Origin of the sequence: Bacillus cereus group sp. BceL062 (assembly GCF_051780025.1) — a bacterium.
GTDB classification, from domain to species: Bacteria; Bacillota; Bacilli; order Bacillales; family Bacillaceae_G; genus Bacillus_A; species Bacillus_A toyonensis.
Genome location: NZ_JBPWGY010000010.1, coordinates 115344 through 173014, shown reverse-complemented (window position 1 = coordinate 173014; position 57671 = coordinate 115344). Strand labels below are relative to the sequence as shown.

The window sequence follows — 57671 nt, the reverse complement described above, 5'->3', positions numbered from 1 at the left end:
CCTAAGCTACGAAGCTCTTTAACGCTATGTTGCGTTGGTTTTGTTTTCATTTCACCCGCTGCTTTTAAGTACGGGATTAACGTACAGTGAATGTACATTACATTGTCACGACCGATGTCGCTCTTAATTTGACGGATTGCTTCTAAGAATGGTAGAGACTCGATATCACCAACAGTTCCACCGATTTCTGTAATAACAACGTCCGCATTTGTTTCGCGACCAGAACGATATACACGTTCTTTAATTTCGTTAGTAATGTGAGGAATAACTTGAACTGTTCCTCCTAGATATTCACCACGACGCTCTTTTTGAAGAACTGAAGAGTAAATTTTACCTGTTGTTACGTTGCTGTATTTGTTTAAGTTGATGTCGATAAAACGTTCATAGTGACCAAGGTCTAAGTCCGTTTCTGCACCATCATCTGTTACGAATACCTCACCGTGTTGGTATGGGCTCATAGTCCCTGGGTCTACGTTAATGTACGGATCAAACTTTTGAATCGTTACGTTTAAACCACGATTTTTTAAAAGTCTTCCAAGAGATGCTGCTGTAATACCTTTACCTAAAGACGATACTACACCGCCTGTTACAAAAATATACTTAGTCATGAAAAAGCTCCCTTCTACCTTGTTGTTATATAATCACCGTTGCAAAGCGCAACGTATGTAGATAACACTGTATCTATCTTATTGTTAGACTCTTTTTGTATTCTAAACAAAAAACAAAAAAGAAAATTGCTCCCCTCATCACAAAAAGTAACAAGTAGGGAGCAATTTTCTTTTATATTTACACTTTAAAAGTATTATCGTCCTTTTTTAAAGAGCCCAAAAATGATTCTACATGGACGATAATGAAAAGTCAAGAACTACAGTTCTTCCTCTTCTTCTTCAGTTTCATCATACTCAAGTTCTTCTTCAGCGAAGTCATCTTCATCATCTTCATCTAAATCATCAAGATCATCGTCATCTCCGTCTTCTTCTTCAAGAACCTTGTCCAAATCTTCTACTTCTTCTTCTTCCTCTGCATTTCCGTCTGCATCGTCGAAGTCATCTTCGTCTTCCATGTAGTCGTCAAAACCGTCTTCTTCAACTTTACGTTTCTTCTTCGGTTTTGGCTGAGGCAGAATTTCTTCATCGATTTGCTCATATGGGTACCAGCTACGTAGTCCCCAACGGTTTTCTCCTAAATTAATGAAGCGTCCATCGATGTTTAAATCTGTATAAAATTGTGCGAGTTTCGCATTAACTTGCTCTTGAGATAGTCCCAGCACTTGAGCGATTTCTTTAACCAACTCGTTGAATGTCGTTGCTTGTCTTTTATCCCCTAAAACGCTATGTACAACTTCAATCATTGAACATTCTTTTAGCTCTTCTGGTGAATATTGCTTAAAATTCACTTATGCGGCACTTCCTTTCATCAAATATAACCTTATATATAACGGTCTGCTTAAAAAAATCCATACTATTCATTATAAACAAAAGTCGCACAAATATGCTACAAAAAAAACGGGAAACTTTTATCCCGCTATTTGCGAGCAGTAAAACTCCCGCCTCAACATTCGGCTGGAGCAAAGAAGTTAGGCGGAAGCCCCGCTACCTGTAAACGCCTGATTTGTGAAGGCTACTAATCGGCTTTGGATGAATACCCTCACTTTATATGGTAATAAAATTATAATTTGTCCATTCCTTACTTCGGAAGCATATGCGCCCCTTGCAACACATACCTAATTTGCATTTCTGTATATTCTTCGAGCGTATACAATTTTTGCAGCGCCCAACGTCTAAATCCCCACATCTGTCCTTGTATGAAAATGTTATGCGCAAGAAGCTGTATTTCTTTTTTATTTAATATAAATGTTCCATTTTCTGTACATTGTTCTAAAATATTCTCAAACATTCCTACCATTTGAAACTCTTTCTCTAGTACGTATGGGAGTGATTCTTTCGGTAAAAACCGTACTTCTTGATACATGATTAATACTTCTTCTTGCAATTCGTCCATCACTTTAAAGTAATTTGTTATCGCTATTTTTAAACTGTCTATACTTCCCTTCTCCGTGCATACTACTTCCTCTAATCGTTCTTTTACATGTTCATAAATACTATCACAAACTAAATATAACACGTCATCTTTCGTACGAATGTATTCATATAGTGTTCCGATACTAAATCCAGCCGCTTTTGCAATCTCTCTCGTTGTTGTACGCGGGAATCCTTTTTGCTTAAACAGTTGCACCGCACCTTTAATCATTTGTTCACGCCTTAACGCAACTAATTTTTCATCTTTTACTGACGCATGCACATTATGTTTAACCATCCCCTTCACCTCTCTCTATTATTTTTTGGAAGGAAAAAGCGTAGGAAAATACCTACGCCTTTGCCCCTACTTCGTTAACATACGAGAAATTACGAGCCTTTGAATTTCTTGTGTTCCTTCATAAATCTGTGTAATCTTTGCATCTCGCATATAACGCTCTACTGGATAATCTTTCGTATAACCGTAACCACCAAATACTTGCACAGCTTCAGTCGTCACCTTCATCGCTGTATCACCTGCAAATACTTTTGACATCGCTGATTCTTTCCCATACGGAAGCCCTTCCGATTCAAGCCACGCAGCTTGATATGTTAAAAGGCGCGCAGCCTCTACATCCGTTGCCATATCCGCAAGTTTAAAGCCAATCCCTTGCTGCGCCGCAATCGGCTTTCCAAATTGATGGCGCTCTCTTGCATATTCTACAGAAGCATCTAAAGCCCCTTGTGCAATACCAACTGCTTGTGCAGCAATACCGTTACGACCGCCATCTAACGTTTGCATTGCAATCTTAAATCCTTGCCCTTCTTCTCCTAGTAGATTTTCTACAGGAATACGGCAATCTTCAAACATAATTTCAGTCGTTGGCGAAGAGCGAATCCCTAGTTTACTTTCCTTCTTCCCAACCGAAAATCCTAGCGTGTCGCTTTCCACAATAAATGCGCTCGTGCCGCGCTGCTTCGATTCAGGATCTGTTAACGCAAAAACAACATAAATGTCAGCAATACCGCCATTTGTAATGAAAATTTTCGATCCATTTAATATGTAATGGTCTCCATCTCTTTTGGCGATTGTCTTCATTCCACCAGCATCTGATCCAGAACTCGGTTCCGTTAAACCGTATGCACCAATTTTCTTCCCTTCAGCCATCGGTCGCAAAAACTTTTGCTTTTGCTCCTCCGTTCCGAATTTAAAAATCGGCCACCCAGCAAGTGAAGTATGCGCGGACAGCGTTACACCTGTAGAAGCACAAACGCGTGATAATTCTTCGATCGCAATTACGTACGCTAAGTAATCGCTTCCAATTCCACCATACTCTTCAGGCCATGGAATACCTGTCAAACCAAGCTCCGCCATATGATCAAATAGCTCGCGGTCAAATCTCTCTTCCTCATCACGCTCAGCTGCCGTTGGTGCTACTTCGTTCTTAGCAAAATCCCGAACCATTTTTCTTATCATTTCATGTTCTTCTGATAATTTAAAATGCATTTCCGTCTCCCCCTCTTCCCTTTATAAAGCACGGCTAATAACAAGTTTTTGTATCTCACTCGTTCCTTCATAAATTTGCGTAATCTTCGCATCACGGAAAAATCTCTCTACCGGATAATCTTTCGTATAACCGTAACCGCCAAATACTTGTACCGCTTCAATTGCAACTTCAACTGCTGTCTTAGAAGCAAATAACTTCGCAATAGACGCTTCTTTACCGCATGGTAATCCTTGTGCTCTAAGCGATGCAGCCCTATATACAAGTAATCGCGCCGCCTCCACACTTGTCGCCATATCTGCAAGTTTGAAGCCAATCCCTTGCTGCGCCGCAATCGGCTTCCCGAATTGCTCTCGTTCCTTTGCATAATCTATCGCACATGCGAGCGCTGCTTCCGCGATCCCTAACGCCTGCGCCCCGATTCCAATTCGTCCAACATCTAAATTCGCCATCGCTACCTTGAATCCTTGTCCCTCTTCACCGAGTAAATTCTCAGCCGGCACTATCATATCTTCGAACGTAAGTTGAACTGTACGAGAACCGAGAAGTCCCATCTTATGTTCATCTTTTCCGATAATTAAGCCTGGCGTATCTTTCTCTACAATAAATGCAGAAATACCACTTTTTCCTGCATCTGGATTTGTAGAAGCGAAAACGATGTATGTACTTGCTTCGCCGCCATTTGTAATAAATACTTTCGATCCATTAATGATGTAATTATCACCTTTCTTGACAGCTCGTGATTTCAAACTCCCTGCATCTGATCCAGCATTTGGCTCAGTTAAGGCGAATGCACCTAAATATTCACCAGCCGCAAGCTTAGAAACATATTTCTGCTTCTGCTCTTCTGTTCCAAAGTATAAAATCGGGTTCATTCCAACTGACGTATGTACAGCTAAAATTACACCAACCGTTGCGCTTACTTTTGAGATTTCCTCAATTGCTAAAATGTAAGAAATAAAATCCATTTCTGCGCCGCCGTATTTTGCAGGCGCTGGAATACCCATTAATCCAAGCTCACCCATCTTTTGCAAAATCTCTGTCGGGAACACCCCTTGTTCCATGCTAGGAACAAAGGGTGCTATTTCCTTCTGTGCAAAATCCCGAACCATTTTCCTCATCATCTGTTGCTCTTCATTAAAACGAAAGTTCATATACTCCGCCTCCATTTGCTATATATCTTTTAACAATTTGGTAAGACCACTACTCTATACAAGGAGGGATTTACTCATAAACGTAGAAACCACGGCCCGTTTTACGCCCTAACCATCCTGCATTTACGTACTTACGTAGTAATGGACATGGGCGATATTTACTATCTCCTAATCCTTCATGCAACACTTCCATAATGTATAAACACGTATCTAAACCGATAAAATCAGCTAGTGTCAGAGGCCCCATTGGATGATTCATACCAAGTTTCATTACTTCATCAATCGCTTCTTTCGTCGCTACACCTTCATATAACGTATAAATTGCTTCGTTAATCATCGGTAATAAAATACGATTCGATACAAATCCCGGGAAATCATTTACTTCAACTGGCACTTTTCCGATTTTTTTCGTAATATCTTCAATCGTTTCATAAACTGTATCATCTGTAGCTAAACCACGAATAATTTCAACGAGCTTCATAACGGGAACTGGATTCATAAAGTGCATACCGATTACTTTTTCTGGGCGTTTCGTTACCGCTGCAATTTCAGTAATTGGAAGAGATGACGTATTCGTTGCTAAAATTGTATGATCTGGAGCAATTTCATCTAAATTCGCAAATATTTTCTTTTTAATATCCATTTTCTCAACAGCTGCTTCAATAACAAGATCAGCTTCTTTCACACAATCTAAATCAAGAGTTACTGTAAGACGATTTAACGTTTCCTCTTTCTCTTCTTCCTTCATGCGTCCTTTTTCTACTTGACGCACTAAGTTTTTCGTAATGATAGCTAACCCTCTATCTAATTGCTCTTGTTTTAAATCTTGAATCTTCACATCATATCCTGCCATTGCACATACTTGCGCAATTCCCGATCCCATTTGTCCCGCACCAATTACAACTATTTTTTGTACACCCATTCTTTCTTCCCCCTTAATATAAGTCTGTAATAAATGAATCGTTTTCTCGCCGTAAATTAATGAACCTCAATCATAACTGCATCACCTTGACCGCCACCGCTACAAATCGAAGCAATTCCAATTCCGCCGCCGCGCTGCTTCAGTGCATGGATAAGTGTAACGATAATACGCGCTCCGCTTGCTCCAATTGGGTGTCCCATTGCTACCGCGCCGCCATTTACATTCAATTTTTCTGGGTCAATACCTGCAATCTCTGTACTCGCAATTGCTACTGCCGCAAACGCTTCATTAATCTCGAATAAATCGATGTCTTCAATTGTCTTGCCGGTCTTTTTCAATAATTCGTTAATTGCATAACCTGGCGTTCTTGGGAAATCTTTTGATTCGACCGCGATTGCCGTATGTGCTAAAATCGTCGCCAAAGGCTTTCTTCCTTCTTGCTTCGCTCTGTCCTCGCTCATTAATACAAGTGCAGCACCGCCATCATTCAGTCCTGGAGCGTTACCAGCTGTTACTGATGATGTCTTATCAAATACAGGTTTTAATTTCGCTAACTTTTCAATTGTTGTATCTTCACGCGGCGCCTCATCTTTAGCAACAACAATAGGATCGCCTTTTCTTTGCGGAATTGTTACTGGTACAATTTCCTCTTCAAAGCGCCCTTCTTTATGCGCTGAAACCGCACGCTGATGACTACGATATGCCCATTCATCTTGGGCTTCGCGAGAGATTCCGTCTTCCTTCGCAACTTCGCCGCCATAAACGCCCATGTGTATGCCTGAAAATGCGCATGTTAAACCATCTGCAACATTTAAATCGATAACTTCGTTGTTACCCATTCTGTATCCCCATCTTGCACCTCGTAAAATGTAAGGACTGTTACTCATCGATTCCATTCCACCAGCTACAATAAGTGATTGATCACCAGTACGAATAATTTGATCTGCTAACGTAACCGCACGAAGTCCCGATGCACAAACTTTATTTACTGTTTCCGTCTGCACTTCCCAAGGGATTCCAGCAGCTCTCGCAGCTTGACGAGATGGAATTTGCCCCTGTCCACCTTGAATAACCGTTCCAAATATAACTTCTTCAACATCACTAGCAGAAACATCTGCTCTTTCAAGCGCTGCTTTAATTGCAATTCCTCCAAGTTCTGTTGCCTTCACATCTTTTAAAGATCCTCCAAATTTTCCAACCGGTGTTCTTGCAGCACTTAAAATAACTGTTTTATTCATGTTTCTTTCCCCCGTTTCTTTTTTAGTACCGAGCGCTCGCTCGGTATCCTTGCGTTGAGAAGAGGTGCAATAATTGCACCTCTTTCTAAAGTTGTATACATGCTTACAAACTACATTGCTTCTTTCTTCTGTCCGATAACAGATCGTTCTAAAATCTCTGTTACATCAAGTGTTTGAACTTTCTCTTCTACTTCCTTCGCTTTCGTCCCATCACTAATCATCGTTAAGCAATACGGACAACCTGTACCGATAATGGATGGTTGCACAGCTAGTGCTTGTTCTGTACGAGCAACGTTAATACGAGAACCCGTTGTCTCCTCCATCCACATTAAGCCACCACCTGCGCCACAGCACATTCCTGTTTCACGGTTACGTGCCATTTCTACAAGATTCACACCAGGAATTGCTTTCAAAATATCGCGCGGTGCTTCGTACACTTCGTTGTATCGTCCTAAATAACAGGAATCATGGTACGTAACTGTCTCCTCAATAGCGTGAACAGGTTTTAAGAGTCCTTCTTTCACCCACTGAGCTAACAATTCTGTATGATGATAGACTTCTGCTTGTAAGCCAAAGTCTGGATACTCATTTTTGAATGTATTATAAGCGTGAGGATCAATCGTAACGATTTTCTTCACTCCTGCTTTTTCAAATTCTTCGATATTCTTTGTTGCCATCTCTTGGAATACGAACTCATTTCCAAGGCGACGCGGTGTATCTCCAGAGTTCTTTTCTTTATTACCAAGAATCGCGAATGAGACGCCTGCTTCGTTCATTAACTTCGCAAACGATATCGCAATCTTCTGACTACGATTGTCGTATGATCCCATCGAACCAACCCAGAATAAATATTCGAACTCCTCGCCAGCTTTTGATTTTTCTTTTACAGTCGGAACTGTTACTTCATCATCACCTTGGCGCCATGTTTCACGCTCTTTACGGTTCAGACCCCAAGGATTCCCTTGACGCTCGATATTCGTCATCGCACGCTGCGCTTCCGCATCCATCTTTCCTTCTGTTAAAACAAGATAGCGGCGTAAATCAATAATTTTGTCAACATGCTCATTCATAACCGGACACTGATCTTCACAGTTACGGCACGTTGTACAAGCCCAAATCTCTTCTTCTGTAATAACATCTCCGATTAAACTCGGATCGTAAGCTAGCGCTGTAGCTGCTGATTCTTGCTGCCCTTTTCCAGCTGCCATCATCGCTAATTGATTTCCTTGTGTATTATTAAAAGCAACTACTGGAACCCAAGGTGCTTTCGATGTTACCGCCGCTCCTTTATCAGTTAAATGATCCCGAAGTTTTAAAATTAAATCCATCGGTGATAACATTTTTCCTGTTCCTGTTGCCGGACACATATTTGTACAGCGCCCACACTCTACGCAAGCGTATAAATCAATAAGCTGATTTTGTCTAAAGTCTTCAATTTTACCAACACCAAATGTTTCTTGCGTTTCATCTTCAAAGTCAATCTTTTCAAGCTTCCCTGGATTTGAGAGACGACCGAAGAAAACGTTAGCTGGTCCAGCAATTAAATGTGCATGTTTTGATTGTGGAACATAGACTAAAAATGTTAACAAAATTAGTAGATGCACCCACCAAGAAAAATAGAACACTGAAATGGCTACGGTTTCATTTATTCCCGAGAAAACGTAAGCGATTGCAGAAGCGATCGGTTCACTCCATGAAAGTTCCTCGCCGTGCCATATAATTCCCATCCCATTACCAAGTAGTACAGAAATCATTAAACCACCGATAAAGATAAGAACAAGGCCTGATTTAAAATTACGTTTCAAACGAACTAGCTTCTCAACATAACGTCTATGAAAAGCCCAAAAGACTGCGATTAATATAACGAGTGTGACAATTTCCTGGAAGAATGTAAATGCAGGGTATAGTGGTCCAAGTGGAAGATGCGATCCTGGTGCGAGTCCTTTCCAAACGAAGTCAATTGCTCCAAATTGGACAAGAATAAATCCGTAAAAAAACATAACGTGAATAATGCCGCTCTTTTTATCTTTCAGCAGCTTTTTCTGACCGAAAACATTGACCTTAAGAAGATCCCAACGTTCTTTGAAGCGACGGTCAAATTCAATCTTTTTTCCTAATTGTATGTAGGCCATTCTCGTTCGTATAAGATATACAAACAAATATCCCGCATAAGCAATAACAGCAATGGCAGCCAGCCAATTAATGATCAGTAAGCTATTCATTTTTATGCTACCCCTCTCTTTGTAAGCCTTCTTTCTTTTTTAGAATCTTCAAAAACATATAATTTTCTGAATTTTATCCCCTACCTTCATTATATAATGAGTGAGCATTCAGTCAACAGTTTTTTGTTATACAACAACATATTTTTTAATAAACCTGTTTATTTGGGTGAAACTATAAAGTGAAACTTTAATCAGTGGGGACTGTCCATTCCACACTAAATATTAGTTAAACCAATCGGGCTTTTACGGGCAGTTGATTTCAACCTAGCTTCCTCGTATTCAGCGGATTTTGAGGCGATTGTCTTACTGCCCGTTAAAGCGGGATAAGATGAAATTTTAATGAACAAACCGTGCTATCTTCTAGTTAAATTTTTGGTAGCATTCTTACTCCCCTTATCATTTGTAACACACTGAAGGTGAAAAGAATGCAAAGGAGGGACTTCACTCATGTTCTATTTCTCTCTCTTATTCATATGCGTTACTCTTTGGATCACAATTGACCTTTCATATGGGAGACTTCTTCATTTAAAACGTGTGCGTTCCCGTACTTTCCCTTTACGTCAAAGTGATTTTCACCTTTATACATATGGGAAAGATCTATACGATGCTTTATTTACTGATATAAAACAAGCCCAGCACCACATTCACGTTTTATTCTTCATTGTAAAAAATGATAAGATAAGTCGTGAATTTTTAAAGTTACTTATTGATAAGGCAAAAGAAGGCATTGAAGTAAGACTGTTACTTGATCGATTTGGTAGCCATTATTTATCAAATGAAGCAATTCGTTCCCTACAAAAACATGGTGTCTCTTTTTCTTTTTGTCATAAAGTCAAATTCCCTTTCCCTTTCTTTTCTGCCAATCAACGCAATCATAGAAAAATTACAGTGATTGACGGGAAAATTAGTTATATTGGGGGATTTAATATCGGCGAGGAATATTTGGGACATAATGAGCAATTAGGATTATGGCGAGACTATCATTTACGTCTTACAGGAGAAGGCGTTCAGGATTTACAAAAACAATTTTTACATGACTGGTTGGATGATACGAACCAAAATTTATTGGATGCTCCTCTTTATTTTCCGAAACAGGAACCTGGTACCATCCTACATCAATTCATTCCAACTGATGGTGCCTATTTACAACATACCTTTTTACATTTAATTAAAAGTGCGAAAAAGGAACTTTTTATCGGTACACCATATTTCATTCCTGGCAAAAAAATTATGAACGCTCTATTAAAAGCACGAGAAAGAGGGGTCCAAATAACAATTCTCGTTCCAGAAAAGGCTGATCATGCCCTCGTTCGAGAAGCGAAATTCCCGTACTGCCGAAAGTTAATACGGGCTGGTTGCAATATTTACGCATTTCAACAAGGTTTTTTTCACGCTAAAGTTATTATAGTCGACGATGATATTTGCGATGTTGGAACTGCAAACTTTGATATGAGAAGTTTATATAGTAACCATGAAATCAACTGCCTCTTATATGATAGGTACTTCATACAGGTGGTAAAAAATAAATTCCATGAAGATTTAAAAAATGCGTCATTCCTTTCCTATGACGATGTTAGCCCGCTTTCCCTTATAGATAGAGGAAAGGAATGGATAGGAACGATACTTGCTTTCTTCTTATAAGAAAGGTGATGAATAAAAGAGGTGTATTCCTTATGATTATGCGGTTTGGATACGTCTCACATGCAATGGCATTGTGGGACTGTTCTCCTGCTAAAACGATGACATTTACAACTTTTAAAAAACTCAATAAACAAGAGCGAGAGGATAAACTGTACGATGTTACAAGGCAAAATTTAGAACATACAATACGTATCCTTCATTACAATATCGCACATGAAATCCCATTATATCGTCTTTCTTCTTCCATCGTTCCACTTGCAACACACCCTGAAGTTGAATTTGATTATATTGGAGCATTCATGCCGCTTTGGCGTAAAATAGGGTCGTTAATTCAAGAGCACAATTTACGAGTAAGTTTTCACCCAAATCAATTTACATTATTCACAAGCGATAAGCCGCATATTACAACTAATGCAGTTACGGATATGACCTATCATTATAAAGTATTACATGCGATAGGAATTGCAGATTCTTCTTACATTAACATTCATGTAGGTGGTGCCTACGGAAATAAAGAAGCAGCAGTTGGACGCTTCCATGAAAACATAAAAAAACTTCCTGCACATATAAAAAAACAAATGACTCTAGAAAATGATGATAAAACATATACAACTGCTGAAACTTTATCAATTTGCCAAAAAGAAAAGATCCCTTTCGTATTTGATTATCATCATCACATGGCTAATCTTTGCGAAGAATCACTAGAAGAATTACTTCCTGCAATTTTTGAAACTTGGTCACATACAAATATCCCACCTAAAGTTCATATTTCCTCTCCTAAATCAGAAAAAGAATTTAGGGCTCATGCAGATTATATTAATTTAGAATTTATTAAGCCCTTTTTACACATTGCAAAAAAAATTAATTATAATTTTGATATTATGATTGAAAGTAAACAGAAAGATTTAGCAATGTTACAATTAATAAGTGAGCTTTCTTCTATAAAAGGAATCAAAAGAATAAATGGCGCAACATTACAATGGTAAATTGTCATGTTGCGTTGTTTTTTTCAAAAAGTAATTCTTATAGTAAAAAAGTTCCTATTTTATATGATATTATTTAAATTAGCATTTTCATCCTGCGATTCAACTTTATTGAAACGGAGTCATCATATGATTAATCAAAAAAAATATGTACAATTTGTCATGATGTATATAATTGTATTTTCTCTTTGGATATTCCTTATTCCAAATGAGTGGAACATAAAAGAAATTGGAATCCTTTTCTTATTTTGTTTTGCCGCAATCTTTTCTTGTTATTGTTCCTATAAAGCAATTAAAAAAATGAAGCGTGGTGATAAATTATTTTGGGTGTTATTATTATGTACTTGCCTATGTGGATTGGCTATGGAGATAACTTTATTCCTTCATTCACTTTCTATATGCGATCAAGTCCTATTCTCTTATGAGGCACTACCTTTCTTCATCATACAATATATTTTACTCTTTTCTGGATTTGCTATAAAGTTCATAAAACATTACTCTATTAGAGGCCTTGCTCAATTTTCATTCGATAGTATCTTTATCGTTATTATGAATATTTATTTTACCTTAACCTTTATTTTAGATCTTTCAAGCTTTCATACGTTAACAAAGGATACGTGGGTTTTAATTGGATATTTTATTGCACAATCATTAGTCATTTACGCCGTTATTAGCCTATATAGAAGAGAACAATATTCTTCTAGTAGAATTTCATTAATTATTGGCTTTACTATCATTCTTGTATACGGATATATACAGCTATTCCAGTTAAACACAGGAATAAAAACTTCTGCTGAATTCTCTTATTTAATACATACTGCTTCGATTTTATTAATTGGTTTATCGTCCATACTATACATTTTAGATAAGCCAATGCAACATGAAACAAAAACGAAATATTATCGATTTGATTATGTACGCTTTATATTGCCTTATTTTAGTATAATCATTACTTTTTCCTTTATTATCATTCAGCCTTGGGATGATAAATTCATGTTAATTGGTCTTGTATTATCACTTATTTTATTATTCTTGCGACAACTTTACATGTGGAAAGATAATAAAGTCTTAATTGATACATATGAACAGCTGACTACACAACTAGAAGATGAAGTTGAAGAAGGTGCTTCTGCGTTATCAAAAAGTGAACAACGTTATAAATCTTTATTTGAAGATCATCCTGATGCCGTTTTCTCTTTAAATATGCATGGTATTTTTCAGCAATCTAACACAGCTTGTGAAAGCTTATTTACTGCTTACTATTGTGAAGTAGCAAGCTATTCCCTTCTGCACTTTATTGATCCAAAAGATCATGATTTACTAAAAAGGGCGTTACAAATAACAAAAGAAGGTAGACCACAAACTTTAGAGGTTCGTACGAAAGAACAAGAAGGCTATTACTATTACCTTCACATTACACTCATACCTACTTTTATAAATAAAGAAGTTGTTGGGATGTTTGGGATAGCGCGTGATATTACAACTTTATATGAAAAACAAAAACAAGTAGAACATTTGGCATTTCATGATGCACTTACTGGATTACCAAATCGCCGCAAATTCGAAAAAGATTTAAAGACTATTTTAAATACAGCTCAAACTAGCGCAAATGATGTTGCCGTCATGTTTCTTGATTTAGATCGATTTAAAAAAATTAACGATCGACTCGGTCATGATGTCGGAGACTTATTACTAATTGAAGTAGCAAAAAGGTTACGCGGATGTTTGCGTTCAAAAGATATCGTTGCCCGCCAAGGCGGAGATGAGTTTACAATTCTATTACCAGATATGTACTCAGAAAAAAGTGCGGCTTTTATAGCTGAACAGATTTTAACTATTTTAAACAAACCATTCTTCATTAAAGATGAAGAACTATCTGTTACACCGAGTATCGGCATTGCAATGTATCCTGATTACGGAACCGATGTAACTGAATTAATGAAAAATGCCGATTTAGCTATGTATCGTGCGAAAGCAAATGGAAAAAACAGATTTGTTTTCTTCTCGAAAGAAATGAGTATTGCACAAAATGAGATTGAGTTCTTAGAAGGTGAACTTTCAAAAGCATTACAACAAAATGAATTTTTCCTTGAATACCAACCACAAGTAAGCACAAAAACAAAACAAATTATCGGTTTTGAAGCGTTAATTCGTTGGAAACATCCAAAACTCGGTATCGTATCTCCTGCCCAATTTATTCCTCTAGCAGAGGAAACAGGATTTATTATTGAACTTGGAAATTGGATTTTACGTACTGCCTGCTCAGAAGCAAAAAGATGGCATAATCAAGGTTTTTCTCACTTAAAAGTTGGTGTGAATTTATCTGTTGTTCAATTCAACCATACAGATTTAATCCCAACTATTTCAAAGGTGTTGAAAGAAACAGAACTAAAACCGGAAGCACTAGATATTGAAATTACAGAAAGTATCGCTATTAACCAAAATCAATCTGTAGTTGCAAAGCTAGAGCAGCTTCAAAATCTCGGTATTCAAATTTCAATAGATGACTTTGGAACTGGTTATAGTTCTTTAGCTTATTTAACAAAATACCCAATCAACACATTAAAAATTGCTCGAGAATTTATTTGTGGAATTACAACAAGTCCTTTAGAGGAAGCTATTATCTCTTCCATTATTACACTATCAAAAGAATTAAATTTAGAAGTTATTGCAGAAGGTGTAGAAACAGAAGAACAATGGAAATTTCTATATGAACAAAACTGTGACCACATTCAAGGATTCTTTATTAGCAAACCTGTTTCTAGTAAAGACGTTTGGATGTTACTCCATAAAAAAACAACCGCCTAAGTAAGACGGTTGTTTTTTAGTACTCATAAGGTACCTCTTGAGCTAATTGTACCTCTTGATCATTATGAGAAATTATTTGGCTTTTCTCTAATGCTATATCTCCTAATGAAATACCCCATGCCATCGCTAACGTTAATAGACTACCAATAAGCAGTTTCTTCATATTCCATCACCTGCATTTTTTCTTTAAATATATCATGAAAATTTATCCACATTTTATGCAATTATGCATATTTGTTTTTTAGGTCTTTTTTATTTTTTCATTTTTTTCATAAGTGATTCTTTTAATGCGTGGTTTCCTAACATATCAAAAAAGAAGCATGCCTTTTCGTAAGCATCTTCAATTTCTGCTCTATCAGACCCTAGCTTTGCTAGGCATTCACCTTTTCGAAAGTATAGCTGTCCAATCAATGTCATACTATTAATTTGACACGATAGTTCAATAGCTTTATTTGCGTGGCAAAGCGCTTCTTCGTATTGATTATCTGAGTATAATGCTTTTGCATGATTATGTCTCACCTTTACATCAAATTCTTTATTATCATGCAATGTCTCTAACTGTTTTAATATATTTTCAAATAACTCAATAGCCTTCTTCAAATAGCCATTTTCAGCATAAATGTTTGCAATTGCGTTTTCAATATAAAGATTCTGATATACATCTATTCCTGCCAATTGTTGATTGAGCAATTTCTTTAATTCTAAAATACAATATTCGTAATCAATTTTTTTCAATACGTAAGCTGCTACATGATATTGCCATTGAAGAAATTGCTGAAGCTCAGGATGATATTCTTCCTTTTTCAGTTCATTCCATACCCTATTATAAATTTCTTTATATTTTTTTTGCTTACAAAGCATAATAATTCGATCTTTTAACTGCTTATTCCTCTCAATATCAGAATAAATGAGTACCTCATAAAAATGAATAATGGGAACTTGTAATTTTGCTGCTATACCTTGCAATATATCCATACTTGGGTATACCGCACCCGATTCAATTCTACTCACTTCTGATTGATGACATATGTTCTCGGATAACTGTTTTTGTGTTAATCCTCTCATCGCCCTAATTTTCTTAATTTCAATTCCTAATTTTTCTGCGTGCATACTTACTCACCATCCCATTATAACAATCTAATTTTTTGAGTTGTCATACCACTACAATAATGTGAATTCGACAATTTTTGATATGAAATAATGCATAATATATATAAAATCTGGCAAATGTTTCATACAATTCATCTCACATACAATAGATTAGGAGTGTTATAGATGAATTATAGAAAACTTGCTAGTGCATTCGTTACATTCGGTCTCCTTTGTCCTTTATCCACAGAAGCTATTCATGCCCAAGAATTAAACAAAAATGAAGTGAAAGTTGAAATTGCTCAGCCTGGTTTAACAATCGGAAAATTAACAGAACCTCAAAATGATACGAAAGAGAATATTGCTAAAAAATATTTAAAAGGTGAGGTAAACGGGGCTAAAGCTCAACAAGAGCAAGTTACAACTGAAAAAAATGTTGATTTTCAACCTACAAATAAAGAAACAAAAGAAAATCAAACCGAAGTTCGCCTTGCACAAACTTACAAAAACTATAAAGTATATGGTCAAGATCTTATTGTAAACGTAGATAAAAATGGAGTAATTACAACTGTTAGTGGTAAAGTTGTCCAAAATTTAGACCAACAACCTAATCTTACTATAACAAATTTTTTGTCGAAAAATGAAGTAAAATCTAAATTACGCGATATACTTCAAATTCCAAGCGATGCGACTGAGACAGAATTCACCAACGAAACCGTTGTTTATAAGAAAAAAGATGGATATTACACATTTGCAACTGTTATTACCTTTACTTACGAAAACAATGAACAAATTATAAACGGTAATGCAATCCTTGATTTAAAAACTGGCGAGGTACTTTTCCAAGAAAAATTCATTAAAAATAAAGAGAATAAAACTATAAATCAAGTAACATCACCTAGACTATCCCTCGCAAGTGAGCAAGGAACCGGGAAAAACGCACTTCAAGAAAACATCTCTTTCAATATCGCGAAAGGGACTGACGGAAAATTTTATTTAGCTGATCTATCACGCGGAACTGGCATATATATTTATAATGCAAACTACGCGGACTCTCTCGGCGGATATAGTCAAGCTGGTTATCCAGGGACACTAGTTTCAAGTAGCACCCCTAACTTTGCAGATAAAGAAGCAGCGGGTGCTATGAAGAATATGAGCGATATTTATGACTACTTCAAAAAAGAGCATAATCTAAAAAGTTACGATAATAAAGATTCAAAAGTTATTGCTAGTGTACACGGTTTTGATTCTACTGAAGTTAGTGATGGTGTAAAAGAAGATTATATAAATGCATTTTGGCACCCTGCTTGGAATCAAATGGTATTTGGTGATGGTTTAAACGGAAAGCTCACTTCAGCCCTTGATGTAACAGCCCATGAATTTGGACATGCTGTATTCAGCGGTACGACAAAGAATAAAATTGTGAGATATCCAAGCGCTGAAACATCTGCGTTAAACGAGGGATTAGCAGATTTTTGGGGCACGCAAATCGAATATTATGTAAAGAAAGATAAGGGAAACTGGATTATGGGTGATACACTAGGTGGCCTAACAATCCGTGACATCCCGGGAGAAATTGGTGACGGTGGTCATAAATTATATACAAACTTACAAGATTTTTATAACGATGGAAATGATCAAGAGTCTCACGTAAATTCTGGTATCATCAGCCACGTATTATATCAATTAGCTGAAGGTAAAACATATAACAATGTTGCTGTTCAAAAACAAGGCAACGAAAAAGTAAGTAAAGTTGTTATGCGTACATTGCAAAATTACGCAACTTCAGCTGAAGATTTTGAATCACTCCAATCCCACATCGTACAAGCTGCAAAAGATTTATACGGAAATGCCGTATCAAATGAATTTGCAAAAGCATTTGAAGCACATGGTTATAAACCATTACAAAAAATAAATAGAGTAATAGAAGTATAATAATAAAAAAGAAGTTTACCGTTCGTAGGTAAACTTCTTTTCATATCCATCCCTTTTCTTCCGCAATTGTAATTGCCTCAATTCTATTTTTCGCGTCGAGCTTCGTTAACACTTCAGAAATATAATTACGTACTGTGCCCGGTGAAAGATAAAGTGTTTTCGCAATTTCATTTGCAGTCTTTCCTTCTTTAGCAAGTAACAATACTTCTTTTTCACGATCTGACAACGGATTTTGCTCCTGCCATAAACCAAACATTAAATCTTGAGAAACTTCTCGTTTTCCCTTCATTACATTACGAATCGCTGCGGCTAAATCTTCACTTGGGCTATCTTTTAACAAATATCCGTGCACACCAGCTTTCATTGCTCGTTCAAAATAACCAGGTCTTGCAAATGTTGTTAAAATCATTACTTTGCATGATGATTTTTCTTTCTTTAAAGTCTCAGCGACATCCAATCCACTTTGAATCGGCATTTCAATATCCATAATACTTACATCTGGCTTTAACGATTCAATTAATTTTAACGCCTCTTCCCCGTTCGCAGCTTGCCCAATCACTTCCATATCATCTTCTAAATCAAGTAGGGCTCCTAATGCACCACGAAGCATCCGTTGATCTTCCGCAATAATAATTCGAATCATACCCTCACCTCATCTTTTCCTGTTCTAATGACAACTGGTACTTTTACTGTTAATAGCGTCCCTGAATGTATCGTATTTAGTTCAACAAATCCATCAATAAGAGCAATTCGTTCTTTCATGCCGCGAATACCATTTCCATCATTGTTTTGATCCTCTAAACCAATTCCGTTATCTTCTACTTTCAAAATCAGTTCACCTTGTGATTCTAATACAGAAACTGTACACTGCGTCGCCTTACTATGTTTTACAACATTCGTCACAGCCTCACGTAAACACATTCCTAAAATATTTTGTTCAATCGGTGATAACGAACTTGCACTCGCTTCTTGTTCTATTTCTAATTCAATATTAGCAGCTTGTAAGATCGCTTTTATTTGCTCCAGCTCTTCTTCTACTGTAATCATGCGCATATCAGAAATTAATTCCCTCAGCTGTTTTAAAGCGGTACGAGATGTTTGTGTAATTTCCTTTGCTTCCACACTTGCACGCTCTGGATTTTTTACGATTAACTTCTCAACAAGCTGGCTTTTTAACGTAATAAGAGATAACGTATGGCCTAACGTGTCATGAAGATCCCGTGCAATTCGCTGCCGTTCCTCACGTTTTACTAAATCTTTAATTTGCTCATTCGCTTCGTTTAATTGGTTCTTTAACATCTTTTTCTGATTAAAATTACGCATACCAAATGGCGTAAGAAGCATTAAAATAAACATCGGAACGATATTTACTAAATTTGCCGGTGTTAGTTGATTCATATTTACAAATACAAATGCTCCGAGCATTACAACTAACAGACATAGTAGCACTCGAAATACTTTCTTACTTGGCGCAAAGCCCATCGCACTTGCCGTGAAAAAGCCAAAGAATATCATGAAAGGATTATAAAATATGGCAAATAAAAAGGTTAATATCATTTGAATAAACGCCCACAAAACGAACGTCTTCTGAACAAAATAAAGTTGACGGTATGTGATAATGAAGACTATCAACATACCGATCCCCATTACAAGTTTCCATCCTGATACTTGTGTTAAATTATAAATTGGAAATAACAAATATACGAGCCACATATACGGAAAAAAACCCATATGTTTCGGAAAAATTTCCATCCTCTTCTTCTCTATCATTTATACCGCTTCCTGTCTTTTTCTTATATATATTGATACTACAACAAATATAAGGAAATAACCTCCTAATACCGCGATATTTTCCCATCCAATTGATTTTCCAGCTACAATATCCCACGCACCGCTTCCAAAATGATATGTCGGTGTCCATTCACCAATCGTTCTTAATATTTTCGGGAATACTTCAATCGGCATCCATAACCCGCCAATTACAGCTAAACTCATATTTAAAATATTTGCTAGGCCAGCAGCTGCATCCGCCTTCTTAATGGAACCTATTACTGTTCCGAGTGCTAAAAATGGTGTCACACCTAACAATAACCATAATCCAGCACCAATCCATTGTCCTACCGTTAACTCAACATGATTAATTAATATCCCTGCCATAAAAATAACTAAGATTGAAAAAGCATTTACTACTGTTTGAGCGATAATTTTTGCTGTTAAATACGCCCCTTCAGGAAGCGGTGTAATTTTTAGAAGATGTGTCCAACCTTGCCCTCTTTCCTGAGAAAGTCTCACACCAAAACTAAAAAGTGCAGTCCCTACAATACTAAAAGTCGCCATAGAAATTAAATAATGTGCTTTCCACGCATCTCCGTTTTGTGGCACTTGCACAACATTTGTGAAAATGTAGTAAAACATAACTGGCATTAATAATGAGAAAAAGATAAATAATTTATTACGGAACGTACGTAAAATTTCTATTTTGCATTGCATCCATAAAGCTTTCATGCAATTTCCCCCTTTTGATTTGCGACAAACTGTTCAAATGCTTCATCGAGACTTCCACGTTCAACTGAAACATTTGTTACAGGTAGATTCTTCTGATAAATTGCTTGTAGAGTGGCATCTGTATCTTCCGTCGTTAAAGTGAAGCGCCCTTCATTTGACTGTACTTCTGTTACATGCGGTAATTCCTTTAGTAAACTCTTAGGGATTTTTTCTTTAGAATAAAACGAGATCGTTTTTCGAGAAATCGTCGCTTTCATTTCATCTGGTGTGCCATCTGCGATAATTTTTCCGTTCGCAAACAATAAAATACGATTCGCCAACGCATCTGCTTCCTCTAAATAATGTGTTGTTAAAATAATCGTTTTCCCTTCACTTGCTAACTTTTTAATCGTTTCCCAAAACGTTCTTCGAGACGTAATATCCATTCCAACTGTCGGCTCATCTAAAAATAACAAATCTGGATTTCCCGAAAGTGCGAGTGCAAAATTTAATCTTCTTTTTTGCCCACCTGATAACTTTTCACATCTTTGCTTTCGCTCTGATTCCAAATTTGATAACTGTAGTAATGTTTCTTTCGCTACCGGGTTTGTATAATAACTGCGGAATAGCTCAATTGCCTCTTCCACTGTAATGCTATCAATCACACTTACTTCTTGTAACATTGCCCCAAGGCTATTACGAACGCCTCTATGCTTTGGACTCTTTCCAAATATAGAAACTGTCCCTTCTGTAGGATCTTTTAATCCAAGCATCATCGAAATCATCGTCGTCTTCCCCGCACCATTTGGTCCAAGTAATGCTACTATTTCCCCTTTATCCACGTGAAATGAAACGTTACTTACTGCGTTTTTATGTTTAAATGTTTTAGAAACACCATTTATCTCAATAACCTTTTCCATCTCTCCACCCCCGCTGTTTCTTATATTTACATTGTATTCCTTGGAAAAGTTAGGAAACAGTATGATGCGTCATGACATCCATATGACAATTGTCATGTATTCTTTGTGTGAGGAATCAACCCGCATACCGCAAGCGAGTAGCAGGACGAAAATAAACATGATACAATCGGGTAAGATATATATTCGAGGAAGGACAGTGGTTTTCATGATTATTCGTAATGAACAGGATTTAGAAAGCTTACGAAAAATCGGCCGCATCGTTGCGCTTGCACGTGAAGAAATGAAAAAAGAAGCGAAGCCAGGTATGACAACGAAAGAGCTTGATTTGATCGGTAAAAAAGTATTAGATGAGCATGGTGCTATTTCTGCACCTGAAAAAGAATATGATTTCCCTGGTGTAACTTGCATTAGTGTAAATGAAGAAGTTGCTCACGGCATTCCAGGAGATCGTGTATTAAAAGAAGGCGACTTAGTAAACGTCGACGTATCTGCCGCACTTGATGGTTATTATGCAGATACGGGTATCTCATTTGTACTTGGGAAAGACGAAGAAAAAGAAAAACTTTGCCAAGCAGCTGTTGACGCATTTTGGGCAGCAATGAAAAAAGTTAAAGCTGGTTCAAAACAAAATCAAATTGGTCGTGCGGTTTCAAACTTCGCACATAAAAGTGGATACAATGTTATTCAAAACTTAACTGGTCATGGTATCGGTCTTAGTTTACATGAAGCACCAAACCACATTTTAAGTTATTATGATCCAATGGATAGTGCGCTTCTAAAAGACGGTCTTGTTATCGCTGTAGAGCCATTTATCTCTATGAAAGCTGATCATATTATCGAACGCGGTGATGACGGTTGGACATTCGTTACTCCTGACAAAAGCCTTGTTGCACAATGTGAGCATACAGTTGTCGTAACACGTGGTGAGCCGATAATTTTAACAGAAATATAATACGAAAAAACGACTGTTTTGTAGATTGATTCTACATAAAACAGTCGTTTTTTTATTTTTGGAAAATATATGAAATACTGTTGAACTCTTTATCATTTAAGTATATAATCTTTAGCGAAGGTTATTTAGGCTTATCTTTACTAAAAAGATATTGTCGCTAAGAAGTACCGTACCTTCTTTTTTATTATTTAAAACAGTTTCAAAAATGACCGTAGTAACGATTTAGTCGAATATTCTGTAATTCTTATATTCCTCTAACAATGTAAGAAACAATCGAATTTCCACTTCGGTCCACTAATCGTAAAACTCTTTCTAGGCAAAATAGATGACTATTTTCAAAGTATATATTTTCTTCATTCTGACCAAAATCAACCCTATCTAGATTTTTATTTCCACATAACCTTAAGGCAAAAACAAGCCTTCACAAAGGGATACATTACTTTGGTTAGCATGTATCGTAAAACTTACCTTTATAACCATTCTTTTTATTAGATTCACATGAAAACTCTCACCTATAAAGGTCTGATATTATTTTTATATCAGTATTTTTTTCGACATTTTTTGTCGAATTGTGTATTTTTTCATATAAATGTGTAAATATACATTTTGTTTTACGTTAAATAACACTACATTGAATATCATCTTTTTTTGTCGGAGAACGCGTATAGAAATGGAGGGATAACAAAAACAAATCGCCTATAACAAATACTTTTAATATTCCATTTGTTCATATGGAATAAGTCCCCAATGGACAAAGGAATGTTCAGAGGAGGAACAATGAAAAAACTTTTCAATATATGTTTAACTGTATTCGTACTATTTTCGCAGCTTGCTAGTTTTCCATACAATCAAGTAAGAGCGGAAACCTTAACAGGGGATTCATTATTTGACACTGTTGAAATGAAAGATGCAACTAATCATATTATTGACGAAGCAAAAAATCCTAACAACTTAATAAAGATAGGATCAACCATTCAAGTTGAATACGCTTGGTCAATAAAAGATAAACAAGTTGTACATGCAAACGAGACAGCAGTACTTCAAATACCACTTGCATTGAAAGTATCTAAAGATTTGCAAGGGGATTTAGTAGCAGACCAAAAAAATATTGGTCAATATTTTATAACAGCTAAAGATAATAAATTAAAGCTACTATTTAATGATCAAGTAGAAACTTCAAAAGGTGCTAAAGGAAAAATTAAACTTGATACTGTATTTAACCCAACTTTAACAACTGGAGAAAAATCAGTTCAAATTGCTTTTCCTCTAGGAACAATGCCTCATCCTATTTCAGTTCCTGTTCAAGTAGAAGATGCTAAAGAAGATGTAACCAAACAGGATACTAATAAACAAGCGCAAGATCCAGTAGCTAAACCTGTTACTGGTAATCCGGAGCAAAATCCAACAGCTAAACCTGTTACTGACAATCCAGAGCAAAATCCAGCAACTAAACCTGTTACTGACAATCCGGAACAAAATCCAGCAGCTAAACCTGTTACTGACAATCCAGAGCAAGATCCAGCAACTAAACCTGTTACTGACAATCCGGAACAAAATCCAGCAGCTACGCAAGCCACTGACAACCCAGAACAAAAACTAGCAAGCAACCCTGCTGAGAATACAAATTCAGGTCCAAAGCAAATAACAACAAACATTTTAACAGGTGTAAAGTTAACGGACAAAGACGGAAAACCATTTACAGAGGATAACCGTCCAAGTACAGATTCCCCTGCCAACATTGAGTTTACATGGGAACTTTTAAAATCAATGAATGTCAAAAGTGGAGATTACTATATTTTTGATCTTCCTAAACATTTTAAGATTTACAATACAATTAACAGTCCTTTATACGATAGCGAAAGCAACACAATTGGGAACTTTACTGTTACAAAAGAGGGAAAGGTCACAATGACATTCAACGATTATGTTGAAGAACATCCAGATCTTGTCGGTAACCTACAATTAAAGACAGAATTTAATAAAGCTGAAATTAAAGGTACAACAACACAAGAAATTCCTTTCCCAATTAAAGATAAAGATGTTTCTATTACAGTTGACTTTAAGCCTAATGTCCAAACAGCTACGAATAAAAAAGGGTTACCTGATAGGCCAATTAATACAAATGAAATTAATTGGACAGTAGAGATGAATAAAACGAAAGATAAGCTTAAAAACGCTATTTTTAAAGATAACATCCCACAAGGTACAAGCTTAAATAAAGATTCTATTAAAGTTTATTATTTAGAAGTTGATGTTAATGGGAACGCAACACGTGGTGCAGAAGCTGATCCAGCAGATTACAAAATCACTTCATCAGATGGTTCAAAATTAGAGATTGCTTTTAAAGATAACATCGATAAAGCATACCAAATCGAATATACCACAAAAATTACTGATGAAAATGTTGAAAATTTCCAAAATAACGTTACGATAACGAGTGATAATCAAAAGCAACAAAACGCAAGCTCTACTGTAACGGTTTCTCGTGGTACACATTTAAACAAAACGAGTAAATATGATCCAAAGACGCAAATGATTGAATGGACAATTACTTACAATGGTGATCAAAGAGATATCAAAAAAACAGATGCAATTTTAAAAGATGTTTTTGACGCTGCACATGTACTAGATGAAAATTCCATTGTCGTGAAAAATGCTTCATATGATGATAAAGGAAAGCTTGTAACAGGAGGCGCTGTTACTAATTACACTGTAAGTAAAAAGAAAAATGGATTCGACCTACAGTTTAATGAGGATATTAATAGTGCTTATGTAATTACCTATAAAACAAAGCCAACTGGTAACGTCATAACAGATGGAAAAGTAAAAAATACAGTTACAGCTGATAATGGTTCAAGTAAAGAAAATGAAGCCGGCTTCAAGCAGCAAAATATTATTAAATCTAATAATAAAGCTGAAACAAACTATAAAGACAAAACAACAACTTGGACAATTATAGTAAATAATAACAACTATCCATTAAACAACGCGATCATTACGGATACCTTTGATCATGGTGGATTGCAATTAAAAGATAAGAAATTAGAAATTAAAGACGGAGATTATACTCTTCAAGCTGGGACTGACTATGTTTTAGATGTGACGGATAAAGGTTTCAACATTACCCTTATAGGTACATATCAGTCTAATATGACAAAGACATTAGTTGTAAAATATACAACAGACTTTGACTATACAAAATTGGAAAGTGGTAAAACTTCCTTTAAAAATACAGGTAACATATCTTGGATAGATGCAGATTCCAACAAACAATCAAATAAAGATGCAGCTAATTTTGATCCTGATGCTTTCACAAAGGCGAATGGGTATAAATACGGTTCTTATAACGCCCAAACAAAAGAAATCACTTGGATAATAGGCTTTAATTATAATAACGTTGAGATTAAAGATCCTTATGTTATAGACGTAATACAAGATAAACAAAAGTTAGTACCAGGATCCATCGAAGTGCGCGACATGATTTTAAATGGAAGTCCGGATAACGCAAAACCTGGTAATGCTGTACCGACTGAGCAATATGAACTTGAAGAGCCTACAGATAGAAATAAAAACACCCTAAAGGTTCATTTCAAACAATCAATTAATTCACCTTATTATATTATCTTTAAAACAAGTCTTGATGGTGAGCTTATCCAGGGTACCTACAAAAACGAGGCAGAGTTAAAAGATGGCTCTAAAATTGTTAACACTCTTAAAGGTGATGCTCAAGTAAATAAAGGTGATAGCTTTGTCACAAAAAAAGCTGTACAAGATGACAACTATATTAATTGGAGTATTGCAATTAACGAAAGCCAATCAACCATTGCAGACGCAGTTGTAACAGACGATCCAACAGACAATCAGGTACTTGTGGACGATTCATTCCACTTATATCCTACAACTGTCGATCCATATGGAAATTTAACAAAAGATACAGCAAATGAATTAAAACAAGGAACAGACTATAAGTTAAAGATCACAACAGACAATAATACAGGAAAGCAACATTTCGAAATTGCCTTCTTGAAAAAAATTGATCGAGCTTATATTTTAGAATATCGTTCACTTATTAATGCAGACGATAAAGAAAAAGTAAGTAATAAAGCGAAAATCGCAGGCAATAAGTTAACAGTAACAAATACAGAAACTACCGAAACGATTGAAGTACGAATGTCTTCTGGTTCGGGCGGAGGATCTGCTACTAAAGGTCGTGGAAACCTTGAAATTATAAAGGTAGATAATGACAATAAGAACGTACCATTGGCCGGGGCAGAATTTACTTTATACGATCGTACAGGGAAAACTGTTATCCGTAAAATCACAACAGACAAAGACGGGATTGCTAAATTTAATAACTTAAAACGCGATAAATATTTATTAAAAGAAACAAAAGCTCCTGAAGGCTATGTAATTAGCTGGGATTTAAAACAAGGGAAAATCGTTGAGCTTGGTACACAAGAGACTACAACATATACACTTGCAAATAAGAAATTTGTCGGGAAAGTAGTTTTAACAAAATCTGATGACCTGAATAAAAACGTAACACTGCAAGGTGCCGTTTTCACACTACTTGATAAAGACAAAAAAGTAATTTCAGAACACAAAGAATTAACAACAAATAATAACGGACAAATTATTATAGATAAACTAAAGCCAGGAACTTACTACTTACAAGAAACGAAGGCTCCTGAGCATTATCAACTAGATAGCAAACTAATTCGATTTACTATCTCTGAAGATCAAACAACAGTAGTAAACCGAACTGCGACAAATAGTTTAACTAAAGGATCTGCTCTTTTAACAAAAGTTGATAATCATAATAAAACTTTAGCAGGGGCAGAGTTTACTGTTCAAGATCGCAACGGAAAAAATATTACTGGATATGAGAAATTAACAACAAATGAACATGGACAAATCGAAGCAAAAGATTTACGTCCTGGTAAATACCAATTTGTCGAAACAAAAGCTCCTGAGCATTATGAATTAGACAAAACACCTATCCTATTTGAAATAGAAAAAAGCCAAACTACAGCAGCTTCTGTTAAAGCAAAAAACACTTTAATTAAAGGTGGCGTGACTTTAACAAAAATTGATGATGTTGATGGTACTACCCTTGAAGGTGCGGTATTCAAAATTGTAAACGACAAAAACGAAGACGTGCGTACAAACTTAAAAACGGAAAAAGATGGAACCTTATCCATTAAAGATTTAGAGCCTGGTGAGTATCAATTTATTGAAACAACACCACCTAAATATTATGACTTAAATAAAGAACCAATTCCGTTTACAATCGAGAAAAGTCAAACAAGTATCATTCCAATTACTGCTAAAAACAGTTTAACAACTGGTGCCGTTGAGTTAGTAAAAGTCGACGAATTTGATAAAAAGACTCCTCTTGCTGGAGCTATGTTCAAAATTGTTAATGAAAAGAATGAAGACGTTCGTATGGATTTAACTACCGATACAAACGGAACTATTAAAGCTTCTGACTTACGTCCAGGCAAATATAAATTTATTGAAACGAAAGCTCCTGAACATTATGAACTGCGATCAACACCAATTGAATTTACAATTGAAAAAGGTCAAAAAACATCGATTGTTATTACAGCTGAAAATAGTCTATTACCAGGCGATGTTGAACTAACAAAAGTCGATGATGTTGATGGCACTGCACTTACAGGTGCCGTTTTCAAAATTGTTAATAACAAAAATGAAGATGTCCGTACAGAATTAGTTACGAATCAAGAAGGTAAAATTATTGCTACTGGTTTACGTCCAGGTAACTATAAATTTATCGAAACGAAAGCTCCTGAGCATTACGACTTAAATAAAAAACCGATTGAATTTACAATTAAGGAAAGCCAAGCAACTGCTATTAACGTTACTGCTAAAAACAGCTTAACAAAAGGCGGTATTGAGTTAACAAAAGTGAATGCTGCAGATGAAAAGGAAACACTTGAAGGTGCAGTATTTAAAATTGTAGATGCAAATGATGATACAAAGGTAATTCATAAAGACCTTGTTACGAATAGTGATGGAAAGTTAGTGGTGGACGACTTACGCCCTGGTAACTATAAACTAATCGAAACAAAGGCCCCTACTTATTACGATGTAAATGTAGAACCAATTGAATTTACAATCGAAAAAGGGCAACAAAAACTAATTCCACTTACATTTAAAAATAGTTTGACGAAAGGGAAAGTTAAACTAATTAAAGAAGATGATGTGGAAAGCAGTATAGCTCTTGCTGGCGCGGTATTCACATTACAAGACGCAACTGGCAACGAAATTATGAAAGATTTAAAAACAGATGATTATGGAGTACTAGTTATTCCAGATTTAGCACCAGGTGATTACCAATTTATTGAAACCGAAGCTCCTGAACATTATAAGTTAGACAAAAAACCTATTAAGTTCACAATTAAAAAAGGTAGCAAGGAAGTTCTTCCTATCCCTGTTACTGTAAAAAATAGTTTACTTACAGGTGGCGTCACTTTAACTAAAGTTGATGATGTTGATGGCACTACTCTTGAAGGTGCAGAATTTATAATTGTTGACGCTCATGATACTAAAAAGGTAATTCGTACAGGTTTAACGACTGATAAACAAGGTAAAGTTACTGCTTCTGATTTACGTCCTGGAGATTATCAATTTATTGAAGTAAAAGCTCCAAAAGACTATATCTTAAGCAAAGACCCTATTCCATTCACTATCAAAAAAAGTCAAAAAGAGAATATTACTGTTACTGCTACTAACAGCTTAAAGAAAGGTGCAGTAACATTAACAAAAATCGATGACATCGATCGTACGATGCTCGAAGGTGCAATCTTTAAGATTGTTGATATGAATGGTAAGGAAGTTCATACGAATCTTGTTACAGATAAAAACGGAAAAATTTCTGTTTCTGATTTACGCCCTGGCGACTATCAGTTCATTGAAACAAAAGCTCCTGAGCACTATGTATTAGATGAAACAACGATTCCATTTACAATTGAAAGAAGTCAAACGAAAGAGATCAATGTTACAGGCAAAAATGCTTTGAAAAAAGGTAGCGTTGAACTAACAAAGATTGACGATATTGATATAAATACAAAACTTGCTAACGCCGTATTTAACTTATTAGATGCAGACGGAGAGCTAGTTGAAGAAGGCTTAAAAACAAATGATGAAGGTAAAATTGTTGTTGAAAATCTACGTCCTGGTACGTATCAATTCGTTGAAACAATTGCTCCTGAACATTACGTTTTAGATAAAAAACCTATCGTATTTACAATTAAAAAGAGCCAAACTGAAACTCTTCATGTCACTGCTACAAATACTTTAACAAAGGGTGCAGTTAAACTTTCTAAAGTAGATGATGTTGATGGCACTGTTCTTAAAGATGCAGCATTTAAAATTGTTAATATGAACGGTGATGTAGTTCATAAAGACCTTGTTACAAATGAAAAAGGAATAATCGAAATTAACGACCTACGTCCTGGTGATTACCAATTCATCGAAACGAAAGCTCCTAAGCATTACGTTTTAGATGAAACACCGATTAGTTTCACTATCGAAAAAGGACAGAAGAAAGCTATTTCTTTAACTGCTACAAATAGCTTAAAACAAGGTAGTATCGAATTACTTAAAGTTGATGATTTAAACAATCAAACAAAACTTGCCGATGCGGTATTTAATTTACTAGATCAAGATGGCAAAGTACTTAAAACAGATCTAAAAACAAACAGTGAAGGTAAAATCGTTATCGAAAACTTACGTCCTGGTACGTATCAATTCGTTGAAATAACGGCTCCTGAACACTATGATTTAGACAAAAAACCAATTATATTTACAATTGAAAAAAGCCAAAAAGATATTGCTACCGTTACTATGAAAAATAGTTTAACAAAAGGCGGCGTGGAACTTTCTAAAGTGGATGACGTCGATGGCACTACTCTTGAAGGCGCAGTATTTAAAATTGTGGATATGAATGGCACTGTAATTCACAAAGATCTTGTTACGAATCAACAAGGTAAAATTAGCGTTTCTGACCTACGTCCTGGTGATTATCAATTCATCGAGACAACGGCTCCGAAACACTATGATTTAAACAAAGAGCCAATTCCATTCACAATCACAAAGAGCCAAGCTCATCCTATCTCCGTTACAGCTACAAATAGCTTAACGAAAGGCGCTGTGGAACTTTCTAAAGTGGATGATGTAGATGGTACTGCTCTTAAAGATGCGATATTTAAAATTACTGATATGAATGGTAACGACATTCGCACTGAGCTTACAACAGATGTACATGGAAAAATTTCTGTTTCTGATTTACGCCCTGGGGACTATCAGTTTATTGAAACGAAAGCTCCTGAACACTATAAATTAGATAGTACACCTATTAAGTTTACAATTAAGAAAAGCCAAAAAGAAAAGCTCCAAGTTACTGCTAAAAATAGCTTAACTGAGGGTGCTGTAGAATTAATAAAAGTGGATGATATAAATCCAGATACAAAACTTTCTGATGCAGTGTTTAACATCATCGATGCGAAAGGTAAAATTGTTCGTACTGATTTAACTACTGATAAAGATGGTAAGGTTACTGCTACGAACTTACGCCCAGGAGACTATCAATTCATTGAAACGAAAGCTCCTAAGCATTACGATTTAAATAAAACACCTATCAGCTTCACTATCGAGAGAAGTCAACTAACTCACGTTTCTGTTACTGCTAAGAATGGCCTAACAAAAGGTGGCGTGGAATTAACGAAAGTTGACTCTATAGATAAGAAAGAAATGCTAGAAGGTGCGGTATTTAAAATTACTGATATGAATGGTAACGACATTCGTACGAATTTAGTTACAAATAAAGATGGTAAAATCATCGCGAAAGGCCTACAACCAGGAGACTATCAATTCGTTGAAACGAAAGCTCCGAAACATTATGACTTAGACGAAACACCAATTAAGTTCACAATTGAAAGAAGTCAAACAAAGCACGTCTTCGTTACTGCTATTAACAGCTTAACGAAAGGTAGTGTGGAGTTAATTAAAGTAGATGATGTTGAACAAAATACAACGCTTGAGGGTGCAGTATTTAAAATTGTTAATAAAGATGGACACAATGTCCATACTGATTTAACTACTGATAAAAATGGCCGTTTAGTCGTTGATAACTTACCACCGGGAGACTATGAGTTTATCGAAACGAAAGCTCCTGAACACTATGACTTAAACGAAACACCGATTAAGTTCACAGTTAAAAAAGGTCAAGAAAAAATCGCTTCTGTTACAGCTTTAAATAGTTTAACAAAGGGTTCAATTAAGTTAACTAAAGTTGATATTGATCACCATGGAACACTTGAAGGTGCCATTTTCAATATTTTAGACCAAGATGGAAAAGTCATCCGAGAAGGTTTAAAAACAGATCAACACGGAAAAGTAATCGTAAATGATTTGAAACCTGGTAATTATCAATTAGTAGAAACAAAGGCTCCTAAAGGCTATCAATTAGATGCATCACCAATAAACTTTACAATTGATAAGACCCAAGCTACGCCACTACAAATTACAGTTTCAAATAAAAAAATTGAATCTTCTTCAGGTGGAGATGACAAGCCAGTTACTCCTCCAAATAAAGAAGAAAACAAAGGCAATGAAACATCTGAGAAACACGAAAACGGAACTTCTGAAGAAACATCGAATAAAACAGATAACAAACCGCAAAATGATCGAAATACGGATAAACACCTTCCAAATACAGGTCATAAAGAAGATCCTACACAAACAGTAGGTATTGTTCTTCTACTCGCTGGATTGTTAAGTATTTTAGCTACAAAACGAAAAAAACATTATTAATTTTTTTCACATCCAATTAATCTCTCAATTGATTGGATGTTTTTTTATACAAAAAAGACGATACATAAAGTATCGTCTTTTTAACGGGGTGAGGCTGCCCAAAAGTACGGAAAACCTTTGAACAGCCTCGTATTTTCATATGGATGCCTTACATATATCACTGATGATAATTATGAAATGCGGAAACATATTTATCATCATATGATTCAAACATGAGAAAAGAAACCCTACAGTGGATTCTTTTCTCTACATAATCTAAAGTTTGGGTACACTAGATTCATGCAATGTAGGAGCTTTCCAAACAGAAAGCTAACCTTCATTTAAGATGATAGCATACATATCTCCACCAAAAATATGCAAATATGCATATAGCATTTTTATTTCTCAATGTCAGAATATTGAAAAATAAATGGTGCACAGGTAAAATAAAGTCGTTATCCGTCTTCTTTTGTCAGTCAGAGAGAATAGAAGAATGGGAGAGGAAAAAATGATAAAATCGTTGAAACAAAAAATGGTAAGCTCTTTACTTGCCGTATCACTTGCTGTCGGTTTAGCTCCAATCGGACAAGCAAAAGCTGATTCCACCTCAGAAATTACACAGACTCCATCTATTACAAAACAAATTGATGCAAACCGTGCCATCGAACATATCCGTTTCTTATCCGAAACAATTGGTCCTCGTCCTGGTGGAACAAAGTCTGAAGAATGGGCTTCTCGCTATATTGGTATGCAGCTTAAATCGATGGGCTATGAAGTTGAATATCAGCCATTTCAAGTGCCGGATCAGTACGTTGGATTTATTGAATCGCCATTATCCACAAAACGTAATTGGCAAGCCGGTGCTGCTCCTAATGCACTAATTTCTGCAGAGGCTGTTACAGCCCCTCTTATCTTTGTTAAAGGTGGAACAAAATTAGCGGATATTCCAAATGAAGTTAATGGTAAAATTGTTCTATTCGAAAGAGGAACAACGATAGCAGACTATAATAAACAAGTTGAAAATGCTGTTAGTAAAGGTGCAAAAGGCGTTCTTTTATACAGTTTAATTGGGGGGCGTGGAAACTACGGACAAACTTTCAATCCCCGCTTAATGAAAAAACAGTCTGTTCCTGTATTTGGTCTTGCTTACGCTCAAGGAAATGCATTTAAAGAAGAAATTGCGAAAAAAGGAACGACAATCCTTTCTTTAAAAGCCAGACATGAATCTAATTTAACTTCTCTAAATGTTATTGCGAAAAAGAAACCAAAAAATAGTACAGGTAATGCAAAAGCTGTCGTTATAAGTTCACACTATGATAGCGTCGTTGGAGCACCTGGTGCCAACGATAATGCTTCTGGGACTGGATTGGTATTAGAATTAGCTCGTGCTTTGCAAAATATAGAAACTGATAAAGAAATTCGTTTTATTACTTTCGGCTCCGAGGAAACTGGATTACTTGGTTCAGACCATTATGTAAATAGCCTATCTCAGAAAGAACGTGACCGTATTTTAGGTGTCTTTAACGCTGATATGGTTGCAACAAATTATGATAAAGCAAAAAATTTATACGCTATGACACCTGATGGTTCTACAAATCTTGTAACAGATGCAGCCCTGCAAGCGGGTAAACAATTAAATAATAACCTCGTTCTTCAAGGAAAATTCGGCTCTAGTGATCACGTACCGTTTGCTGAAGTTGGTATTCCTGCCGCTCTATTTATTTGGATGGGTGTCGATAGCTGGAATCCATTAATCTATCATATTGAAAAGGTATACCATACACCTCAAGATAATGTGTTAGAAAACATTTCGCCTGAACGTATGAAAATGGCATTAGACGTTATCGGGACAGGAGTTTATAATACACTTCAAACACCTGTTACTCAAACTGAACAGAAGGCCGCTTAATGCTTTAAAAGACCACTGAGTTTATCGGTGGTTTTTTATTGAGAAAAAATATATATGCATAAAAGCATATTTTCTCCTATGTATTATCGTATACAATATTAACTGTAACAAAAATGATTACAACTAATAAGGAGGCTTTTTCTACTATGAAAAAAATGATTTTAGCAGGTGCGTTAACTTTAGCAGGAATTACTGGAGCTACCGCCTTTATTCCAGAAACAAAGGCTGCCGCCGCTCAAGAACAAAGCTTTACAAAATTTTATTCTTTGCAAACTGGAAGTAGTTCCGAACAAGAACCTATTTTCCTTCAAAAAGGACAAGAACTAACAATTCATCCTAACAGCAAAACCCCTAGTTACAGTGTTTATGACTCAAATCATAACCTTATTGGGCGTTATTCTGATGGTTACGGCAGAATTTTCGCTGCAAAAACAGATGGAAATATGTATGTCCAATTTCATGCACCTTACGTGTACTATAGTCCTGTTAGTTTTTCTGTTACTTATACAATTCAATAAAAAGGAGGCCCTTTATAGGGCCTCTCTTATTGCTCTTTCCAATTCACTTTTACAAATCCATCTTTCACCATGAAACCACTTATATTAAATACGTACTTTTCGTTTGCCTTCAATGTAACTGTAAAAGTACCTTTTTTCGATTCACAGATTTCTTTTAACTCTTTCATACTTTCCGCTTGTCTTTCATACAAACTAAAGCATAAGTTACCACGTCTTGCATCTGTTTCATAAAAAAATGTTACTTCTGTATCTTTTTCGTACTCAAGCTCAATGTCTTTCCCCGCAGTATCCCATGATGAGAACTTGGCCTCGTAACTTGCCTCTCCTTGCTTCTCGCTTTCTAAATATATATCTCCGGCTTTCCACGTATCATCTAACGTTTGGACAAAAGCAAAGCCACTGAGTAATACAAACATTACACTTGCAAATATGGCAACTAACGTTATTTTTTGTTTTTTCATACCCTTCATCATATGTTCTCCTTCTACTCTCTTTTTACTTCTTCGCATCATATATAACAAAACTCCAATAAAGAATGGTAATAGAATCGATACCACACTCCACCACTTACTTATTCCATGCGTTTTTGCATCTGTATATACCCATGATGCTATACATACTAAAAGTGCTATAAAAGCAAAAAACATTGTAACTCCTGCCACCTCAAATATCACAAATGGATTAGCGAACTCTTTCATATATTTGTTTGATAAAAATTATATTTTTTTATTATCTCCATACAAAAAGGCAACCACACCATCGTGTGATTGCCTTTTACTTAAAGCGAAAGTCCGCTTCCGCTTTTCTTCATTGTCCAGCTCCAGCGGCTAGAATACTCAGTGGCTTCGCGCCTTCCTCCGAGGCAAAGTACGCCTCTCTGTCAGGAGCTCCATCCCCTCCTATTCTAAACGAGCCGCTTCCGCTTTTCTTCATTACATTTTTTCTGGTGCAGATACTCCTACGATTGCTAGTGCGTTTTGAAGTGTAGTGCGTACTGCTTTCATTAATTCGTAACGAGCTTTACTTAACTCTAAGTTATCTTGGTTTAATACTTTCTCTGCATTGTAGAAGCTGTGTAGTGCTGCAGCTAATTCAAATGCATAGTTTGTAATGCGGTGTGGCAGACGTTTTTGCGCTGCATCCGCAACTACAGCTGGGAATTCACCAAGTTTTTTCAGTAATTCTACTTCTTTCTCAGAAGTAACAAGTTTATAGTTCACGTCTCCGCCTGTAGCTAATCCTAACTCTTCACCTTGACGAAGGATACTGCATACACGAGCATGTGCATATTGCGCATAGTATACTGGATTTTCATTAGATTTTGATACAGCTAAGTCCATATCGAAGTCTAAATGAGAATCACCGCTACGCATTGCAAAGAAGTAACGCATTGCGTCCACGCCTACTTCTTCCATAAGCTCACGAAGTGTAACTGCTTTACCCGTACGCTTACTCATCTTCATTTTTTCACCGTTTTGGTATAGTTGTACCATTTGGATGATTTCTACTTCTAATGTGTCTTTATCGTAACCAAGTGCTTGTATCGCAGCTTTCATACGAGGAATGTAACCGTGGTGGTCAGCACCCCAAATGTTGATTAATTTATCGAAACCACGCTCTAATTTGTCGCGATGGTAAGCGATATCTGGCGTTAAGTATGTGTAAGAACCGTCGTTTTTAATTAATACACGGTTTTTGTCGTCACCGTAAGTCATTGAGCGGAACCAAGTTGCGCCGCCTTCTTCAAAGATTTCGTCACGCTCTTTTAATACAGCAAGAGCCTGATCAATTTTTCCGTTTTTGTATAATGATGTTTCTGAGAACCATACATCGAATTTAACACGGAAGCTCTCTAAGTCTTTTTGAAGTTTTGCTAACTCATATTTCAAACCGTATGAACGATAGAACTCATAGCTTTCTTCTGCATCAGCTTTCGCATAACGATCGCCAAACTCTTCAGCTAAACGTTTACCGATACCGATAATATCTGCACCGTGGTAACCGTCTTCTGGCATTTCTTTATCTAAACCTAACGCTTGCATGTAACGAGCTTCAACAGAAAGAGCTAAATTATGAATTTGGTTACCCGCGTCATTAATGTAGTACTCACGAGATACATCGTATCCTGCTTTTGCTAATACGTTACATAAAGTGTCGCCTACCGCAGCACCGCGTGCATGTCCTAAGTGAAGGTCACCTGTTGGATTCGCAGATACGAACTCAATTTGTACTTTTTCACCTTTACCAGTGTTCGTTTCACCGTAAGCTTCACCAGCATTAACGATTGTTGGAATTAAGTCTGTTAAGTAACTATTATCCATATAGAAGTTAATAAAACCAGGACCAGCGATTTCAATTTTTTCAATAGAAGCTTTTGCTTTATCAAAGTTTGCAACTAATTCTTCTGCAATCATACGAGGTGCTTTTTTCGCAACACGTGCAAGTTGCATTGCCATATTTGTAGAGAAATCACCATTTGTTTTATCTTTTGGAGATTCTAATACAACGTTTGGAATTTGTTCTTCTGTTGCTAATTCTGCCTTTAATACAGCAGCTTGAATTTCTTCTTTAATCAATCCTTTTACCTGTTCTAAAGAATTCATTATTTTGCCTCCTTCAAGTTAATTGTAATTGTATATCTGCCAGCTTCTTGTTCACTTAGAAGCAATGCGTACGTTAAGAAGAGTTGTCCTTTTTTCTTTTCATCCGACCATTTAAAAAGAACGTTATCAGTTTTCGTTTGCAGTGCAAACGTACCAAGTTCACTCGTGTACGTACCAGTTGTCCATTCACCTTTCACATGCGTCTGACGCATAGAAATAGCACCTGAACGCATAATGAGAACTTGTTCATCTTGAATTTTTATAATTGTCTTCACTTCGCCTTGTTCGTTCGGCTCTTGGAATGTTACGTATGTACCTTGACCTTTTACATAGTATTGACCATTTGCTTCAAAAGCAACGGTTTCCTTCCTCGCCCCTTCACGGATTTCTGTTACGAAATGAACGTGTACCGGCAAGCCTGCAAGTTGTTTCTTCACGTCTTGCACACCTTTCAAATGTTATAGATATTAAATACTACTTATAATAAATCACTTTTCCTATCATATCAAAAAAAGATGCTGTCTGTCTGCTGAAAAATCAGGAAAACTCCTTTTCAAAAAATAATTTACCCTCACTTTATTTCATATGATAAAATATTTTTTAAATCTAAATATTCTTTTAATTAAAGGGGTGAATGTCGTGATACCAACAAAATTAAAAAAAGGGGATGAAATAAGAGTTATTTCACCATCTTGTAGTTTAAGTATTGTCTCAAATGAAAACAGAAACCTTGCTATAAAAAGATTAACCGACATGGGCTTTCAAGTTACATTCTCAAAATATGCTGATGAGATAGATCGATTCGCTTCCTCTTCTATTTCTTCACGTGTTCAAGACCTCCATGAAGCATTTAGAGACCCTAATGTAAAAGCAATTTTGACGACACTTGGCGGATATAACTCTAACGGCTTATTGAAACATCTCGATTACGATTTAATTCGCGAAAATCCAAAGTTTTTCTGCGGCTATTCTGACATTACTGCTTTACATAACGCACTTTATACAAAAACAGGTCTTGTTACATATTCAGGTCCTCACTTCTCTTCATTTGGAATGGAGAAAGGTCTCGCGTATACAACCGATTACTTTTTTAAATGCTTAACTTCTAATGATTCTATTGAAATCCTACCATCTGAAACGTGGAGTGATGATTCTTGGTATATAGATCAGGAAAATCGAGAATTTATTAAAAATGAAGGATATATTTCGATTCAAGAAGGAGAAGCTACAGGGGATATTATCGGCGGAAATATGAGCACTTTACATTTACTACAAGGTACACCGTATATGCCAAGCTTACGAGATAAAGTTTTATTTCTTGAAGAAGATAGTTTAACGGGAAAAGCTACACTTAAAACTTTCGATCGATACTTACATTCTCTTATGCAACAAACTGATTTTGAATACGTAAAAGGTATCGTTATAGGAAGAATGCAAAAAGGAGCAGAATGTATGATAGAGGACATTCAAGAAATGATTACTTCAAAGCCTGAACTTGCACATATCCCTATTATTGCGAATGCAAGTTTCGGACATACAACTCCGATCTTCACTTTCCCAATTGGCGGACGTGCAAAAATCATTTCTAATAAAGAAAGTTCAGCTATCACCATTTTAACGCACTAAAAAAGGAGCGAACGTTTCGCTCCTTTTATGGTTTTTCTATTTTTTGCAACGCTTTTTGTGGGATTGATTCTTTCGGGATTTCAGCCCATCCTTTTCCCTGCATACCTTTTGCATAAATTTTTATAAAAGCACCCGTATGCAATTCACGGTTCACCATTCTTTTAATAACTTGTAACTTTCCATCTTCTGTATATCCTTTAAATGTATACAAATATTCATCGTCTTTTTTCTCGCTTTTATCTATAACAGCATAATAATCTTGTATTTCTTTATTTGAAAAGAAGTTGTCTACAAAAGCATGCACACCTTCTGTTTTCGTGTTTAAATAATATGCTGTTCCTCCTAAAATAATGGCGAACACAGCTAAAACTTTAATTACCAATTTCATAAATGCGCCTCCTGTTTGCACTACTTTCTCACTAACCGTATGTCTATACCTGTATTATACGAAAAAAAGCATACTATACTCTATCGAAATGCCTTACACTTTCCTTACATTATTGTAAGGGTTTTTCACCTTACAGCAATTTCCCAATAAAAAATTTTTCCGTTTCACAAACTTTTATATTATTATTGAATGATACAAATTTTTATTACAAAAATCAAAGGAGACAGTTTTCAAATGGCTATCTTGCAAGGTTTAGCACTATTACTTGTTGTACTTTGTCTATTTACACTTTTCAGTTACCGTGCGCCTTACGGAATGAAGGCGATGGGTGCTTTAGCTAATGCAGCAATCGCAAGTTTTCTTATTGAAGCATTTCACCGTTATATAGGTGGAGAAATGTTTCATAATGACTTTTTACAATCAGTAGGAGAAGCTTCTGGTAGTATGAGCGGTGTTGCAGCAGCAATTTTAGTAGCATTAGCAATCGGCGTTTCACCCGTATACGCTGTTTTAATCGGTATCGCTACTAGTGGATTCGGTATTTTACCAGGATTTTTTGCTGGATACGTTTGTGCCTTCGTCGTGAAATTTCTCGAAAAGAAATTACCAGCTGGTGTAGAGTTTTTAGCAATCCTATTTATTGCTGCACCAATCTCACGTGGAATGGCCATGCTTATGGATCCACTCGTTAACGCAACACTTGGTAAAATCGGTTCTATGATTTCAGTTGCAACTACAGAAAGTCCTATCATTATGGGTATTATGCTTGGTGGATTAATAACAGTTATTTCTACCTCTCCATTAAGTTCTATGGCATTAACTGCAATGCTTGGATTAACAGGTTTACCAATGGCAATTGGCAGTCTTGCCGTTGCGGCCTCAGCCCCGATGAACTTTATTTTCTTTAAACGACTAAAAATTTGTTCAAAGAAAGATACAATTGCTGTAGCAATCGAGCCTTTAACACAAGCCGATGTTGTCTCAGCAAATCCAATTCCTATCTATATGACAAACTTCGTTGGCGGCGCGCTTGCCGGTATTATTACATCGCTATTCCAGCTCGTTAATAATGCGCCAGGAACAGCATCACCAATTCCAGGGCTTCTCGTCTTGTTTGGATTTAATGACGTTATAAAAGTAACGATCGCTGCTGTACTATGTGGAATCGTTACCACTATTGTCGGATACATCGGATCTATTGTGTTCCGCAAATATCCGATCCGCTCTGCTGATGAAATTCGCGGCATTGCTTCAGAAGAAAAGGTTGCATAAGAAAAAGAGTTATTCTCACCTTTTGAGAATAACTCTTTTTTTCATGTCTTGCTATGGTAAATGGGATTATATCGACGATTTTTTTAATATATCGACTTACCGACACATAACGGATAAAATAAAAGCCCCTATTCATAGGGGACTCTTACTTTATCCAGCTACAGCGGCTAGAATGGTCGGTCGCTTCGCTTCCGCTTTTATTTCTATCCAGTTACGCCTCCTAGCCCCTTGCGTCTAAGAACCTTCCCTGCCAAAAGGTAAAAAGCACCTTTTGCAGGAAAGAACCTTAGTCACCGGGTCTAAACAGTCGGCTTCACTTTTACTTTACCCAACCGAGCAGCATTTCCCGCACGAATTTGCTTGCTGCGACTGGTGTTTGATCACTATGGTCGTAGACAGGAGCTACTTCTACTAAGTCTGCTCCAACTACATTTATATTTGAATTTGCAATTGCCATGATGGAATCTAATAGTTCTTTAGATGTGATACCTCCAGCCTCTAACGTTCCTGTTCCAGGAGCATGAGCTGGGTCTAATACATCAATGTCGATTGTGACATAGACTGGACGTCCTGCAAGTTTCGGTAATACTTCTTTTAACGGCTCTAATACGTCAAATTTGTATAAGTTCATACCTACTTCTTTCGCCCATTCAAATTCTTCCTTCATTCCAGAACGAATTCCGAAAGAATATACGTTTTCCGGACCAATTAAATCACACACTTTACGAATTGGTGTAGAGTGGGATAAAGGCTCCCCTTCATACGATTCACGTAAATCAGTATGAGCATCCATGTGGATGATTGCTAAATCCGGATATTTTTTTGCCATTGCCTTAAAAATTGGCCAAGACACTAAGTGCTCACCGCCGAGACCTAGTGGAAACTTACCGGCATCTAAAAGTTTTGATACATACTCTTCAATCATGTCTAAGCTGCGTTGTGCATTTCCGAATGGTAATGGGATATCACCCGCATCAAAATATTTTACCTCTTCTAGTTCACGATCTAAATACGGACTATATTCTTCAAGACCGATTGATACTTCACGAATACGTGCAGGGCCAAAGCGAGATCCTGGACGGAAACTTACTGTCCAATCCATAGGCATCCCATAAATAACCGCCTTTGACTCTTCAAAACTTGGATGACTTTTAATAAATACTTTACCTGAATAAGCTTCATCAAAACGCATATTCTTTTCCTCCTTATGTGGAACTTAAGGTATCCCAACCTTTCATTATTTCTCAAATTTGGAGCGTACTGCTCCTCTTTCTCGATTTACCTGGGCCTTCTTGTTATCACAAGAAGACTACTTCATTTGTAGCAGTGTAAGTAACTAGCATGTTCAAGCCTTCTAGACAAACACCTTAAATGAGTTACTTACACTTTATTTATTTCAATTTAACGCTCTTACTTAATTAAATCGCCAACAAATTTCGGTAATGCGAATGCTGCATTGTGTAATTCTTTTGTGTAGTATTTCGTTTCGATTTCGTGGAAACGCTCTTCACTTACTTCTAGTGGATCATGTTTTTTAGATCCGATTGTGAATGTCCAAAGTCCACTTGGATATGTTGGAATGTTTGCTGTGTATAAACGAGTAATTGGGAAGATCTCTTTTACGTCTTTGAACACAGTTGTAATTAGTTCTGGTGTGAACCAAGGGTTGTCCGTTTGTGCAACGAAAATACCATCTTCTTTTAACGCTTTAGAGATTCCAGCGTAGAAACCTTTCGTAAATAAGTTTACTGCTGGTCCTACCGGCTCAGTAGAATCTACCATAATTACGTCATATTCATTTTCGCTTTCTGCGATGTGTAGGAAACCGTCTCCTACTTTCACCTCTACACGCTCATCATCTAATGCGCCTGCAATTGATGGTAAGTACTGTTTAGAGTACTCAATTACTTTTCCATCAATTTCAACAAGAGTTGCTTTTTTTACGCTTGGGTGTTTTAACACTTCACGAATAACACCGCCATCACCACCACCGACAACTAATACGTTTTCAGGGTTTGGATGTGTAAATAAAGGTACGTGCGCTACCATTTCATGATAAACGAACTCATCTTTTTCTGTTGTCATGACCATGCCATCTAAAATAAGCATGTTTCCGAACTCTTCCGTTTCAACCATATCAAGTTTTTGGAATTCTGTTTGCTCCGTATGTAATGTGCGGTTAATACGTGCCGTAATCCCAAAATGTTTTGTTTGTTTTTCAGTGAACCATAGTTCCATCGTACAATCACGCCTTTCAATGCAAATTTATAATAGGGACATCATTAATGTCCCCTAACAAAAATAAAACAAAACATCCAAAATGTATAGTTAAAAGTACAAAAATACCGAAAATATATTTTAGTCAGAGGGTTCTAACATATATGTAGAAAGGGTTTGCCTTGTAATAGGAAAGAAAACCCTTTCTTAAGAAAGGGCTTTTGTCTCTATTTCTACCGGTTTACGAATCGGAATTAAGATCATAACGCAACCAACTAATACAACAACTCCACCGACTAAAAATGGACTTTGTGGTGAAACAGTGTGTCCGATAACTCCTGATAAAATGGGAGCAATCGCTCCTCCTAACCAACGAACGAAGTTATAAACACCTGACGTAACAGATCTTTCATAAGGTGAAATATCCATTACATAGCTTGTATATAATGCATTATTTAAACCAGATGCTAATCCTGATAGGACAATTAATACGATTTGTAACCACATAATTTTCACAAAGAATAATGCAATTAAGAAAATCGCAAATACGAGTAAACTACCTTTTAACAATGTTTTCGGTTCATATTTTCCTTCTAGCCTATGTGCTAAAATTGCGGAACCGTAAGCTAACGCTAATCCCCATCCACAAAATACAAAACCTAATTGAATAGCTGATAAATGCATAATAAGTGGTGAATATGCTAGCACGACGAAAAATCCGTAGTAGTATAACATCCCTGAAATCGCACCTTGCATAAACGGTTTATACTTCACCAAGTTAAGTAATTCACCTACGCCCGCTGCTTTACGCTTCACTTTTCGCTCCGGTTCTTTTACAAAAAAGAATACTAAAATAAATGCTAAGAAAATTAAAATACTCGTTGCGAAAAATGGGTAACGCCAAGAATGTCCACCTAATATACCACCTAACAATGGGCCACCTGCCATTCCTAAACCGATAGCTGCTTCATATAATCCTACTGCTTCATGAACCTCCTTACTTAATGCTATTAAAAGTGTCATTGCTGTAGCAAAAAACATCGCATTTCCTAATCCCCATCCAGCACGGAAAAGAGATAATTGAGCAATCGTTTGCGATATACCGCATATAAACGCAAATACAGTTACAATTGCAAGACCGATTGTCATCATGCGCTTATCACCAAATCTTGATGCGAATATACCAGCTGGTAACATCATAATTGCCATCGTTAAAATATATGCGGTAAATAACATTTCAACTTGCCAATGCGTTGCACCAATTTTCTCAGCAATAATTGGCAAGATTGGATCGACTACCCCTATACCAGAAAAGGCAAGGAAAGTAGCCACCACTGTAATCAATCTCCCTAGTTTTTGTTTGCTCTCCATTTCAATCATTCTCCTTTTATGCTCTCTAAAAATGTCACTGCACGATGTAAACTATCTTCAAGTTCTGCCTTTACACGCTGCATTTGCTCCATTTTTTCATCCAACGTTTGCACTTGTTTCTCAAGCATATCTTTAATTTCTTGAATCACTTCGCGGTCGCGAGGATTCTCGCTATTTCTTCTTTGTTCCATTCTTTCTTTTAACGATAAGAAATGTTGCATTTCTTGAAGCGTGATTCCTAATACTTCTTTCGCTTCCACGATCCTTTTAATTCTTGCAATATCCTCATCCGTATAAAGCCGAATGTTCCCCTCACTACGCTCCGGGGGATGAATTAAACCAATTTCCTCATAATAACGAAGTGTACGCTTTGTTAAACCAACTTGCTTTGTTACTTCATCAATTTTATACATGTTTATTCCTCCCTTCACTCAATTATTACATTTTACGTTAACGTTAACTTTTGTGCAACTGTTAGACTTTTGTAAATTTTTTTCATATAAATTGTATTTTTCTCATAGCGGTTTCATAATGAAGGAAAAGAGATGATAAGGAGATTTTCACATGAATAAACCACTTATTTTCGCTCACCGCGGGGTAAAAGGAACACATCCAGAAAATACGATGATCGCCTTCCAAGAAGCTGAACACATTGGCGCTCATGGGATTGAACTTGATGTTCATCTATCAAAAGATGGCGAACTTGTCGTAATCCACGATGAAACAGTGGATCGCACAACAAATGGCGCAGGGATTGTTTCTGAAAAAACGGTAGAGGAACTACAATCATTGGACGCTGGTAGCCATAAAGATCCTTCTTTCCATGAAGCAAAAATCCCAACGTTACGCGAAGTTTTCATCTGGCTTTCCACAACGAACTTACAACTAAATATCGAATTAAAAACAGATGTGATTCACTACCCAAATATTGAAGAGAAAGTTGTTGCACTTGTTCGTGAATATCATCTTTCTAATCAAATTGTATTCTCATCATTTAACCATGACTCTGTTTCATTATTAGCAGAAATAGCTCCTGAAATCCCAAGGGCAATTTTATATGATACGCCACTTGCTGATCCTATTGCTGAAGCAAAAATTAGAGAAGCAACTGGTTTACATCCAAACTTTCAGCTACTAACTAAAGAATTCGTACAGTTAGCACAAAAACAAGGGTACGTTTTCCGCCCTTATACAATTAACGAATACAAAGATTTACAAACGATAATTGATTATGGTGTAGATGTCATCATCACCGATTGGCCAGCACGTGCCTTTGAGCTCCTTTCTTAATTGAAGGGGCTTTTTTGTTTTCAAAATTTCATTGTTTAAAATAAATGAAAATCCTCAATACTAATACAATAATGTTTGTATTAATGAGGGGCTGAAAAAGATGAATCAAACTATGAATCCAAAACTTAAAAAATATAAACGTCTTTTCTTCACCGTAATGTTTTCTTGTGTTCTTTTTTTCGTTTTTTCCTTTTTTGTTATTATTATAGTTGCGAAAATTATGGGACCACCTCCTGTCGCAGTCCCGCAAACAAGCGTCTTTTACGCGAATGATGATACAGTTATTGGACAAAGTAACGAAATACAAAAGCGTTACAATGTCTCTCTTAATGAAATTTCCCCCTATGTAAAAGAAGCGACACTTTCTATTGAAGACCAAAGATTTTATAAGCATCATGGCTTCGATATGAAACGTATTGCAGGTGCAATTGTTGCTGATTTAAAAGCGATGGCAAAAGTGCAAGGTGCTAGTACGATTACACAACAATACGCACGTAATCTATATTTAGATCATGATAAAACGTGGAAACGGAAACTATTAGAGGCAATGTATACTGTCCGCCTTGAAGTGAATTATAATAAAAATCATATTTTAGAAGGTTATTTAAATACAATTTATTACGGACATGGTGCTTATGGCATCGAAGCTGCGTCTCGTCTATATTTCGATAAAACAGCAAAAGAATTAACATTAGCAGAAGCCAGTATGCTTGCAGGAATCCCGAAAGGACCTAGTGTCTACTCTCCCTTTTTAAAAGAAGAACGTGCTAAAGGACGTCAATCTCTCATATTAGATGAAATGGTAGAACAAGGTTATATTACGAAGCAGCAAGCAGCTTCTGCAAAAAAGGAACCGCTAACTTTTGCCTCACTTGATACGAAAAAAGTAGCAGAGGTTGCGCCTTATTTCCAAGATGCTGTACAAGCTTCTCTTCTTCGAGATATCGGACTGGATGAGCAAGCCTTGCAACGAGGTGGCTTACGTATTTATACAACGTTAGATCCTAAGTTACAATCTGTAGCAGAACAAGCTGTCAAAGATCATATACCTGAAACAGCAAACATACAAACTGCCCTCGTCTCTATGAATCCAAAAACAGGTGAAGTGGCTGCTCTTGTTGGAGGAACTGATTATAATACGAGTCAATTTAACAGGGCTACACAAGCCGTCCGTCAGCCTGGATCTACATTTAAACCCTTTCTATATTACGCAGCTTTGGAACGAGGATTCACCCCTGCTACGCGCTTAAAAAGCGAATACACTGTATTCACTTTAGGTGACGGTGTTTCAAAGTATAAACCGAAAAACTATAAAGATTATTACGCAGATGATTTCGTAACGATGGCACAAGCTCTCGCAGTCTCTGATAACATATACGCTGTGAAAACAAATTTATTTTTAGGTGATGACACGCTCGCAAAAACAGCGAAGCAATTCGGAATTAAGAGTGCATTAAAAGATGTGCCTTCCCTAGCTCTCGGTACGTCTCCTGTAAAACCAATTGAAATGGTGAATGCTTATAGTATGTTCGCAAACGGTGGAAAAGAAGTAAAACCTATCTTTATTCGCCGTATTATGGATCATGAAGGGAACATGTTATACGATGCTCATTTGGAGAGCAAACAAGTTCTCGATAAGAGCAAAGCGTTTGTGATGGAAGAAATGATGACTGGTATGTTTAATAAAAAACTAAGCAGTTATGCCGCTGTAACTGGTCAATCTATGTTATCAAAACTATCAAGAACATATGCCGGAAAGTCTGGTTCTACTGAAACCGATAGTTGGATGATTGGATTCACTCCGCAAATTGTAACTGGTGTATGGGTTGGATACGATCAACCTAAATCTATTTCAAACGTAGCAGAACAAGGATATGCGAAAAAAATATGGACCGATACGATGGAGAAAGGCTTAGATGGACAGCCTAAAAAGGATTTTAAACAACCGAGTGATGTCGTAGCCGTTAATATTAACCCAGAAAACGGCAAGATCGCTACAAAGAACTGTCCAATTTCAGTTAAAATGTATTTCGCCAAAGGCACCGAGCCTACTGAATATTGTATGGATCATGTCGATGATAAAGAGGAATTTGAAAAAACAAGTGAAGAAAAGAAAAAAACAAGTTGGTGGAAAAAATATCTTCCTTGGTAAAAAAAATAGCTGACGGACATCCGTCAGCTATTTTTTTATTCACTTAATAATGCATGACGCAATTCTTCACTAGACTCGTTCCAAATCGCTTCATTATGTTCTTTCAAGAACGTACCAAGTACTTTTTTAGAAGATTCATCCATATGTTCAACCATAATGTGACGCTTCAATGATTTATCCATTTTGTTTACATGCTCTGGAAGTGATTTATATCCGCGGCGAATTTCACGGTCTACTGTCATTTCACAAGCTGTTACCCCTGCGTAATAAGCACCGTTCGGTGTTCTTTCAATTGTTACCCAAACAAGCCAAAATGGTTTTCCGTTTGGAACGTCATCTTTATTTGTTAAAAACTTAATTCCTTTTTCTACTGTACTACGCGCATGCATCGCACCGATATCAACGAATGCAGTTTTCTCTAGTACATCAACAAATACAGGTGAAATGTTTTCTAAGCTTAATGCCCCAACACCAAATCCACCATGTCCATCTGTTGAATCATTTTTCACGATATTAAAACCGATTTTCTTCTTTTTCTCTGTCATATGTAACTTCCTCCTCACTTAAAAATTATAAAAGCCCAAAAATAGGCGCAATGATACTTTGTAAAAATACGAATACATACGGAATGACAACATTGAAAATAGGTTGAATTGTGTAATTGCTAAGCGGTGTAATAACAAGAATTAATAACGCAATTGCTCCATATTTTTCATACTGTGTCATTTTCGCACGAATATTTGCTGGTGCTAAATCTTCCACAACGCGATATCCATCAAGTGGCGGAATCGGTAATAAGTTAAATACAAGTAAAACGATATTAAGCATAATAAAAATCTGGAAGAATCGACCTAATGTATCTGCTACTGCAAATGGAATTGAGTCTAGTACGCCAAATGTTAATAAGCTATACCAAATAATTAAACCAATCGCACTTAAAATTAAGTTACTAATCGGTCCTGCAATAGAAACTAATATCCCTGCAAGACGTGGTCTTTTAAAGTTATACGGGTTAACAGGCACCGGTCTTGCCCAACCGAATCCAAGAATTAATACTGCAATCATCCCGATAGGATCTAAATGGGCCATCGGTGATAACGTTAAACGCCCTTGTTTTTTCGCTGTATCGTCCCCAAATTTATATGCCACATATGCATGTGCAAATTCATGAACGGATAGTGCAATAATAATCGCCATTGCTACTAACGGAATTTCGTGCAATGGATATCTAAATAACTGATCCATACTTCATCTCCTCTTCAATATGTCAAAAAAGAAATTATTTTTTTCCGATTGTTCTTCCCCATAATCCGCTATAATAAGAGTGTAACTTACATAAAAGGAGCGATTGTACATGCCATACGTAACAGTGAAAATGCTAGAAGGACGCACAGAGGAACAAAAGAAAGCTCTTGCTGAGAAAGTAACAGCAGCAGTAAGCGAAACAACTGGTGCTCCTGAAGAAAACATCGTTGTTTTCATCGAAGAAATGTCTAAAAACCATTATGCAGTTGGCGGAAAACGCTTAAGCGACAAATAATTTCAAGTTCTTTCATAAGAAGCAGCCATTAGCTGCTTCTTATTTCTTGCCTTCTAACAACTCGATAATTCTCTCTTTATATTTTCCTTTTCTTCCATCTTCATAGATTAAATCATGCGGATAGAATAACTTTTGGTCCGTTCTCTTCTTCCCCGTAATCGCCTCAACAATATCCGATTCACGTGAAAGCTCTCTAAGTTCCCCGTTCGGCATAAGGAGTAAGATTGGCAGACGCTCTTCCTCTTCTCCTGCGCGATAAAAGTCATATGGTAAATCCGATGTTGAATCAACTACTAAATAATACTCTGGATCTAGTCCAATCTTTTTAAATAAGCTGCTTAGCTCCATCCAATTATCTAAACCGTGCTTATCTGTAAACTCTACATATTTAAATAGATTTCGATTCATAAAACGACGGCATAAGTCACTTAAAATTGGATCTTCTTCGTCTTGCCATACTTGGAAGTAATAATACATTACGTTCTCGTCTAGCTTTAAATAATCCTCTACTGTCACTTCTTCTTCAAACAAAGAATAGAAATGAACAGGATGATTTTTAAACGCATAATACTTCTCATGCAATGATTTAGCACGGTGTAAAATCTTCGTTAAAATAACTTCTGCACTGCGCGTTACCGGATGGAAATATACTTGCCAATACATTTGATAACGGCTCATAATATAATGCTCAACAGCATGCATACCACTATTTTTAATAACTACTTGATTCCCATACGGACGCATGACACGCAATATACGTTCCATATCGAAGTTTCCGTACTTTACGCCTGTAAAATAAGCATCTCTTAATAAATAATCCATACGATCCGCATCAATTTGGCTCGAAATCATACTAATTGCTAATTTATTAGTAGATGTTTTCGCAATTACATCTGCTACCTTTTGTGGAAACTCCTTATCAACACGACTTAATATATCATTAATCTCCGTATCGCCAACGATAATCTTTTGCGTAAATTTCTCATGATCTAATGAAAATACTTTTTCAAACGAGTGAGAAAATGGGCCGTGGCCGACATCATGAAGTAGTGCCGCACATAAACATAACAATCTATCTTCAGCATTCCAATTTGGTCTGCCATCAAACACATCATCAATCATACGACGAATAATTTCGTATACACCTAACGAATGAGTAAAGCGACTATGCTCTGCACCGTGAAATGTAAAAAATGTCGTTCCAAGCTGCTTAATACGGCGCAAGCGTTGAAATTCTTTCGTTCCGATTAAATCCCAAATAACACGATCACGCACGTGCACATATTTATGTACTGGGTCTTTAAACACTTTTGTTTCGCTGAGTTTGTCGTTTAAATATACCACTTTTCGACATCCCCCTTTCTTTACTGCATTCTTACTATATATTATAAACGAAATAGGAAACAGAAAGAAATGAAAGACTGTATTAATTGCCCTTATATAAAGAAAAAATCACCTTTACCGAAGTAAAAGTGATTTCTTTTTATACATTATTTTCCTAAAACGAACTCAGCAACTTCATCTAAGATCATTTCTTTTCCTAGTGGGAAGTAACCTTTGTTTAGATCTTCATTTTTAATTGTAAATACGTGGTTATTTTTAACAGCATTCATGTTTTTCCAAATTGATTCTTCTTGGAATTCTTTTAGACGCTGAGAACCGTCACCCGTTGTAAATACAAATAAGTAATCTGGGTTGTAATCGATTAAAGCTTCTTTTTGTACTTGTACTAATGGTTTATCAGTTGGTGTACCTTTAACTGCTGGTAATTTTAAATCATTAAAGATTACGCTACCGTAACCGTAGTCACCATATACACGGAATGCATTTGGATATGCAGCCATTTTCATGAATGTTGCATCACCAGTTTTAGCGATAATTTTATCATGTAATTTGCTTGCTTTTTCATCATACTTTTTAAACCATTCTTTTGTTTCTTTCTCTTTACCAAGAATTTGGCCTACTTCTTCAAACTTTGGACGCCATTGATCTAATGGAGTGTTTAACATAACTGTTGGTGCAATTTTAGATAATTGATCGTAAATCTTTTCTTGACGATTATTTACAAGAATTAAGTCTGGTTTTGCAGCAGCTACTGCTTCGATGTTAATTTTATCGCCCCAAGCAGAACCAACTGGTTTAACGTCTTTTAATTTATTTGCAATATGTGCATCAATTTTTTCTTGAGATGTATTAGCTGTAATAATTGGTTTCATACCAAAGATTAATAATTCTTCTGTTGAACCACTAAGGTCAGCAATTTTCTTTGGATTTGCAGGGATTTTAATTTCCCCTTTTGCATGTTTTACAGTGCGCTCTTCAGTCTTCGCATCTGCTTTCTTTTCTTCTTCTTTGTTAGAACAAGCTGCAAATAGTACAGAAGTAACCACTAGTACCATTGCTAATAGTGCCATTTTAAAATTCTTCATGTTCCCACTCCTTCTGGCTGTATTTATCTTATAATTTAGGATGAACTATAAGAAACAAAAATAACAGTTAATCAATATATATTTATTAACCGTTGTTAATGACCCATTCTAACGGGCGTTCAACTTCCCATTTATAAGTAAGAAGCTCAACGTCCATTAGAAGTCCCCCTCTTTACGAGGGGGTTCTACTTATGCTTTTTTACGCAATTGATTACTAATCATCGCTAAATCATATGTTAAACAAATCGGTTTACAGTTTACTGGACATGGAACGATTTGCGCTTCAATCTCAAACACGTTACGAAGTGTTTCACTTGTCATAACCTCATCTGGCGTTCCTTGTTTCATTAACTTACCTGCTTTTAATGCAATCATATGATCAGAGAAACGAGAAGCATGATTTAAATCGTGAATAACCATCACAATTGTCCTACCTTCTTCTTGGTTCAATTTCTTCAGTAAGTTTAATACTTCAAGTTGATGTGCCATATCTAAATATGTCGTTGGTTCATCTAATACAAGTAAATCTGTTCCTTGTGCAAGAGCCATCGCAATCCATACCCGTTGACGTTGACCACCTGATAAGGCTTCTGCTGAACGATTTGCGAACTCTGTCATTCCCGTCACTTCAAGTGCCCAATGAATGTAGCGATAATCTTCTTCTTTCAATGTTCCAAATCCTTTTTGATGAGGAAAACGTCCATATGAAACAAGTTCAAACACAGTAAGGCCTGTTGGCACTTCTGCAGTTTGTGGTAAGATCGCCATTTTCTTTGCGATTTCTTTCGTTGGCTGTTTCTCAATTGCTTTTCCATCAAGATAAACAGTACCTTTTTTCGCCTTCAAAATACGAGAAGCCGTTTTTAATAATGTGGATTTCCCACAACCATTTGGTCCAATAATCGTTGTAATTTTTCCTTCCGGAATTTCAACTGTTAATCCATCAATAATTAATCCTTCATTATAGCCAACAGATACCGAATCAACTGCTAAAGTTGCCATACAAAAAGCCTCCCTTTATTTTGTCCTCATAAGTAAATATATGAAATATGGTGCACCAATTACAGAAATAACAAGACCGACCGGTATTTCTGAAGTTGGCAACACACTTCTTGAAATTACATCTGCAAATAAAAGCAAGAACGTTCCTATTAATGCTGCAGTTGGTAACATGATTTGATGTTTACCACCAACAAGGCGTCTCGCTAAATGAGGAGCCATTAAACCGATAAAACCTATTCCGCCCGCCACCGCAACAGATGCACCTGCTAAACAAACTGCAATAAATAATAATTTACGTCTTTCTTTTTCTACGTTTACACCAAGGCCAACAGCTGTAGAGTCGCCTAAATTCATTACATTTAATATGTGTGCTTTACTAATAGCAAGCGGTAAGAAAATAATCATCCATGGAAGTACACTTAATACGAATTTCCAATCTGTACCCCAGAGACTTCCTGCTAACCAAATCGTAGCAAAACGAAAATCGTTAGATGTCATCTTCATAGAGAAAATTAAACTAACGGCACCAAATCCAGCCGCAACGGCAATACCAACAAGTATTAATCGAGTCGATGAAACGCCGTCTTTCCATGCTAATAAGTAAATAATAACTGCCGCTAATATCGCACCAACTAGGGCGAAAAATGGAAGGATAAATACAGATAAAAATGTACCTGTCCCAACTTTTCCAAAGAAAAAGTAGACGAATATAACAACCGTTAATCCCGCTCCAGCGTTAATACCTATAATACCTGGATCAGCAAGTGGATTTCTTGATAGTCCTTGCAGAATTGCACCTGACATGGCTAACGCAGATCCTACTAATATAGCGATAACCATACGCGGCATACGAAATTCAAATAAAATAACTGACTGATCTTCAGCCCCGAGTCCAACCAATGATTTTAATACATCCATTGGTGGTATTTTAAAAGTTCCTGTATTTAAACTAATAAGAAATATAGAAATGATTAATCCTACTAAAATTGTTAAAACAGAAACGTTCTTTTTTGTTAAAATGCTCGTCCTCACATTTTTCCTCTCCCTTCGTTACGTGCTAAGTAGAGGAAGAATGGAACCCCAATTAGCGCTGTAATTGCTCCAATTGGCGTTTCAAATGGTGGATTAATAACGCGAGATAACATATCTGCACACTCAATTAACAATCCACCTAAGACTGCAGAACATGGAATAACCCATCTATAGTCTGAGCCTACTAGGAAACGAGTCATATGTGGAATTACAAGACCAACAAACCCAACTGACCCTGCCATAGAAACTGCAGAACCTGTTAACACAAGAACAAGTACTGTTCCGATAAATTTAATTAATGTCGTATTTTGACCAAGTCCAATCGCAATTTCTTCACCGAAGCTCAAGATTGTAATATACCTCGACATCATAATTGCAATAAAGAGACAAACTAGACCAATTGGCACTAACATATTAATACTTTGCCATTTCACTCCAGCAACTCCGCCTGCATTCCACATACTCACCTCTTGGGCAAGATTGAAATACAGCGCAATTCCAGATGAAATTGCCCCTAATAAAGCACTAATTGCTGCACCTGCTAAAGCTAATTTCACAGGTGTTAATCCACCTGGTGAAGAAGACCCAATTCCATATACAATACTTGCGCCAAACGCAGCTCCAATAAAAGATGCGATAACAAACATTAAATAAGGTGAATTAGGGAAGAATGCATACATAATTGCAATCCCGAATACAGCGCCATCTGTAATCCCCATTAACGATGGTGATGCAAGTGGATTTCGCGTCATACCTTGCATAATTGCTCCTGATACTGCTAAAAAGGCACCTGCAACTACGCCCCCTATTGCTCTAGGCATGCGAAGTTCTTGAATTACGTTATGATGCGTAATAGATCCGTCAAACTGAAACACAGCTTGCCATACAGTCTTTAAACTAATATCTGCCGCGCCAAACGAAATAGAAACTGCCATGCTTAAAGCTAACAAAATTGTACCCGCTACTAAAATAATAGAAGCTATGAGCGGCCTGCTCTTAATCTCTTTAACACTCTCATCTTGTTGTTCTATACTCCTTGCGCTCGCTTCCATCCCTCAACCATCCTAACCAACAACATATATTTAATAAAATGAAATTTATTCTCAAATAGTAATAAAAAAATAGGTGAATTGGCTTATTCCTGATAATGATTATCAGAATCAGACACTTTCTATTCTACCCACCGCTTCAAAAGGCTGTCAACCATTATTTCGAAATACAAATTCATATAAATTGACAATGTAATGAACAGTTGATGTCCATCTGTCACTGACTATCAGTAATAACCAATTAAGCTTCCATAGAATAACTCATTCCTCTTATGGGTATAAAAAAAGAAGAGTAGTCTGTTCACTCTTCTTTTTCTTACTTATTTAACTTTGCTTCAATTTTTACAATTAATTCATCTTCTGTTGGAGCTGCAACTGGACGATTATTTACAAATGCGAATGATTTTTTACGACCAGGACCACAGTAAGACTGGCATGCAATTTCAATCGTTGCACATGAATCTACTTTTTTTAACTTCGGAATTAACGTTTTAACGTTCGTTGCCTGACAATCATCGCACACACGAAATTCGTTTCCCATTATATAACACTTCCTCTATTTTAAACTTTTCTCAAGTACATTTAAAAATAAACACTAAATGGTATTTTACCGCTCTTTTAAGCTCGTTGCAAGTTTCCTTGCGACGCTCTTTCCTTCATATAAAGCTACATATTTTTATGCTCTCCTACAGGAGCTTCCATCATTCTTGGCAAAATTTATCCCGCTGTTTGCGGGCAGTAAGACTTCCGCCTTAAAATTCGGCGAATGTGAGAGAGTTAGGTAGAAAATCCACTGCCCGTAAAAACCCCTAATAATCAGCGGGAGACGGAAAAAACTTTCACTGATTAAAGTTTCACTTTATTCCTTTCATCGAAATCTACCATATTTTTAAAAGCTTTGTATAAAAGCACATTTTTTTGCCCATTATAAAAATAGGAAGTTCATAAAAAGAAAGGGAGTTGAATCTATGAAAGTAAGACAAGATGCTTGGACAGACGAGGATGATTTATTACTTGCTGAAACGGTACTTCGCCATGTTAGAGAAGGAAGTACGCAATTAAATGCATTTGAGGAGGTAGGAGATCAGTTAAATCGCACATCCGCTGCTTGTGGTTTCCGCTGGAATGCCGTTGTTCGCTATAGTTATGAGCAGGCTCTTCAACTAGCAAAAAAACATCGTAAAGATAAAATGCGTGCTGCGAGCGGTGAACAAGCGAAAAAACGTTTACTTTATACACCACCAGCTTCAGGAGCGATAAATGATTATGAAGAACTAGTACAAGAGGAAACAACTGTACAATATAAAGAAGCTAGTCTATATCAAGAGCCTACTATCCCTGCTGTAAAAAGCTCTATCACAATGCAAGATGTTATTTACTTTTTACAAACTGTTGGATCTTCAAATATAAAAGTAACCGGTCTTGAAAACGAGAATACGAGATTGAAACAAGAAATTAAATCACAAATCTTGCGAAATGAAGAACTAGAAAAGAAACTAGAAAAATTAGAACAACAATCTCATACTGTACAAGAGGATTACGAAACACTTATGAATATTATGAACCGCGCTCGTAAATTAGCAGTAATGGATGATGAGGAACGTTCGCAAACTTCTTTCCGAATGGATCGAAACGGTAATTTAGAAAAAATTGCAGAATAAAAAGGATGCATGCAATGCATCCTTTTTATTATTTCACTTCAAGCACACATGCTTCTTTTACTTTAAAATCTCTCTTTATATATGGGAAAACTCCTTTCATCATTTTTTGCTATAATAGAGATTGTCATTTTAAAGATAAGGGGTTAGTTATATGAGCAATTCCCGTTCAATTTTATCTCAGCCAGAGTGGCGTATTGTAGATCAGTCTAGTTTAGGACCGACATTCCATGCCTTGCAATCATTCGCAATGGATGACACATTATGCACAAGTATTGGGAATGGCGCATCCGCTGCAACAATGCGTTCTTGGGTTCATCACAATACAATCGTTCTCGGCATTCAAGATTCACGCCTACCACACTTAGAAGAAGGTATTTCCTTTTTAAAAGAAAACAACTTCAATGTTATCGTTCGTAATTCCGGTGGACTTGCGGTCGTACTTGATGAAGGTGTGTTAAACGTATCACTTTTATTCCAAGAAACAGAAAAAGGTATCGATATTGATCTGGGATACGATACAATGTGGCATTTAATTAAGGAAATGTTAAAAGATTACGACGTTACAATCGAGGCAAAAGAAATTGTTGGTTCTTATTGTCCTGGTAGCTATGATTTAAGTATTCGCGACCAAAAATTCGCAGGTATTTCTCAGCGCCGTATTCGCGGTGGGGTTGCTGTACAAATTTACTTATGTGCTACAGGAAGCGGATCGGAACGCGCTGCGCTTGTTCGCGACTTTTACAATGTAGCAATTCAAGGAGAAGAAACACGCTTCACGTATCCTGAAATTGTACCGAGTACGATGGCCTCACTTTCAGAATTACTTGGTGAAACAATTACAGTACAAGATTTAATGATGCGTCTTTTAAAAACATTACAGCAATTCGCTCCAAAGTTAACACCATCTCAATTAACAGTAGATGAAGTTCCTTTATATGAGACGAATTTACAGCGTATTATTGATCGTAATAATAAAGCACTTGGCTTAGAAAAATAAAAACGACCACCCTAAGGGTGGTCATTTTTCATAGCAATTCATTATAGAATTAAAGTGCTTGAGCTGCTGTAATTAAAGCTAACTTGTATACTTCTTCTTCGTTACATCCACGAGATAGATCATTTACAGGCATGTTTAAACCTTGTAAGATCGGTCCTACTGCTTCGAAGTTACCTAAGCGTTGAGCGATTTTGTAGCCAATATTACCAGCTTCTAAGCTTGGGAATACGAATACGTTAGCATCACCTTTAATTGTAGAACCTGGAGCTTTTTTCTCAGCTACAGATGGTACGAATGCAGCATCGAATTGGAATTCTCCATCTAAAGTTAATTCTGGAGCCATTTCTTTTGCAATGCGAGTTGCTTCTACAACTTTTTCTGTTTCTGGAGATTTCGCAGAACCTTTTGTAGAGAAGCTTAACATAGCAACGCGTGGGTCAATGCCAAATAGTTCAGCAGTTTTCGCACTTTCAATACCAATTTCAGCTAAATCTTGACTGTTTGGTGCAATGTTAATTGCGCAATCAGCGAATACATATTTCTCTTCTTCGCGTACCATGATGAATACGCCAGAAGTTTTTGTAACGCCTGGTTTTGTTTTAATAATTTGAAGTGCTGGACGAACTGTATCAGCTGTAGAGTGAGCTGCACCACTTACTAAACCATGTGCTTTGCCCATGTATACAAGCATTGTACCGAAGTAGTTTTCGTCTTTAAGGATTTTACGAGCGTCTTCTTCAGTTGCTTTACCTTTACGGCGTTCAACGAAAGATGCTACCATTGCATCCATTTCTTCGTATGTAGCTGGGTCATAAATATCAACGCCTGCTAATGTTAAATTCATGCTAGCAGCTTTTGCGCTAATTTCTTCTTTATTACCAACTAAAATTGGTTTTACTAACTCTTCTTTTGCTAAACGCTCTGCAGCGCC

At 36.5% G+C, this 57671-nt stretch carries 45 protein-coding genes and 1 pseudogene (2 of these 46 cut by a window edge); 15 read left to right on the top strand and 31 right to left on the bottom strand.

From position 1 onward, the window contains the following. The 8 genes and pseudogenes from pyrG to ACS2MN_RS22270 all read right to left on the bottom strand — a co-directional run. Positions 1-608: the start of a CTP synthase gene (gene pyrG, locus ACS2MN_RS22305; RefSeq protein ID WP_000170441.1), read on the bottom strand. Its footprint begins 1000 nt before the window's first position; the window shows 608 of its 1608 coding nt (coding positions 1-608); the start codon lies at positions 606-608; the stop codon falls past the left edge of the window. A gap of 257 nt (positions 609-865) precedes the next feature. After that, positions 866-1396, bottom strand: a complete 531-nt coding sequence (gene rpoE / locus ACS2MN_RS22300) for a DNA-directed RNA polymerase subunit delta (protein ID WP_001009768.1) — start codon at positions 1394-1396, stop codon at positions 866-868. A 290-nt stretch (positions 1397-1686) separates the two neighbouring features. After that, positions 1687-2316: a TetR/AcrR family transcriptional regulator gene (locus ACS2MN_RS22295; RefSeq protein ID WP_000238592.1), complete on the bottom strand. Its 630-nt coding sequence runs from the start codon at positions 2314-2316 to the stop codon at positions 1687-1689. Positions 2317-2382: 66 nt separating this feature from the next. After that, positions 2383-3522: an acyl-CoA dehydrogenase AcdA gene (gene acdA / locus ACS2MN_RS22290; protein ID WP_000545536.1), complete on the bottom strand. Its 1140-nt coding sequence runs from the start codon at positions 3520-3522 to the stop codon at positions 2383-2385. A gap of 21 nt (positions 3523-3543) precedes the next feature. Then, the gene (locus tag ACS2MN_RS22285) at positions 3544-4674 is read right to left on the bottom strand and encodes an acyl-CoA dehydrogenase (RefSeq protein WP_001011192.1); all 1131 of its coding nucleotides are present in this window, start codon (positions 4672-4674) and stop codon (positions 3544-3546) included. 70 nt (positions 4675-4744) lie between these two features. Further along, entirely contained in the window at positions 4745-5596 is an 852-nt protein-coding gene (locus ACS2MN_RS22280) for a 3-hydroxybutyryl-CoA dehydrogenase (protein WP_000538855.1), read from the bottom strand. 56 nt (positions 5597-5652) lie between these two features. Then, positions 5653-6935, bottom strand: a pseudogene (locus ACS2MN_RS22275) (acetyl-CoA C-acetyltransferase). A 9-nt stretch (positions 6936-6944) separates the two neighbouring features. Further along, positions 6945-9056, bottom strand: coding sequence for a heterodisulfide reductase-related iron-sulfur binding cluster (locus ACS2MN_RS22270; protein WP_001086767.1), 2112 nt, complete (start codon positions 9054-9056; stop codon positions 6945-6947). A 447-nt stretch (positions 9057-9503) separates the two neighbouring features. Here ACS2MN_RS22270 and cls point away from each other — a divergent pair, with 447 nt between their 5' ends. From cls to ACS2MN_RS22255, 3 genes are all read left to right on the top strand, one after another. After that, positions 9504-10697: a cardiolipin synthase gene (gene cls, locus ACS2MN_RS22265; RefSeq protein WP_000499185.1), complete on the top strand. Its 1194-nt coding sequence runs from the start codon at positions 9504-9506 to the stop codon at positions 10695-10697. Positions 10698-10729: 32 nt separating this feature from the next. Beyond that, the gene (gene uvsE, locus ACS2MN_RS22260) at positions 10730-11683 is read left to right on the top strand and encodes a UV DNA damage repair endonuclease UvsE (protein ID WP_140154198.1); all 954 of its coding nucleotides are present in this window, start codon (positions 10730-10732) and stop codon (positions 11681-11683) included. Positions 11684-11809: 126 nt separating this feature from the next. Next, positions 11810-14488, top strand: coding sequence for a DUF4084 domain-containing protein (locus ACS2MN_RS22255; protein ID WP_000609942.1), 2679 nt, complete (start codon positions 11810-11812; stop codon positions 14486-14488). A 16-nt stretch (positions 14489-14504) separates the two neighbouring features. Here ACS2MN_RS22255 and papR read toward each other — a convergent pair whose 3' ends face one another. Both papR and ACS2MN_RS22245 read right to left on the bottom strand, forming a co-directional pair. After that, entirely contained in the window at positions 14505-14651 is a 147-nt protein-coding gene (gene papR / locus ACS2MN_RS22250) for a quorum-sensing peptide PapR (RefSeq protein WP_000734723.1), read from the bottom strand. Positions 14652-14740: 89 nt separating this feature from the next. After that, a complete protein-coding gene (locus ACS2MN_RS22245; RefSeq protein ID WP_000542896.1) occupies positions 14741-15598 on the bottom strand; it encodes a helix-turn-helix domain-containing protein in 858 nt (285 codons plus the stop codon). Positions 15599-15763: 165 nt separating this feature from the next. On the opposite strand from ACS2MN_RS22245, the gene ACS2MN_RS22240 reads away from it, so the two are divergent. Beyond that, the gene (locus tag ACS2MN_RS22240; protein WP_001109519.1) at positions 15764-17512 is read left to right on the top strand and encodes a M4 family metallopeptidase; all 1749 of its coding nucleotides are present in this window, start codon (positions 15764-15766) and stop codon (positions 17510-17512) included. A 40-nt stretch (positions 17513-17552) separates the two neighbouring features. On the opposite strand, the gene ACS2MN_RS22235 is transcribed toward ACS2MN_RS22240, so the two are convergent. From ACS2MN_RS22235 to ACS2MN_RS22220, 4 genes are read right to left on the bottom strand one after another with little or no spacing between them, the layout of a single operon-like run. After that, positions 17553-18155, bottom strand: a complete 603-nt coding sequence (locus tag ACS2MN_RS22235) for a response regulator transcription factor (protein ID WP_000619274.1) — start codon at positions 18153-18155, stop codon at positions 17553-17555. Continuing rightward, on the bottom strand, positions 18152-19282 hold the full coding sequence (locus ACS2MN_RS22230) for a sensor histidine kinase (RefSeq protein ID WP_000570637.1): 1131 nt from the start codon (positions 19280-19282) through the stop codon (positions 18152-18154). Before ACS2MN_RS22230 ends, ACS2MN_RS22235 begins: the two co-directional genes overlap by 4 nt. Next, positions 19283-20017 (bottom strand): ABC transporter permease, encoded by a 735-nt coding sequence (locus tag ACS2MN_RS22225; RefSeq protein WP_000646291.1) that lies wholly within the window; start codon positions 20015-20017, stop codon positions 19283-19285. Then, on the bottom strand, positions 20014-20916 hold the full coding sequence (locus ACS2MN_RS22220) for an ABC transporter ATP-binding protein (protein ID WP_000416592.1): 903 nt from the start codon (positions 20914-20916) through the stop codon (positions 20014-20016). The genes ACS2MN_RS22225 and ACS2MN_RS22220 overlap by 4 nt, the downstream gene beginning before the upstream one ends. Positions 20917-21073: 157 nt before the next feature. Between ACS2MN_RS22220 and map the strand changes: the two genes are divergently transcribed. From map to ACS2MN_RS22200, 4 genes are all read left to right on the top strand, one after another. Next, positions 21074-21868, top strand: a complete 795-nt coding sequence (map, locus tag ACS2MN_RS22215; RefSeq protein ID WP_002106654.1) for a type I methionyl aminopeptidase — start codon at positions 21074-21076, stop codon at positions 21866-21868. Positions 21869-22645: 777 nt separating this feature from the next. Next, on the top strand, positions 22646-31705 hold the full coding sequence (locus tag ACS2MN_RS22210) for a SpaA isopeptide-forming pilin-related protein (protein ID WP_346994765.1): 9060 nt from the start codon (positions 22646-22648) through the stop codon (positions 31703-31705). A gap of 487 nt (positions 31706-32192) precedes the next feature. Continuing rightward, entirely contained in the window at positions 32193-33593 is a 1401-nt protein-coding gene (locus tag ACS2MN_RS22205) for a M28 family metallopeptidase (protein ID WP_346994764.1), read from the top strand. Between the two features lie 146 nt (positions 33594-33739). After that, positions 33740-34111, top strand: a complete 372-nt coding sequence (locus ACS2MN_RS22200) for a hypothetical protein (RefSeq protein WP_000738215.1) — start codon at positions 33740-33742, stop codon at positions 34109-34111. A gap of 26 nt (positions 34112-34137) precedes the next feature. Here ACS2MN_RS22200 and ACS2MN_RS22195 read toward each other — a convergent pair whose 3' ends face one another. The 3 genes from ACS2MN_RS22195 to ACS2MN_RS22185 all read right to left on the bottom strand — a co-directional run bounded on the left by ACS2MN_RS22195 (position 34138) and on the right by ACS2MN_RS22185 (position 37151). Next, positions 34138-34809: a hypothetical protein gene (locus ACS2MN_RS22195; RefSeq protein ID WP_000657184.1), complete on the bottom strand. Its 672-nt coding sequence runs from the start codon at positions 34807-34809 to the stop codon at positions 34138-34140. Positions 34810-35043: 234 nt separating this feature from the next. Further along, positions 35044-36714: an arginine--tRNA ligase gene (gene argS / locus ACS2MN_RS22190; protein WP_001086439.1), complete on the bottom strand. Its 1671-nt coding sequence runs from the start codon at positions 36712-36714 to the stop codon at positions 35044-35046. Then, complete coding sequence (locus ACS2MN_RS22185; RefSeq protein ID WP_000744343.1) at positions 36714-37151, bottom strand: DUF1934 domain-containing protein; 438 nt, start codon at positions 37149-37151, stop codon at positions 36714-36716. Before ACS2MN_RS22185 ends, argS begins: the two co-directional genes overlap by 1 nt. A 148-nt stretch (positions 37152-37299) precedes the next feature. On the opposite strand from ACS2MN_RS22185, the gene ACS2MN_RS22180 reads away from it, so the two are divergent. Beyond that, positions 37300-38340 carry a S66 family peptidase gene (locus ACS2MN_RS22180; RefSeq protein WP_141499310.1) on the top strand — a complete coding sequence of 347 codons (1041 nt, stop codon included), beginning with the start codon at positions 37300-37302 and terminating at the stop codon, positions 38338-38340. Positions 38341-38365: 25 nt separating this feature from the next. On the opposite strand, the gene ACS2MN_RS22175 is transcribed toward ACS2MN_RS22180, so the two are convergent. Next, the gene (locus ACS2MN_RS22175) at positions 38366-38728 is read right to left on the bottom strand and encodes a YxeA family protein (protein ID WP_000779925.1); all 363 of its coding nucleotides are present in this window, start codon (positions 38726-38728) and stop codon (positions 38366-38368) included. Between the two features lie 234 nt (positions 38729-38962). Here ACS2MN_RS22175 and ACS2MN_RS22170 point away from each other — a divergent pair, with 234 nt between their 5' ends. After that, positions 38963-40000 (top strand): PTS sugar transporter subunit IIC, encoded by a 1038-nt coding sequence (locus ACS2MN_RS22170; RefSeq protein ID WP_000996326.1) that lies wholly within the window; start codon positions 38963-38965, stop codon positions 39998-40000. Positions 40001-40319: 319 nt separating this feature from the next. Here ACS2MN_RS22170 and speB read toward each other — a convergent pair whose 3' ends face one another. The 4 genes from speB to ACS2MN_RS22150 all read right to left on the bottom strand — a co-directional run bounded on the left by speB (position 40320) and on the right by ACS2MN_RS22150 (position 44001). Next, on the bottom strand, positions 40320-41192 hold the full coding sequence (gene speB, locus ACS2MN_RS22165) for an agmatinase (RefSeq protein WP_001209829.1): 873 nt from the start codon (positions 41190-41192) through the stop codon (positions 40320-40322). Positions 41193-41410: 218 nt separating this feature from the next. Continuing rightward, complete coding sequence (gene speE, locus ACS2MN_RS22160; protein WP_000424693.1) at positions 41411-42238, bottom strand: polyamine aminopropyltransferase; 828 nt, start codon at positions 42236-42238, stop codon at positions 41411-41413. 186 nt (positions 42239-42424) lie between these two features. Then, a complete protein-coding gene (locus tag ACS2MN_RS22155; protein WP_000444237.1) occupies positions 42425-43588 on the bottom strand; it encodes an MFS transporter in 1164 nt (387 codons plus the stop codon). Between the two features lie 5 nt (positions 43589-43593). After that, positions 43594-44001, bottom strand: a complete 408-nt coding sequence (locus ACS2MN_RS22150; protein ID WP_000276559.1) for a MerR family transcriptional regulator — start codon at positions 43999-44001, stop codon at positions 43594-43596. A 151-nt stretch (positions 44002-44152) separates the two neighbouring features. Between ACS2MN_RS22150 and ACS2MN_RS22145 the strand changes: the two genes are divergently transcribed. Further along, positions 44153-44878, top strand: a complete 726-nt coding sequence (locus tag ACS2MN_RS22145) for a glycerophosphodiester phosphodiesterase (RefSeq protein WP_001039752.1) — start codon at positions 44153-44155, stop codon at positions 44876-44878. A 100-nt stretch (positions 44879-44978) separates the two neighbouring features. Then, positions 44979-47030, top strand: a complete 2052-nt coding sequence (locus tag ACS2MN_RS22140) for a transglycosylase domain-containing protein (protein WP_001077069.1) — start codon at positions 44979-44981, stop codon at positions 47028-47030. Between the two features lie 35 nt (positions 47031-47065). Here ACS2MN_RS22140 and ACS2MN_RS22135 read toward each other — a convergent pair whose 3' ends face one another. Further along, a complete protein-coding gene (locus tag ACS2MN_RS22135) occupies positions 47066-47575 on the bottom strand; it encodes a YwhD family protein (RefSeq protein ID WP_000136676.1) in 510 nt (169 codons plus the stop codon). 25 nt (positions 47576-47600) lie between these two features. After that, the gene (locus ACS2MN_RS22130) at positions 47601-48275 is read right to left on the bottom strand and encodes a site-2 protease family protein (protein WP_000372440.1); all 675 of its coding nucleotides are present in this window, start codon (positions 48273-48275) and stop codon (positions 47601-47603) included. Positions 48276-48384: 109 nt separating this feature from the next. On the opposite strand from ACS2MN_RS22130, the gene ACS2MN_RS22125 reads away from it, so the two are divergent. Beyond that, positions 48385-48570, top strand: a complete 186-nt coding sequence (locus ACS2MN_RS22125) for a 2-hydroxymuconate tautomerase (protein ID WP_001147171.1) — start codon at positions 48385-48387, stop codon at positions 48568-48570. Positions 48571-48609: 39 nt separating this feature from the next. Here the strand turns inward: ACS2MN_RS22125 and ACS2MN_RS22120 are convergent, their stop codons facing one another. The 6 genes from ACS2MN_RS22120 to ACS2MN_RS22095 all read right to left on the bottom strand — a co-directional run bounded on the left by ACS2MN_RS22120 (position 48610) and on the right by ACS2MN_RS22095 (position 54623). Then, positions 48610-49914 (bottom strand): HD domain-containing protein, encoded by a 1305-nt coding sequence (locus ACS2MN_RS22120; protein ID WP_000262726.1) that lies wholly within the window; start codon positions 49912-49914, stop codon positions 48610-48612. 146 nt (positions 49915-50060) lie between these two features. Further along, on the bottom strand, positions 50061-50999 hold the full coding sequence (locus tag ACS2MN_RS22115) for an ABC transporter substrate-binding protein (RefSeq protein ID WP_000787722.1): 939 nt from the start codon (positions 50997-50999) through the stop codon (positions 50061-50063). 189 nt (positions 51000-51188) lie between these two features. Beyond that, positions 51189-52001: an ABC transporter ATP-binding protein gene (locus ACS2MN_RS22110; protein ID WP_000212075.1), complete on the bottom strand. Its 813-nt coding sequence runs from the start codon at positions 51999-52001 to the stop codon at positions 51189-51191. A gap of 15 nt (positions 52002-52016) precedes the next feature. Continuing rightward, positions 52017-53033, bottom strand: coding sequence for a FecCD family ABC transporter permease (locus tag ACS2MN_RS22105; RefSeq protein ID WP_001260584.1), 1017 nt, complete (start codon positions 53031-53033; stop codon positions 52017-52019). Further along, positions 53030-54085, bottom strand: a complete 1056-nt coding sequence (locus ACS2MN_RS22100) for a FecCD family ABC transporter permease (RefSeq protein ID WP_000388274.1) — start codon at positions 54083-54085, stop codon at positions 53030-53032. The genes ACS2MN_RS22105 and ACS2MN_RS22100 overlap by 4 nt, the downstream gene beginning before the upstream one ends. 313 nt (positions 54086-54398) lie before the next feature. After that, positions 54399-54623, bottom strand: a complete 225-nt coding sequence (locus ACS2MN_RS22095) for a DUF1450 domain-containing protein (RefSeq protein ID WP_000526073.1) — start codon at positions 54621-54623, stop codon at positions 54399-54401. A gap of 427 nt (positions 54624-55050) precedes the next feature. Between ACS2MN_RS22095 and ACS2MN_RS22090 the strand changes: the two genes are divergently transcribed. Both ACS2MN_RS22090 and ACS2MN_RS22085 read left to right on the top strand, forming a co-directional pair. Beyond that, on the top strand, positions 55051-55743 hold the full coding sequence (locus tag ACS2MN_RS22090) for an RsfA family transcriptional regulator (protein ID WP_000868365.1): 693 nt from the start codon (positions 55051-55053) through the stop codon (positions 55741-55743). Positions 55744-55894: 151 nt separating this feature from the next. Then, the gene (locus ACS2MN_RS22085) at positions 55895-56740 is read left to right on the top strand and encodes a lipoate--protein ligase family protein (protein ID WP_000071939.1); all 846 of its coding nucleotides are present in this window, start codon (positions 55895-55897) and stop codon (positions 56738-56740) included. A gap of 49 nt (positions 56741-56789) precedes the next feature. On the opposite strand, the gene pta is transcribed toward ACS2MN_RS22085, so the two are convergent. Further along, positions 56790-57671, bottom strand: the 3' portion of a protein-coding gene (gene pta / locus ACS2MN_RS22080; protein ID WP_000067215.1) for a phosphate acetyltransferase. The gene runs 90 nt beyond the window's last position; 882 of the gene's 972 nt are visible here — the last part of the coding sequence; its start codon lies beyond the right edge, outside the window — the gene reads right to left on this strand; its stop codon occupies positions 56790-56792.

What these genes read in the sequence shown, in the direction of transcription:
- ACS2MN_RS22095 (WP_000526073.1), bottom strand. Translation starts at nt 54,623, where the DNA reads ATGGGAAACGAATTTCGTGTGTGCGATGATTGTCAGGCAACGAACGTT.
- ACS2MN_RS22170 (WP_000996326.1), top strand. Translation starts at nt 38,963, where the DNA reads ATGGCTATCTTGCAAGGTTTAGCACTATTACTTGTTGTACTTTGTCTA.
- ACS2MN_RS22255 (WP_000609942.1), top strand. Translation starts at nt 11,810, where the DNA reads ATGATTAATCAAAAAAAATATGTACAATTTGTCATGATGTATATAATT.
- ACS2MN_RS22110 (WP_000212075.1), bottom strand. Translation starts at nt 52,001, where the DNA reads ATGGCAACTTTAGCAGTTGATTCGGTATCTGTTGGCTATAATGAAGGA.
- ACS2MN_RS22240 (WP_001109519.1), top strand. Translation starts at nt 15,764, where the DNA reads ATGAATTATAGAAAACTTGCTAGTGCATTCGTTACATTCGGTCTCCTT.
- ACS2MN_RS22270 (WP_001086767.1), bottom strand. Translation starts at nt 9,056, where the DNA reads ATGAATAGCTTACTGATCATTAATTGGCTGGCTGCCATTGCTGTTATT.
- ACS2MN_RS22150 (WP_000276559.1), bottom strand. Translation starts at nt 44,001, where the DNA reads ATGTATAAAATTGATGAAGTAACAAAGCAAGTTGGTTTAACAAAGCGT.
- ACS2MN_RS22210 (WP_346994765.1), top strand. Translation starts at nt 22,646, where the DNA reads ATGAAAAAACTTTTCAATATATGTTTAACTGTATTCGTACTATTTTCG.
- ACS2MN_RS22235 (WP_000619274.1), bottom strand. Translation starts at nt 18,155, where the DNA reads ATGATTCGAATTATTATTGCGGAAGATCAACGGATGCTTCGTGGTGCA.
- ACS2MN_RS22245 (WP_000542896.1), bottom strand. Translation starts at nt 15,598, where the DNA reads ATGCACGCAGAAAAATTAGGAATTGAAATTAAGAAAATTAGGGCGATG.
- ACS2MN_RS22145 (WP_001039752.1), top strand. Translation starts at nt 44,153, where the DNA reads ATGAATAAACCACTTATTTTCGCTCACCGCGGGGTAAAAGGAACACAT.
- ACS2MN_RS22295 (WP_000238592.1), bottom strand. Translation starts at nt 2,316, where the DNA reads ATGGTTAAACATAATGTGCATGCGTCAGTAAAAGATGAAAAATTAGTT.
- ACS2MN_RS22225 (WP_000646291.1), bottom strand. Translation starts at nt 20,017, where the DNA reads ATGAAAGCTTTATGGATGCAATGCAAAATAGAAATTTTACGTACGTTC.
- speE (WP_000424693.1), bottom strand. Translation starts at nt 42,238, where the DNA reads ATGGAACTATGGTTCACTGAAAAACAAACAAAACATTTTGGGATTACG.
- ACS2MN_RS22175 (WP_000779925.1), bottom strand. Translation starts at nt 38,728, where the DNA reads ATGAAATTGGTAATTAAAGTTTTAGCTGTGTTCGCCATTATTTTAGGA.
- ACS2MN_RS22085 (WP_000071939.1), top strand. Translation starts at nt 55,895, where the DNA reads ATGAGCAATTCCCGTTCAATTTTATCTCAGCCAGAGTGGCGTATTGTA.
- ACS2MN_RS22130 (WP_000372440.1), bottom strand. Translation starts at nt 48,275, where the DNA reads ATGGATCAGTTATTTAGATATCCATTGCACGAAATTCCGTTAGTAGCA.
- ACS2MN_RS22180 (WP_141499310.1), top strand. Translation starts at nt 37,300, where the DNA reads ATGATAAAATATTTTTTAAATCTAAATATTCTTTTAATTAAAGGGGTG.
- ACS2MN_RS22125 (WP_001147171.1), top strand. Translation starts at nt 48,385, where the DNA reads ATGCCATACGTAACAGTGAAAATGCTAGAAGGACGCACAGAGGAACAA.
- ACS2MN_RS22140 (WP_001077069.1), top strand. Translation starts at nt 44,979, where the DNA reads ATGAATCAAACTATGAATCCAAAACTTAAAAAATATAAACGTCTTTTC.
- ACS2MN_RS22090 (WP_000868365.1), top strand. Translation starts at nt 55,051, where the DNA reads ATGAAAGTAAGACAAGATGCTTGGACAGACGAGGATGATTTATTACTT.
- ACS2MN_RS22200 (WP_000738215.1), top strand. Translation starts at nt 33,740, where the DNA reads ATGAAAAAAATGATTTTAGCAGGTGCGTTAACTTTAGCAGGAATTACT.
- map (WP_002106654.1), top strand. Translation starts at nt 21,074, where the DNA reads ATGATACAATCGGGTAAGATATATATTCGAGGAAGGACAGTGGTTTTC.
- argS (WP_001086439.1), bottom strand. Translation starts at nt 36,714, where the DNA reads ATGAATTCTTTAGAACAGGTAAAAGGATTGATTAAAGAAGAAATTCAA.
- ACS2MN_RS22100 (WP_000388274.1), bottom strand. Translation starts at nt 54,085, where the DNA reads ATGGAAGCGAGCGCAAGGAGTATAGAACAACAAGATGAGAGTGTTAAA.
- ACS2MN_RS22230 (WP_000570637.1), bottom strand. Translation starts at nt 19,282, where the DNA reads ATGATAGAGAAGAAGAGGATGGAAATTTTTCCGAAACATATGGGTTTT.
- ACS2MN_RS22155 (WP_000444237.1), bottom strand. Translation starts at nt 43,588, where the DNA reads ATGGAGAGCAAACAAAAACTAGGGAGATTGATTACAGTGGTGGCTACT.
- ACS2MN_RS22280 (WP_000538855.1), bottom strand. Translation starts at nt 5,596, where the DNA reads ATGGGTGTACAAAAAATAGTTGTAATTGGTGCGGGACAAATGGGATCG.
- ACS2MN_RS22285 (WP_001011192.1), bottom strand. Translation starts at nt 4,674, where the DNA reads ATGAACTTTCGTTTTAATGAAGAGCAACAGATGATGAGGAAAATGGTT.
- ACS2MN_RS22220 (WP_000416592.1), bottom strand. Translation starts at nt 20,916, where the DNA reads ATGGAAAAGGTTATTGAGATAAATGGTGTTTCTAAAACATTTAAACAT.
- cls (WP_000499185.1), top strand. Translation starts at nt 9,504, where the DNA reads ATGTTCTATTTCTCTCTCTTATTCATATGCGTTACTCTTTGGATCACA.
- ACS2MN_RS22205 (WP_346994764.1), top strand. Translation starts at nt 32,193, where the DNA reads ATGATAAAATCGTTGAAACAAAAAATGGTAAGCTCTTTACTTGCCGTA.
- papR (WP_000734723.1), bottom strand. Translation starts at nt 14,651, where the DNA reads ATGAAGAAACTGCTTATTGGTAGTCTATTAACGTTAGCGATGGCATGG.
- uvsE (WP_140154198.1), top strand. Translation starts at nt 10,730, where the DNA reads ATGATTATGCGGTTTGGATACGTCTCACATGCAATGGCATTGTGGGAC.
- speB (WP_001209829.1), bottom strand. Translation starts at nt 41,192, where the DNA reads ATGCGTTTTGATGAAGCTTATTCAGGTAAAGTATTTATTAAAAGTCAT.
- ACS2MN_RS22135 (WP_000136676.1), bottom strand. Translation starts at nt 47,575, where the DNA reads ATGACAGAGAAAAAGAAGAAAATCGGTTTTAATATCGTGAAAAATGAT.
- ACS2MN_RS22115 (WP_000787722.1), bottom strand. Translation starts at nt 50,999, where the DNA reads ATGAAGAATTTTAAAATGGCACTATTAGCAATGGTACTAGTGGTTACT.
- acdA (WP_000545536.1), bottom strand. Translation starts at nt 3,522, where the DNA reads ATGCATTTTAAATTATCAGAAGAACATGAAATGATAAGAAAAATGGTT.
- ACS2MN_RS22195 (WP_000657184.1), bottom strand. Translation starts at nt 34,809, where the DNA reads ATGAAAGAGTTCGCTAATCCATTTGTGATATTTGAGGTGGCAGGAGTT.